Here is a 57,671-nt window from a genome sequence, read left to right on the forward strand (position 1 = left end):
TGCCGGTTTCGAAGCCGGGGTTGCCGAGCTTCTGGCCGGGGGCGGGGCAGCCGCCGCCGGGTCCGTTGACGGTCAGGGTGTAGGTGGAGGTGCGGGTCGCCGCCGTGCCGGTACCGACGATGGTGACCTGGTAGTGGCCGGCGGGGGTGCTGGCGCTGGTGCCGATGGTCAGGGTGGAGGTGCCGCCACTGGTCACCGACGCGGGCGCGAAGGTGGCGGTGGCTCCGGCGGGCAGGCCGGAGGCGGACAGGTTGACGGTCTGTGGTGAACCGCTGAGCGTGGCGGTGTTGACGGTGCTCGTGACACTGCCGCCGGGTTCGACGGTGCCGCTGGTCGGACTGACGGTCATGGCGAAGTCGTCGGCCGGCGTGCTGGTGCCAGCGAGATTCCAGACCGTGTGGGCGATGGCGTTGGTGCTGACCTCCATCACCCGCGATCCGACGTTGTTGATGTCGTCGCAGCGGGAGTGGTAGCACGGGTCGTCGTCGGAGCCGATGCCGCCGACCGGAATGCCGTACCTCGTGAACGACGAGTGGTCGGAACTGCCGTCCCACCGGACGTCGTAGGTGCCGATGTTCCGACTGGCGAAGTAGCTCTTGAAGATCGAACTGACCGAGGCGGTGTGGCTGTACACGCCCCAGGTCGTGATGTCCTTCGCGCCGACCATGTCGAAGTTGAGGTACGTCTTGATCTTCTGTCGTTCGGTCTGGCTCAGGTTCGTCGTGTAGTAGTTGGAGCCGATCAGGCCGAGTTCCTCGGCACCCCACCAGCCGAACCGGAGCCGCTTCTCGGGACGTAGGCCGGCGCGGGACACGGCCAGGGCGACCTCCAGCACCGCGGAACTGCCGGAACCGTTGTCGTTGATGCCGGGGCCACTCGTGACACCGTCCAGGTGGGCGCCAGCGAAGATCACGTTGTTGGCGTCACCGTACGGCCACTCGGCGATGACGTTCCACCCGGTGGCTCCGTTGTACGTGAACGGCTGGAGCGTCGTCTGGAAGCCCGCACTGTTCAGTTGCGCCTGTACGTAGTCCGCGGAGGCGCGGTAGCCGGGGCGGCCGTGAGCGCGGTTACCGCCGTTGTTGTTGGCGATCGTCTGCAACTGGTTGAGATGTGCCATCACGTTCTCGACCGGGATGGTCGGTGGGGCGGCCAGTTGCGTGACCGGGGCGACGCTGGTCGACCGGACCCCGGAACTCGGCGTGGCGTACGCGGTGCCGGTTACCAGGGTGGTGGGGATGCTCAGGGCCAGCGCTGCGACCGACGCGATCAAGCGTCTGTTCATGGTCTGCCTTTCGCGGGTAGGAAGGTTCGGCGGCCCATCCACGGGGTGACCGCGGTTCGACCACCGGATGTCCGGCAGACAGTATTAGAAGATGGCCATCGATGTCTCGGGTTTGCCGTTGCCAGTATTTGCGGGGCCGACCCGTCTGCTGTGCGGACCTTCTCCGTGGGACCGCCCTCGACCGATCGTCCTCCGGAGATCCGTCAGGTGGCGGGGATGCGAACCGTCGCGATCCAGGCCGGCGGTTCAGGGGTGTCCACCCCGATCAGACCGGCGATCAGCCGGGTGTCGTGCAGTGGTGTCCGTGGCCACGGCGTCTGCCCGTCGGTCAGCACGATCACGAAGCTGGGCGGCTCGGCTGCCCGTAGCGCCGCGTTGATACCGACACGCATGTCGGTTCCACCACCACCGGTCAACACGACGTCATGGACCGACGAGACCCGTCGTGTGACCTGCACAGCGGCATCGCAGGCCAGTACGGTCACCCGGTTGCCCCGGATGCCGACCGCCCGCAGCACCCCGGTGATCTCGCCCAGCGCGGTAGCCAACGCCTCGTCGCTCATCGAGCCCGACGTGTCGACCACGATCGCGACGCGGGGTAGCGGCTGACGAAGGCTCGGCAGCACCACCCGCCGCAGAGCCGAGCTGCGGCGGGAAGGCCGACGGTACGAGTAGTCCACCGCGCCACTGGCCCAGGCGGCTGCCTCGCGTACCAGCCCGGTCAGGACCTGACGCCAGTCGACAGTGGGCTCCAGCACCTGCGACGCCCACCGCTGCCAGCCGCCGGGGACCGAGCCTCGACCACGGGCATGGGTACGGATCGCCTGGGCCGTCTGCCGGCGGATCGCGTTGGCCTCCACCGGCCGTACCGCCGCTGTCCCGGCCGTGCCGCCGAGGTCCCACGGTTGGCCCTGACCATGTGCGCCGGAACCACAGTTCCAGGTGTGCCCGGTCGGCGGCAGCAGCGGCAGGTACTGCTCGAAGAGCAGGCCCGGCGGGAGACCCGTCGCCACCGGGTCGACCCGGCCGGCCGGCAGCGGTAGCCGATCGGCCAGCAGGTCGTCGTTGATCTCACAGTCCTGTGCCAGGTTCACCCGATGGTGGTCGTGTCGGTCGGTGGCGGTGAGCAGATCGGCCCGGCCGTGATGGTCCCGTAGCAGGTGCGCCACCTCGTGGATCCAGACTGCGGCCAGCTGTTCGACCGGAAGACGGGCCACGAAGTCGGAGGATACGTAGCAGCGCCAGTGCCGGTCCACCGCCATCGTCGGTACCTCGTCACTGGCGACGACGGTCAGGCTGAACAGGGCCGTGGCGAGATATGGCCGGTCGTTGGCCGCCCGGAACCGGGCAGCCAACAGTTTCGCCCGGTCCAGGGCAGCAACCGGAACCGGGCCCGCCGGGATGCTCATGCCGGCCCGGGCATCCGTCCGGACAGCCGCAGCACCTCGATGAAGGCGTCGACCGCGTCCGGCACCGGCCAGTCGACCTGTCGCATGGCGGCCAGGTCCATCGCCGCCCGGGCGGCGACGTCCGGCACTCCGGCATCGACCGCCTTGGCCAGTACGACCCAGCCGGCCTCCCACCGCTGCCGGGTCGTACGGGACTGCACGGCCGAGACCATGGCGGTGAGGAAGGCCAGCTGCCGGTCGCCCCGGGCCGGCAGGGCGAACGCCCCGGGATCGGCCAGTACCCGTTCCGGGTCGGGCAGGTCCAACTCGTCCAGATAGCTCAGGAACTCCAGCCCGGCCCCGTCGCCGACCGCGCCGACCACGGTGGCCCGGAACGCATCCGTCCCGGTGCCTGCGGCGTGGTGGAAGGCCAACAGCCGCAGCACCATCTCCCAGGTGCGGGGGGACGGCCAGGCGCTGCCCCGGGACTCGGCGTCGGTGGGCAGGTGGTGCGCCAGGCCCGGTCGGGCGGTGAGGAAACCCGCGACGGTGCCACGCGCCCGGGCTACCGCACCGGCTAACCGACGCGGGTCCACGGTCGGCACCTCGACGGCCGGCCAGGTGCCGGCCAGCCCCCGGGCGACGACCCGGGGATCGTGGACCCAGCTGAGGTGGACGAACCGGTTGGCCAGCGGTGGACTCAGGTGCCATCCGTCGGCGGCGCTGGTCGGTGGGTTCGCGGCGGCCACGATCCGGACCCGGTCCGGTAGCTGCAGGCTGCCCACCCGGCGTTCCAGCACGACCCGCAGCAGGGCGGCCTGCACGGCCGGTGGCGCGGAGGAGAGTTCGTCGAAGAAGACCAGACCCTCGCCCTGGCGGGTGACCCGTACCGCCCAGTCCGGCGGGGCCATCGGCACCCCGTCCACGGCCGGATCGTCGCCCACGATGGGCAGCCCGGCGAAGTCCGACGGCTCGTGCACACTGGCGATGACGGTCTCCATCGGGGTGCCGAGACCGTCCGCCAGTTGGTGCAGCGTCGCGGACTTGCCGATGCCGGGCTCGCCCCACAGCAGCACCGGAAGGTTGGCGGACACGGCCAGGGCGAGTGCTTCGACCTGCGGATCGTCGACCGCCTCGGTGCGCTGGACACGGGTCGCGGCGATCAGCTCGTCGGCGGCGAGAAGTCGGTGGCTGGCCAGCGTCACCGCTCGACCCATTCGTTGAGCAGGTCGTGGATGCGGGCGATGGCGCTCCGCTCCTGTTCCAGGTCCTCGTCGTCGGCGTACTCGGCACCGCTCTTGTAATAGGCGATCTCCAGTGCGCTGGTCCCGGTGTCGTCCTCGACGTTCGGGTCGGCACCGGCTTCGAGCAGCGCCCGGACGAGTTCCACACTGCCGACATCGCCGACCGCGACGTGTAGCGGGGTACGTCCGTGGACGTCCCGGGAATCGATGCGGAGTCCGGCCGCCAGCAGTCGGGGCAGCACCTCCGTGTGGTCCATCGCCCGCAGATGGTGCAGGAGACACCGGCCCCGACCGTCGCGCATGTGTGGATCCAGACCGGCGTCCAGCAACTCCAGCAACGTGCGGGACCCGCCGTGCAGCACCTTCTGCAGGATCTCCTGCCGCTCCTGTCGGAGTCGGCGGGGCAGCCGCTGCCGGCCCCCGGTCCAGGCCTGCTGTACGGCGAAACAGCCGGTCACCTGTCCGCCGAGGCTACGGATGGCCTGCTCACGTTGTGCCTCCTCGACGGTGTGCGAGGGGGTGTCGAGCTTTCCGTCGCGGTGCACCACCGTGTGCCAGTCGCCCCGGCAGCGCACTCGGATCGGACGTTCGTCCAGCCGGGTCGGACCCGGTGCCGCTGGCTCCGGCCGACCCGGGAACAGCGCCTGACGGACCAGCGGGTGCAGTTCCCCGGGGGTGATCAGACCCTGCCAGAGCAGGTCCAGGTCAGGCGGTCGACGGGACACCATTGAGCCGATCTTGAGCTCGTCGGTGGTCCAACCGGTCAACCTGGCCCGGGGTCGGGCCGGATCGGCCATCGTCAACTCGACCGCCAGGTGGAAGCCCAGCCGGATCACCGTTACCGACCTGCCGTATCGGGTGGCCAGGCGGTTGGCCTCCGGCACCAGTTGGGTCAGGTTGAAGGGGAACCGGAGCAGCGGTGCCAGTCCTTCCCGGTTGACGTACGTGCTCTCCGGTGGCGTGAGGTCGAGGTCGATGCCGGCCGTCCGCCAGGCTGCGCGGAACTCACCGTCGCTGAGCTGCCGCAGCGCCGCTTCGGCTCGGCTGGCCGGGTCGGTCGGGTCGAAGTCGTCGGCGAACCCCGCCACGGGTATCGGGGTGCCATCCGGTTGGAACCCCGGCAACCGCTCGGCGGAACCGCCGTAGGCGAAGCGCAGCATCCTGACGTGCTCGGTGCTCCACAGGTATGGCGGCAGGTCGAACACGCTGTAGCGGTTGATGTCCGCCGGGGTGAGCAACTCCAGTCGGAGCCGCTGGGAGCCGTCCACGGTGCTGGGCAACCGTACGGCAAGGAGCGGGGTGTCCTTCGGCAGCGGCTTCTCGACCGGGTCGTCGACACAGGAGAGGATCCAGTGCTCGTCGGTGACCAGGCTGGACCGGCCGTCCAGCGCCCGGGGCAGGTGCCAGCGCAGCAGGTCCGGGGCCAGCCGCGACAGGTCCAACTCGATCCGTTCGGCGGTGTCGGACCCGAACCGGTCGGCCACCTCCCCGAGGTCGAACCCGACATCGATCCGGCCGGCCGCGCACCGGCCACGCCAGTCGTCGCCTGCCCGCTGCGCGCACTCCTCGATCATCCAGTCCGGCACCGCGTACCGGCGGATCCGTTGCCAGGTCCGCAGTTCGGTGAGGTCTTCTGGGCTGCTCATCGGTACACGCTCGCGATGGCTCGGAGGTCGGGATGGGGCGGGGTGAGCGGTCGGTCGGCAGGCTGCAGGGTCGCCGTCGCCTGCCGGCGCATCCGTCGGGGAACTCCACCGCTCAGCCCCAGGTACTCCAGGGTCGGATGCCCGTCCAGGACCTGGAGCAGGAGTTTCGCGCCCCGGCCGGTGATCTCGGTACGCCGGAGGTCGAGCCGGCGCAGCTTGCTGCCGTGCAGCGCCCCGGCCAGGGCCGCCGCACCCTCGTCACCCACCACGTTGCCGTGCGCGCCCAGTGCCCGCGCCGACGGCGGCCGGGCGAGGTCGAGCGACTGCCAGCCGGTCAGCCGAGCGGCCAGCATCCTGACCCCGGCTGGGGTGATGCCGTTGCCACCCAGTCCCAGGGTCATCGGCAGCCCGGTCGCCTCCTCGGCCAGCGCGGCGGCACCGCTGTCGCCCAGGTGGTTGGCGGCCAGGTACAGCTCGTGGATGCCGGCCTCGCGGACCAGCGCGCCGAGGGCCGGTACGGCCTCCGGCCCCAGGCCGTTGCCGCCGAGGAAGAGCCGTTCCAGTGGGACGTCGCGCTGGGCGAGCGTGTCGGCCAGCCGGGTCAGGCCCCGTACGGTCACCCCGACGTTGACCAGATCCAGCGTACGCAGCGTACGGTTGCGGGCCAGGGCGGAACACAGCCGCAGCACGCCCTCGTCACCGATCGGATTGCGCTTGAGCCACAGGGCGCGGATCACCTGGTCCTCGGCCAGCCGCTCGGCCAGCGGATCGATCCCCGCAGCGTTGATCCGGTTGCAACCCAGGTAGAGGGTCTCGATCCGGTGGTCTGGCGGGAGAGCGGCGGCGACCGCCTGGAGGCCCTCGTCACCGAGGCCGTTGGTGCCCAACAGAAGGTGTCTGGTGTGCCCGGACCGGGCGGCGGCGTGGACCAGACGGGAGGACATCACCGGACCGACGCCCTGCTTGCACAGGTCGAGCCGGCCGTCCGGTTGCAGCGTGCCGCGCGGAAACTCCTCGGCCTGCTCGACGCCGGCCGGGTCGCCGAGCCGGGTCAGTAACGGTACGAAGTCCGAAGGGTCCGCCAGGCCGGTCTCGGGATGGCTGATGGCAGGGCATCGTACGGGGGTCGGGATCGCATCGGAACCGTCTACCACTGCACACTCCGGTAGTCCTTGAGGAACTGGCCGTGCACCGGCTGGCCGGAGACGCCGCGCACGATCGGGTCGTAGACCCGGGCCGCGCCGTCGACCACGTCCAGCGGTGGGCGGAACCCGGCCTCCCGCTGGGCCGTCTTCTGTGGATGCGGGCGCTCGTCGGTGACCCAGCCGGTGTCGACGCTGTTCATGTAGATGCCCGAGCGCAGGTAGTCCTCGGCGACGGTACGGGTGAACATGTTCAGCGCCGCCTTGGCCATGTTGGTGTGTGGATGGCGTGCGGTCTTGTTGACCCGTGAGTAGCTGCCCTCCATCGCCGACACCTGCACCACGTGTCGGTCCGGGTACGCCGATGCCTCGAGCAGCGGGCGTAGCCGCGAGGTGAGCAGGAACGGCACGAAGGAGTTGATCACCTGGACCTGGAGCCATTCCTGCGGACTGACCTCGCTGTCGCGTAGCGTCCAACTGTTGACCGGGCGCAGGTCGAGCGGTTGCCCGGTCTCGTCGACCTGCCCGGCCGGGAACAGCGCCGCCAGCGCTGCCGGCAGGTTCGCCGGAGCCGGGCTGGTGGGTGGGGTCACGACGGCGGTCAGAGCGAGGCGGGCGGCCCGGCCGGTCAGCGGCTCCCGTTCAGCCTCGCGAACGGTGCGGTGATATTCCGGCGGTCGGTACAGCGTCTGCGCCGCATTGTTGATCAGAATGTCCAGGCTGTCCCAGCGTTGCCGGGTCGTCGAGACCAGGTCGAGCACCGCACCGAGGTCGAGGAAGTCGACCCCGTGCAGGTGCAGCCGGTCGGACCAGTCGTCGAAATCGGGCACCTCGGCGTAGCGGCGCGCTGCATCGTGTGGAAACCGGGTGGTGACGAGCACGTCGGCCCCGTCGCGCAGCAGCTTCAACGCGGTGTGGAAACCGATCTTCACCCGGCCACCGGTGATCAGTGCCCGCCTGCCTCGCAGGTCGCACCGGGCGACCCGCCGGGTGGCGTTCTCCCGGGCGCAGTCCGGGCACATCAGGTGATAGTCCGCGTCCAGCGCGCGGTAGACCTCCTTGCACACGTAGCAACGGCGGGGTCGGTGCAGCATCGGCTGCTGGCCCGGTCCGACGTCGGTGGGTGGCGGGGCCGGGGGAGTCAGCGACGGGATCTCGTCCCGGTACCGGGACGACATCTCGATCAGTGCGTGGTCGTGCTGTGCGGCCAGTACGGCTCGACGGCGCTTCGAGCGCTTCTTGACCTGACGATGCGCATCGCGCATCGCGTGTTCGACCTGCCTGGCTGTCTCGGGATCCAGGGTCCCGGAACCGGCTGCCGCCAGCACGCGAAGACAGGTGTCCACCTCGTCGGGGCCGATCGGCGGCACCGTTTCCTCCCCAGGGAAAACCGGGCGGCGAGACCGGTCGGATTCGAACCGACGTCCTCCAGATTGCAGTCAAGGCGCGACGACCTCTGCGCTACAGCCTCGCCGGGCGCGAGCCTACCGGATCACCCTGACAACAAGACCATCACGGTACTGGTCGATGCCCGTCGAAGCTGCCCGGTTCGACGATGGTGACCCGGCCCCTGCCCGGTTCCACGATGGTGCCCCGGACCCCTGTGTGACCCGGACCCCGGTGTGCCGCGGACCGACCCGGAGGCGGTCCGGTCCTACAGGTTCCGGTGGGACCGACGAGACATGACGAACAGGAGCACCGGCTCCCAACCGTCCGGCGGTTCGCCCACGCGCCCGAACCGCCGGGCGGGTGGGCCGGTCAGGCTCTCAGGTAGTGCAGTTCGTTGAACGGGTTCATCGTCGGTAGGGGCGTCACCGAGGTGAAACCGGCGTCCAGGCCCAGCCGACGCAGTCGTTCACCGGGCAGACCGAGGGTGCCGGAACCACCGCCGTCGTTCCGGGAGGTCGGCAGGCAGTACAGCACGCTGGTGGCGTACAGGATCGTGGCGAACGGGTTGCCGCCACCTCCCGGTGCCGGATCTGCGGCACTTTCCAGGACCAGCAGGACACCATCGTCGGCCAGCGCCTGTCGCGCCCGGCGCAGCAGAGCGACCGGCTCGGCGACGTCGTGCAGCACACTGAACGCGGTGATCAGGTCGTACGGCCCGGACAGCTCCCGTACCGCGTCACCCTCGACCACCCGGACCCGCCCGGCCACGCCCGCCGAACGCGCCGCCGCCCGCGCTCGCCGTACGTTGGGGCCGTGGCGGTCGAAACCGACTATCTCGCACTTCGGAAACGCCCTGGCGAGCGCGACCATCGCCACCCCGCCGCCGCAACCGATGTCGGCCATCCGGCCGCCGGCGCTCAGCCGGTCCACCAGCCCGTCGATGCCGGGAAGCCACGCCTGCACCAGCAGGCCGTTCAGCCAACCCGCGCTCATCGCCTCCATCGCGACGTAGAACTCGTCCGGATAGGCGTCCGGTGCCACCCGACCCGTACCACGTAGCGCCGCCGCCACCGGTTCGACCATGCCGGCCATCGCGTGGAAGAGCCGGTACCCCGGGGTCAGGTCCATCGGGGACCGCTGGTCGGTCAGGAGCCCGGCCAGCGCCGGATCGAGTGAGAATCGGCTGCCCGAGGGGTCGGTTCGCAGGTAGCCGGCCTGTGTCATCGCCGCCAGCCACTCCCGAAGGTGCCGTTCGTCGAGGCCGCAGCGGTGCGCCAGATCGGTGCTGCTGGTCGGTCCCGATGCGGCGAGCGCCGCGAAGATTCCACAGCGTAGCCCGACGACGACCAGGAGGCTGGACATGGCGCCGGCCAGATGCCCGGTGACCAGTTGGCTGGCGGCCATCACCGCGGACATGTCGGGGGTCGCCGGGAAGTCCGGGCGGGTCGGCGGCTTTTCAAGCCCGTGCATGGTTGACCTCCGTGACTCGCGTGAGGGTGAGCAGGGGAACGCCGGAGACCACCGGTGGGTCGACCATGGTGGCGGGGGAGAGGTGCAGACGTACCGTTGCCGGAGTCGGTCCGGATCCCACCACCACCGGTCTGTCGGCCGCGCCGACGAGCAGACACGTCCGTGGCTCGCCGAGCAGCGCCGAGCGCAGCGTGGCGCCCCTCGGATATGCGTAGGCCAACAGCTGGAAACGTCCCCTGGGGACACCGACCAGTCGGAACGGCCCGGAACCGAGCCGGTTGGCGCAGGCGGCCGGTTGACCGAGTGGGATGCGACCGGGGAACAGACCGACGAACACCAGCATGTCCTCGCCGTCCCGGGCCCGTACGATGCCCGAGACCGATCCGCTCGGCACCGGAGCGTCCGGCGGCGGATCCGGTTCGGGGAACTCGGCCAGTGTCCGGTGGCCGTGTGCCGTGCTGAGCCGACGCAGCAGGCGTGGGCTGATGCCGACCTGCTGGCCGAACTGGGTGGTGAAGGTGCCGAGACTGCTGTAGCCGATGCCGGTGCAGATGTCGGTCACGCTCAGGTCGCTGTCCACGAGGAGCCGCTTGGCGGTGGCCATCCGGGTGGCGGAGAGGAAGCGCCCGGGTGGCGCGCCGGTCACCGATCGGAACACCCGGCTGAAGTGGAACGGGCTCAGGTAGGCCAGCCGGGCGAGGTCGGCCAAGCTCCGGGTTTCCCCCGGCCGGTCGCGCATGGCGCGGACCACGTGCTCGATCGCCTGACGTTGATGCTGCGCGGGTGGGCTCAGCGGCGCGGCCGCTCGGACACTCACCGACTGCCCCGGTTGACCGGCCGGTCGGCGTGGGCGGCGGCCATCCGTAGCGCCTCGGCCCAGGCGGCGGCGAACCGGTGCCGGAGCCCCCGGGCGCGCAGGTCAGCCAGGCCGAGGTCGGTCCAGCCGTCGTGGGAGATGTTGAGCAGCAGCCGGCCGGAGTCGTCGGTGGGGGTGGTGGTGACTGCGCAGCGGGTCGTGGCGCGCGCCTGCGGGATGGCCACCGCGAAGCTGAGTGAACGGTCCACCGTCAGGTCCCAGTCCCGGATGGCGAACCGCCGTGGTCCGTCGTCGTCGACGACGAAGAACCATCGGGGATCCGTGCCCTCGGTGGCGATCGGCATCCAGTCGGTGACCGTGTGGCCCCGTAGCGGTCGCCATCCTTCCCGGTTGGCCGGCAGTTGCACGCCGCCGTCGATCAGCGACCGCCAGCCGTACCGGGCGGGCTCGCCGGTCGTCAGGTAGCGATCGAGCCGTTCGAGGAAGTCCAGCCAGCCGGCCTTGAGCTGGGTCACCTCGCTGGCCGGGCGGCCCTCGGCGTGGTCGTCGAGCACGATCACGGTGCCGTCCATGCTGCTGGACAGCTGCCAGGTGATCCGTGCCTCGGGTCCGACGCCGAGGAAGCGCCACCGGTAGGCGAGGCGGCGCAGGGGGATCAGGCTGTCGCCGACGACGTCGAAGTAGTCGCCGTCGTCGAAGTCCAGCCGTACGGCGGCCCCGGGCGTCACCGGTTCCGTCAACGTGCCGAACCAGGCTGTGACCGCCGAGGGCTCGGTGATCGCCCGCCACACGGCGGATCGGTTCGCCGGTAATGTGATCATTACCCGTACCAGGCCGTCGGGAAGCCGGCGATGGTCGTCTGACACGTCGGGTCACCTCATCTCCTGCTGGCTGTGGTCTGCCTAACGAGCGGAAAAGCGGTAGTGGCGGATGGGAGGCGCGGTCGGGTCGGCTGCCGGTGCCACCGTGCACTCGACCCGGTCGCCGTGGACGCTGGCGCGTACCAGTAGGGCTTCCGAACCGAGTCCGACCCTGCCGGCCGGTCGTCCGGTGGGCGGCGACCGCAGCCAGGGTGCGGCCGCCTCGGACACGGCGGTGACCGCCGCGTCGAGGTCCGCCCCCGGGGGTACGACGAGCTCGGCGTCGATTCCGGGCAGTCCCTCCGGGCGCCGAGCCCAGCTCCCCTGGGCGCCGGCCCGCACGCCAGCGACCAGCAGTGCCCCCGGCAGCGACGTGGCCTCGGGGGACCGGAGGGCGCCGACCAGGTCCACGGTCGCGGCCACGCCCCGGCGTACCGGTACGGGGACCATGCCCAACCGTCGAGCCGCGGTCCGGGCCACCTGTCGGGCCATTCCCGCCCCCGACCACAGCGACCACTCCACCGTGCACCAGTGACGCGCCGGCCCGGCCGTGGCCAGCCGCGCCATGGCACGGCGCAGCAGTTCGTTGGCCAGGGCGTACCCGCCCAGCCCCGGGTGGGCACCGTACGCGGTGACGGACCCGAACGCGATGACGCCGGTGAGCCGGCGCGGGTCGATCGCGGCGACGGTGTTGTGGAGGGTGTCGACCTTGGCCGTGACCAGCCGGGTGACGGTGTCCGTGTCCAGGGTCCGGCCGGTACCACCGGCGACCTGCCCGGCGCAGTGCACCACGCTACTTGGTGCCAGACCGCCGAGTAGCCGCCGCGTCCGTTCTGGACAGCCGAGGTCCACGGCGATGATCCGGGTGTCCGGCGCGGCGTGGCGGAGCAGGCCCAACCGGCGGGTGAGGTGTGGCGGTAGGTCTTCGGGGCCACGTCGATCGACCAGCACCGGTACCGCGCCGGCCGAGGCGATTCCGGCGGCTACCGCGAGTCCGAGCCCGCCGAGTCCGCCGGTGACGAGGACGAGGTCGTCCCGGTGGAGTCGCGCCGGTGGGGGGAGGGGGACCGGGCGCCAGCCCGTCGTACCGACCGTCGCGGTGTCGTCGATCAGCAGGTCGTCGGTGGTTGGCGGGCTCGCCAGCAGGGTCGTGGCCGACCGGAGTGCGGCCGTACCGGTGCTGAGTAGTTGAAGGCAGCTGGCTTCCACCTGATGCTCGGCGGCCAGCCCGCGTAGCAGGCTGCCGCCGCCGGCTCCGGTGTGCACCAGGGTGACCCGACGGCCGTCGTGCCGGGCGGTGTCGACCGCTCCGGCGATGAGTCCGGCCAGTTCGGGCCGCCAGGTGTCGCCGAGGGCGACGAGGGTTGCCCGTGGCCCCTGTCGCGGGTAGGGGGCAGCCCGCAGGTGGCGGATCAGCGGGTGGTCGGCAGGTCCCTGCGTGTGCCAGCGGACCGCGTGTCGGGGCAGTTCGACCGGCAGGCGGTACGGGGCGAGCGCACGCAGCGTGGTGGTCGTCGGGCGAGAACTGATGAGCGACATGGATACCGCCTTCTCACTTGAGAAATGTGTATCACAGTCGACTATCGAGCGGGAATAGAGCGCAGCAACTTGAAAGAAGCCTAGAAGGAAGCCCGCCTTCTAGGTTTCGAAGTACAGGCGCTAACCCTCCGAAGGAGGCTCAGATGGCCATCGACCTGTGTAACAAGTCCCCCGCAACGGTTGCGGAGAACAACCCGGGAGCGTGGGAGGACACGGTGCCGGCGGAGACCGAGCCGATCCTGCTCGACGACCTGAACGTCGACCAGCGTGACGCGCTGAACTTCGCCTACCGTACGACGTTGTCGAGTGTGGACCCGCGGTTCGTCGCGGGTGACCCGGCAGCCTGGTCCAGCGACTTCGGCTACGCGCTCAACAACGTGGCGATCCGGCTCGACAACCGGACCAACGAGGAACTACGGGAGCAGGCCCTCGCCCACCCCGACCCGGCGATGCGGGAGCAGGCGCTGTTCGAGTACGCCGACCGTGACCTGCCGGACGCGATCGAACTGCTCGAGCAGGCGGTGCTCCACGACCGGGATCGCGAGGTGCGCTGGGACGCGCTCTGGGCGATCGAGAAGCTGGGTGGCCCGCATGCGGTGAGCACCCTGCACAAGTTCGTCCGGGACACCGACCCGGAGATCGCCGAGTGGTCGGGTCTGTTCAAGAGCGAGCTGCAGACCGGTGACCCCGCCTTCGACGGTCGTTCCGGGCTGTTCACGCCGGGCCGTACCTTCGACGAGACGATCTACCTGCTGATCCACTGTGATCTCTACGTGCGGTTGGACGACTCCAACCAGCACTGGGGCAAGCTCTCGCTGGCCCCGCAGGGGTTGGCGCGGCTCTTCGGCCAGGCACACGCCTGCCCGAACGTCGCCACCCGTGAGCGGCAGCTCGTCATCGCCAAGACGATCGACGGTCTGCATGCCGACGGCTCGCCGCACTGCGACAACTACCTGTTCCGCGGCTTCACCGACCGTACCCGCCGCGACCGGGGCAACTTCTTCTTCGAGTCGCTGGTGCCCCGGACGTTCTTCAAGTCCGGCCATGCCGACGACCCGAGCGAGGGCACCCGGCAGGCGCAGATCGGCTTCGCCCGCTATGGCACCTGGCACCTCGAGCCGAAGTTCCAGGTGCACGACGAGCCGGCCATCCGGTACGTCCGTGGCCGGTTCCAGGGCTGGGGCTACGTCAACCTGGCCCGCATCGCCGGACAGCCGATGCAGAACATCCTCACCCCGGGTAACGGCGTGCTCTCCACCCTGCACGACTCGGAGATCGGCCACATGACCAATGCGTTCATCCTGGGCACCTTCAAGGGCAAGCTGAACGACTGGGACAACGACGGGGTCATCGACCTCAACTCGCGCGACGTCTACTCCACTGTGGACGGCGAAATCGACATGAACCAGGACGGCGTCGCTGACCGCCCCGGCCTGACCTGCTGCGACCACACCACCCTGCTGCCGTAACCAACGGGAGCTGCCGTAACTAGCGGGAGGAAGTCATGACGACTCCAACGATCAAATACGGGCGGCCGGTCACCACCGACGGTGTGCCGAACGTCTACGCGGGTGCCCCGGTCGTGCCGTGGACGCCGCCGGAGCCGGGAATCGACAACCTGGGCATCAGCTCGGTCGACACCTTCGCGGTCCCCGGGGTCGGCGAGTACACGGTCGAGTTCAAGGGCTGGGTGCGGGTGGTCCGCTCGACCCCGACGTCCGACGAGTGGTCCAACGCCGAGGTCTACACCAACCTGATCGAGATGAAGATGGTCGGCGAGTGCGAGGAACTCGGCAGGATCACGGTCACCCTCAACCCGGAGTGCCTGTCGGCGGGACAGATCCGTACCCCGTTCGACCCGTACGCCGGTGAGGGCCCGTCGGCCAAGGCCTGCCGGATGGCGGTCGGCGCGATCTTCGACATGCCGAAGCTGGGCCTCAAGCTGATGAACCGCGAGCCCATCATCCTGACCATCGACGATGTCCGGTCGATCCCGCCGGCGGGCGCGCCGGGCAAGGGCCAGATCTACCGGATGATGCCGCTGTACGACATCAACGCGGCGGACGACGAGCCGATCGCGTACCTGACCAGCCTGCGTTTCGCCATGGGGGGCTACCTGGCACCCGAGCAGATGTGATGCGCCGGGAGGAAGCCGGGCGGCCCTGCCGTCCGGCTTCCTCCCGTGGCACCGACCGGTAGCGGACCGACCCGAGGAGGAAGCCATGACCGTCGACGACCCGACATCGGCCGCCGCGTGGCGGGACACGTCAATTCCAGTACTTGACATCGACAGCGCGGACTTTCCGCCATTGCACCGCAACGGGGCCTTTCCGATCGTCCAGGATCGATGGGAACGTCTGGTGAGTACGGTGCGGATCGCCGCACCGGTCGAGCGGGTCTGGGCGGCGTTGACCGATCCGGAACAGGTCGGCCAGTGGTTCGCCGTGTGCCGGGGGGCATGGGCGGTGGACGGCGCCGAGTCCATCCTGGACTTCGAGGACGGCGAGTTCTTCCTGTGCCGTACGGTCGAGGTGCGGACGCCGGAGAGCGGGGGCCGGGCCGAGTTGCGGCACCTGTGGCGTTGGGTGGGTGTCGGGCCGGCCACGTCGGTCACCTGGTCGATGACCGCCTGTGGGCCGGAGGTCACCGCTGTCACGGTGATCGAGGAGGCCGTCAACCCACCGTCGGACTGGCGATCGTGGAACGGCATGGGCTGGCCCGGGATCCTCGACCAGCTTGCCGACTTCATCCGTACCGGGGTGCCCTGGCGGTGGCCGTGGCGTCGGATGGGTCCGTACGTGCAGACGGAACTGCCGGGCAGTACGTTCGAGGTGTGGGCGATGCTCACCGCCGTACCGGCGATGCAGTTCTGGCTCAGCCGGGCCACGGGCTCCCTGGCCGAGGGGCAGACCGTCGACATCATCCTCGGTGACGCGAGTGGGGTCGCCACACTCCAGGTGCACCGTCACATCGAGGCGAACCAGCAGTTCCCGTCGTATCTGCCCCGGCTGGAGTTCGGCCTGCGACGGCCCGGGTGGCCGGCCGAACTGTCCGGTCACCTCTGGATCGAACCCGCCGGGCTCGGCCGCAGCCTGCTCCAGGTGTTCCATACCGGTTGGGAGGCGTTGAGCGTGGTGGCCGCACCGTTGGCTGAGCGCAGGCTGCTCACCGGGTTCTGGGTCGGGGCGTTCGGCCGCGCCGAGCAGATGGCCCAGAGCCAGCACCGGCCACCACCCGTCGTGCCCGGACCGGTGACAGCGGGCGCGGGTGACGACCGGATGCCCGGGGATGCGCCGTTCGGCGCCGGCCCGCACGGCTGGAGCAGATAGCGGCGACCATCGGTACGCCACCGTGGCGGACGGAGTGGAGGAACCCATGCGGGCGCTGATCATCGGTGGCGGACCGGCTGGACTCGCGACGGCTCTCGCGCTGCGTAACGGCGGGATGGCCGCCACGGTGTACGAGCGTCGGGCCGCTCCGGACCCGGTCGGCACCGCGCTGACCCTGTGGCCCAACGCGATGTCGGCGCTGCGTCTGCTCGGTGTGGCCGACGAGGTGGCCGCGGTGGCGCAACCCTGTGACGGTACGCAGATCCGTCGGTGGGACGGCGTGCTCCTCAGCCGTACGCCGGGTGCCGAACTGGTCGCGCGGTACGGGTGGCCCGGCGTGACGCTGTACCGTGCGGATCTGATCGGCGTGCTACGGGCTGCGCTGCCGGCCGACGCCGTACGTTGGGCCACGACACTCGTGGACCACCGGGTGGGCGTCACCGACGTGACCGCCGACTTCGCGGACGGATCCCGGGAGTCGGCCTCGCTCCTGGTCGGGGCGGACGGAATCCGCTCGCCGGTACGGGCCCGTCTGCTGGATCGGTCCGGAGACCTTCGCCCGTGCGGATACGTGGTGTTCCGCGGCATCGCCGATCTCTCCACCGAGGGTGCTCCGGGGCTGATGGTGATGGGCAGGGGAGCGCAGTTCGGGGCGTTCCCCCTGCCAGCCGGCCGCACCTACTGGTTCGCTTCGTTGCCGGATGCGTTGGCCGCCCAGGTTCCTGAGGCGTCGTTGGCCTGGCTGCGCCGGTACTACCGTGCCTGGTGCGATCCGGTTCCCCGGCTGATTGCCGCCACCCCACCCGACTGGGTCGTCCGGACACCGATCAGCGATCGGGCGCCACTTCGTCGGTGGCATGACGACCGGGTCGTGCTGGTCGGGGACGCGGCACACCCGAGTGCACCGACCCTGGGGCAGGGCACCTGCCAGGCGATCGAGGACGCGGTCGTCCTGGGCGAGTGCCTGCGAGGTGGTGGACCCCTGCCGCCGGCGCTCGCCCGTTTCACCTCGTTACGGCGGGGGCGGGTCGCCGGTGTCACCCGGCAGGCTCACTGGATGGGTGTGCTGGGCAGGTGGCGCAACCCTGTGGCGTGCGCGTTGCGTGACGGGATCACGACCCATCTGCCGAGGCGGTTGCAGGATTTGCAGCTCGACCAGATGTTCACCTTCCGTGCCGGCCGGATCAGTCGTCCGAGCCGGCGGTGACGGCGTAGCCTGAGCCTTGCTTTCCTGACTCGCGACACTGGTCAAAAATTGTCACATATCAATTAGATCGTGTTTGCCGCTCGTTAAAAAGCTACTTAGCGTTGCTACCCGTCTTCGAAAAGTGACACTAGCCTGGGCGCTGGAGGTAGCACATGGCGGAATCCAATGTCGCTCTGTGGGTCGATGTCCTCGGGCCGGTCGAGGTCCGCCGAGGGCCCCGACTGATCTCGTTGGGCCCGCGCAAACAACGGGCCGTGTTCGCCTGTCTCGCGCTGCGGGTGGACCGGGTGGTCTCGGTTGACTGGATGATTAGGGCGATCTGGGGAGAAACGCAGATTCCCAGTGCCCGACACCTGGTGTACACCTATGTTGCCCGGCTTCGTGGCCTGCTGGAGCCGCATATGCCCCGGCGTCAACGAACCAACGTCATCTCTCCCGCGCCCAACGGTTACCGGCTGACGATCGATGCCAGGCAGGTCGACATCATGCGCTTTCGTAGTCTCGTTGCGCATGCTCGTCAATTGACGACCGTCGGTGCGCGGGCCCGGGCATTCGAACTGTTAGGCGAGGCGATCCGGCTATGGCGCGATCCCGATCTGACAGAGTTGCGCTCCCTGCTGCGCGCCGAATCCGAGACCGACTCGCTTTATCAGGACTGGGTTGAGGCGGCCCTGGAGTACGTGACGATCGGGCTGGACCAGGGCCTGGCCGCAGTGGTTCTCTCCACCGCCGAGCGGCTGGCGAAGGCGGAGCCAATCAACGAAGCGGTACAGGCCCGCTATCTTTCGGCATTGGCCGGGACCGGTCAGCGGGCCAGTGCGGTTGCGCGTTTCGCCGAACTGCGCCAGCAACTGGAGACCGACCTCGGCGTCGAACCCGGACCCGAGTTGCTCTCCTGCTACCGGGAGATCGTCACACGTGCTCAGCACGTCTCCCCGGTTCACGGCCTCGCGCCACAGGTGGGCGCCGTACGACCGCTCTGGCGTGGGCCGGGCCCGGTACCCGGTGAACTGGTGGCCCGCGAGGAGGACCTGACCGCGACCCTGCAGTTCCTGTCCGAACGCCGGCTGGTGACCATGGTGGGGCCGGCCGGCAGCGGCAAGTCGGCGCTGGCGTTGCAGGCCGCCGACCGAATCCGTGACTCCTACACCGGTGGCGTGCTGGTGGCCGACATCTCCGAGTTCTGGGACCGGGAGCAGATCGACCGGCACCTCCTGGACCTGGTGGACGCCCCCGCCGGCACCGGTGACCTGGCCCGGGTGCTCGGAGACCAGCAGCTTCTGCTCGTACTGGACAACGTCGAACACCTGGTCGATGGTTGCGCGGTACTGATCGACCGGCTGGTCCGTGCATGCCGGCACGTTTCGGTGATCGTCACCTCGCGTGAACCGGTGGGTCTGCCGCACGAGACGGTCTGGCGGGTCCGCCCGCTACCGACCCCGCAGACCAACGAGTACGAGGACATCCGGCAGAGCTCGGCCGTGCGGCTGTTCGCCCAGCGGGCCGCGCAGGCGTCGCCCGGCTTCCGGGTCGAACCGTCGAACGCCTCGGCGGTCGCGGTCGTCTGCCGGCGGCTGGACGGACTGCCGTTGGCGCTGGAGTTGGCGGCGGCTGCCATGACCACCGATGGGATCAACGGCCTGCTACAGAAGTTGGACGACCCGCTGGCCCGGCTGACGCCGCTGCGCCGAGGGTTCCCGTTACATCAGCGCACGTTACGGGAGGCCCTCTACCGCAGCGTCGAATGCCTCACCCCGGCGGAACGGCTGTGTTTCGTACGGCTCGGCGTGCTGCCGCCACGGTTCCCACTGTCCGAGGCGATGCGGGTGTGCCAGTTGCCGCCACACCTGCGGGCCACGCTGCGGGCCACGTTGGACCGGCTCGTGTACAAGTCGCTGCTGACCGTCGAGCAGAGCGAGTCCGGGCCGATCTACCAGATGCTGACGACGGTGCACCTGCTGGCCAGCCAACTCTGTGCTCTCGGGCTCGGTGAACTGGCCACGGTGTCACCGGCGCGGCGTCTGCCGGCCGGTGGGTCGGACAGTGTCGCATGACCGGAGCATGACGCCGTGGATGGTGGGCGTCCGTTGTGGTGACCGGGTCGCGACTGCGTGACGCCGGGTGCCGCTCGATCGTGCTACTGCGGCGGCTGGACGCCCGACCACCGGGTTCTGCCCGGGCGTGTCCGCCCGCAGGTCGGAGATCTTGACCACGTCGAACCCCCGCCGGTGCTCGGTGATCCGGTCTCCCTCGAACCGGAAGGGGTTCGACCCGCTGGGGTTCGCCTTCCGGTTCGACTCCTCGTACGGGTGGTCGGCCCGGCATGGTCCGGGTCACGCCGTCGCGGACAGGAACGACTCCGGCAACACACCGAGTTGCTCCAGCAGGTGCAGACCGTCGGCGATGCCCCAGTGCTCGACCACGAGGCCGTCGACGATGCGTAACTGTCCCATCAGGCCGCAGCGCAACCGACGTCCGGTTGCCGGCACCCCGAGGTAGTCGCCGGTGTGCGAGAAGTGGACCGTCATCCGGGTGTTGACCAGGTCACCTTCGGCGACCATGCTGTGTACCTCCATGTGGACGCCGGTGAACGCCCGCATGAACCGGCCCATCTCCGCGGCGACCTCCGCGGCCGGGAGGGTCCCGTCGCGTCCGTGGTGCACCATCTCCGGTGCCCACAGCCTGGTGATGCCGGCGAGGTCGTCACGGTTCCAGGACTCGATCAGGGCATGTACGACCGCCTTGTTGTCGGCCTCGGTCATCTCGGGCTCCTCCGGGTGCGGCGATGGTCTGCTCAACGGGGCGTCACGGCCCCGTTCTTCTTTGATGCTGCGGTTCTTCATCCGTCATCGATGCGTTTCGTCGCGGGCCCCGGCTATGCCGCCGCGGTACGCGCGGCTGCTCGTAGCAGCATCGGCCGGGCCGCCGCCTGGAAGTCGACCTCCGGATCGAGCGCCCGTACGGTGCCCTCGATGACCAGCAGGGACATCAGCGGGAAGACGAACTCCGAGGCGGCGTACAGGCCGAAGTCACGTTGCAGGTCGAACAGTTCGGTCCCGAAGTCCATCAGTTGGAACTCCTTGGCCGGCACGCCCGAGTTGCGGCGTACGAGGTCGGCGACCCGATCGACGAATCCGTCCAGATCGGCGCCTTCCCGGATGCTGACCGCGCTCTCCACCACCACCTCGCCGCAGCGGCGTCCTCGGTCGAGGGCCATCCCCAGGAAGAACTCGGAGAACTGTCGCCGTACCTTCGCCGGTAGTTGGACACTGAAGCCGGCGTCGAGGATGACTATTCGCGATCCGACGTGGTACACGTTGCCCGGATGCAGATCACAGTGGACGAACCCGTCGATGAACAGCATCTGGTAGACGGCGCTGAGGGTACGGGCGGCCAGCTTGCCCCGGCGCTCCGGGGCGATCTCCGCAACCGGTCGGTGCACCAGGTCGGGCACGAACTCCATCACCAGTGCGTTCGGTCGGCACAGCTCGGGCAGGGTCCGGGGGATCCACACGTACTCCAGTCCCGCGAAGTTTTCGTGCAGTCGGGCGAGGTTGGCCCGTTCGGTCGAGAAGTCCAGCTGGCGCAGGATGGCGCCGAAGACGAAGCCGGACAGCTCGCCGATCGGCACCCCACGGAAGGCAGGTAGCCGTTCGGCGAGGGACATCATCGCCCGCAGGATGGACAGGTCGACCAACATCCGCCGCCGGATGCCGGGGCGCTGCAGTTTGATCGCGACGGGTTGACCATCCGGCAGGGTCGCCCGGTAGACACAGGCGATGCTGCCGCTGGCCTCCGGCACCGGGTCGACGGTGGCGAAGAGTGCCGACTGTTCGGTGCCGTACGCCGCCGTCAGCGCGGCTCGGGCGGCTCGCGGGCGCATCGGTCCCACCCGGTCGTAGAGGTTCCCCAACTCGTCGCAGAGCACACCGGGCAGGGCGTCGCGTCGGGTGGCCATGATCTGCCCGAACTTGATGAAGGTCGCGCCAAGTCGTTCCACCTGTCGGACGACCCTGCGGGCCAGGAACCGGTGTGCCGCCGAATGGCCGCGCACCAGACGTACGACCAGGGCCGCCACAGCGGCGGGGAGCAGCATGACGGCGGTGGTGGTGAGTACGACCACGCCGCGCAGGAACATCCGAACACCGGATGGCCGGTTCGCGGCCAGCGAGTACCGGTCTGCCTCCTCCCGGTCGGCTACCGCCTGGCCGGGCTCGGAGTGGGTCTTGGCAGTGTCCGAGGAGTGCCCCATCACAGTCCTCCATGGGCCGGGGAGACGCTACAAGTTTTGAAAGCAGGTGGGTCAGGAGTTCCACGGTGCGGTGGGGAACCAGCCGTAGCCGAAGCGGGCCGGCAGGCGCAGGTCCCAGTAGACGACGAGGAAGATGCCGAGCAGGACCAGTGCCGCGCCGGCCAGCGTCGCCGCCCGTCCCGGCCGGGACACCCACCGGGTGAACCGTCCGCCGGTGGCCAGCACGAGCACGACGGCGATGAGCAGCATGACGACGACGTTGCCCAGGGACTGCAGCACCATGGTCGCCGCGCCGTACAGCGGATCGTCCGCCTCCACCGCGTGTGCCAGCAACTTCCGGAACAGCGGGTAGGGCCGGCCGATGAGGAATCCACCGACCAGCGCCCCCAGCAGGAACAGCCGGGCGCGGGGGCGGTGCCGGAACGGGTCGGGCAGCAGGCCCAGAGCGGCCAGCCCCAGGTAGGTGAAGGCCAGCCCGATCACCCCGAACACCACCGACGCCTGGAGCAGCCGTACCGGCATTCCGGCGCCGACGGTCCCGGTCGACAACTGTGGCAGTCCCGGCCCGATGAGCACCGCGACGAAGCCGTACACCGCGGCGACGGCGACCAGACCGAACGCCATCCAGGCCATCGGGCGCAGTACGGCGAGGAACCGCTGCCGACGGCCGGCGGTCTGTTCACCGATCTCCGGCAGCGCGGCGAAGACGGCGATGTTGCAGGCGGTGAAGGTGCCGGCCAGTCCGGAGACGAAGGCGAACACCGCTCCCGTCAGGGAACCGACCAGTGCGGTCTGTGTCGCGTCCTCACCCAGTACGGAGTTGGCCACGTTGTTACCGATGACGTGGTCGACCAGCTCGAACGACCAGAGGAACGCCAGTAGTGCACCGGCGAGGGCGCTCGCGACAGCGACGATCGTCGCGCGCCGGCCGCCGAAAGGCGTCAATGTCTGCCGGTAGGTGCCAGTGGACGGGCTCGTAGCGGTCATCGACTTGTCCTCCGTGGACGTAGATTGCTACTGGATACTGAAGCTGACGTTGAAGGGAGTCGTGGCCCGACATGAAGGTCAGTCGAGAGCGGCGTTCGTACGACCAGCAGTGCGGCCTGGCGCATGCCCTGGACATCGTCGGCGAACGGTGGACCCTGCTGATCATTCGCGAACTGTTGGTGCGGCCGAGGCGCTACGGTGAACTGCTTGACGCGCTCCAGGGGATCGGCACGAACCTGCTGGCCGACCGACTGAGCTTTTTGGTCGAGGCGGGCGTGGTGATGGCACAGGACGCGGAGCGCCGCACCGGCGGGTACGCGTTGACCGAACTCGGCAAGCAGCTGCGTGAACCCGTGCTGGCCCTGGCCCGGTTCGGTCTGGCGTACGCGACCGAGCGTCCCGCACCGACCGGTGGACTGGTCCGGCCGGGGTGGGCGATGCTGGCTGTGGAGGCGCTCGTCTCCAACGAACGCACTCCACCGATCGACGAGAGTTACGACTTCGACGTCGACGGTGAGTTGTTCCACGTGGTGGTGGCCGGGGGGCGAGCGCGGATCGACGCTGGACCGGCAACGGAACCGGCCCTGCGGGTACGCACCGACGCATCGACCCTGTTCGGCCTCGGTCTGCGCCGCATCGACCCGCTCGAGGCGGTGTTGGAGCAGAAGGTCCAGGTGGCGGGAGCGCCCGCAGCGATGACCAGGTGCCTGCGCCTGCTGGGCCTCGGCGGAGCCTGACGGCGGGGGCGCGGCGGGCTGCGGGTGTCTCAGCGGGAGACCGGACACGGCACCTCCCCGACCGTCGCCACCCGGTCCGAACGTCCGATGTGGATGCCGATCTGGCCGCGCAACCGGTGCCGGCTACTGATCCGGGCGAACAGGACCGCCATCGCTTCCATCTCCCGGCTACTCGCTATGCCACCGGCGTCCACCGGATGCAGACCCAGCCGAAGGACCAGCTCGAAGACCTCGCGCCGCCCCGAGGGATGGTCGCTGGCCACCGGCACGCAGACCGGACCGCCGTCGGCCGGCCAGTGCGTGAGCGCGTCCGCGGACAGGGTGTTGAACGCCTTGGCAACCCGCCAGCCGCTGGCCGCGTGGGCGATCAGTTCGCCACCGGACATGGACGGGGGCAGGGTGTCGCCCGTACCGAGGACCGCATTCTGTGGTTGACCGGCCCCGAGTGCGGGATTGGTCATGTCGACCAGGGTCCGACCGGCCCCGATCCGGCCGGCGGGCCCCCGAAGCGCGTGCAGTGCCACCGGGAAGGGCAACGCCAGCAGGACCATCGTGGCCTGGCGCAGCATGCTGTCCGGATCGGTGGCCCGACAACCGGGGACGCCCGCCAGCGTGGTCGCCGCCCGGCCGGGGCGTCCGGTTGCCACCACGACCGGCTGCCCGGCAACCGCCAGCGCACGGGCCAGCGCGCTGCCCATCCGACCACAACCCCACACCCCGATCTCCGGCTGCCCGGCGGGGCCGCTCACCGGGTCACCGTCCCGGCGTAGGGGTTCAGTGCGGCCCGCAGCTCCTCCGGCACGGCGATCGGGCTCAACCCGGCCGCCTCGCGGGTCATACAGGCCACGGTCTGCCGTCCCCGGGCGAGTAGCACCGTCGGCTCCGGGCGGACCCGTACGTAGTCGAAACACATGGTGATCCGGTTCCCGGTCGTCTCGTCGAGCCGCATCCGGATCTCGATGTGGTCCAGCGCCCGGCCCTCGGCGTAGAACTCCACGGCGCAGTCCATCGTCACCAGCGCCAGCCGGTCGGCCAACGCGGCCACCACCCCGGGCGCGTGGTCGGCGAGGAAGTGCTCCCGGCAGTGCCCCTGCCAGTGCAGGTAGTGGGCGAAGTAGACGTTTCCCACCAGGTTGGTCTCGTCGAACGTGACCCGGTGTCGATGGACGTAGGTGTCAGCCATGCCGCTCACCGGTGCCCACGCAGATCGCCACCGGCCCACCCGTGGTCCGGACCACCGTGCTGAACAGTTGGTGTGGCCCGCACCGCAGCCGCAACCAACCGTCCGGGCCGGTGACGTCCAGCACCAGCGCGGCGTCTGCCGGAAGCCCGAGTTTGCTCGACGTCTCCAGAGCGGTCCACCCCCGGCAGCCCGCGGTCCGGGCGTCCTCTCCGGTGACGGTGGTCATCAGCCCGACGAGTTCCTGGGTCGGGGATGGTAGCGGTGGTGGGACGCCAACCGGCTCCCAGTCGACGGCGACGGCACCCCGGCCGGCGGCAACCAGGAGATGATCGTCGAGGTGACTGGCGCTCACCCCGGTCGGCCCCTTGGCAACCAGTCGACCGTTCGCGGCATGCCGGACCGGCGCGTCGACCAGCCAGGCCGCCAGTGCCCGGGTCAGTGCCCGATCACCCCGACGTGCCGGCACCGACACCAGGTCGATCCCGACGTCCGGCTGCCAGCGACGTAGCGACCGGGCCAGGTACGGCCCGACCAGTTCCGCCGGCCACGCGGGGTACGGCAGCGGAGCCACCGCGCGCAGCCGCAGGCCGTGCCACTGCTCGACCACCGATCCACCCGCGTCGGTGACCGTGAGGTCGAAGAGGTACTCGTCCTCCTCTTCCGCCCGCTGTACCGCGTCGAGCGCCACGATGCCCTCCGGTCGGCGGTGGATGTCCACCCGGTCGACCCCGACCGGTAGAACCCGGCGGTCCGGAACACAGCCCTGCAACGCATGCAGGAATGCGTCGCGGGCACCCGGATCACCGAGTTCCAGCCGTCGGTCCTGGAACGGCCCGAACCAGGCTGCGTCGGGGTCGGCGTCGATCAGGGCGGTACACCGGTAGGCGCTCAGCCCCCGATAGCCTCGGACCCGGTGGAACCCGGGGCCGTGGAAGAACAGCGGTCCGTATAACGGTCCGGCGTCGATGAGCGGGTACGGCGTACCCGACCTGGCCGGCGGTGGCGGATCAGCCGCCACGTCGTAGCAGGCGGTGAAGTGGTCAGCGGCGAAGCCGGTCTCGTCACTGCGGACCACCACGGAGGCGTTGCCGTCGTCCCCGGCCAGTGCGGCGACCCGGACGATCCGCCGACCCCGCTCCGGAACGGTGATCGGTCGGGTGAGTCGGATGTCGCGGAACGAGGCGGGTACGGACTTGGCCCCCAGCGCGGTCGCCGCCTGTGCCATCGCCTCCAGACCGAGGACGGCGGGCAGGACCGGCACGCCGTCGATCCGATGGTCGGCGAGGTACGGGTCGGTGCCCAGGCTCAGGTGGGCCTCGGCGACCAGTTCGACGCCGGGTGTGTGGACCGACCGGTGCTCCAGGAACCGGCTGCCGACGGATTCGCCGTCCTCCCACTCCAGCGTCGGGGTCACCGGCAGCCGGCCGGCCACGAGCACGCTGGAGGGCAGGGCCGGGGTCGCCATGACCCGTAGCAGCAGATCGGTGCCGGCCGCCACCGGGATCGGGGTGAGGCCCTGTCGGATCAGGTTGTCCAGGACACCGAGGCGTACGCCCATGCCGGTCTCCGCCCAGGCCGACCACTCGACGTTGATCCAGCGCACCTCCGGCACCTCGGAGACCAGCGCCGCGCAGCGTCGGGCGAGGTATTCGTTGGCGATGGCGTAGGCGGTCTGCCCCGGCAGGCCCGTCCGGCCGATGACCGACCCGAAGGTGACCACGATGCGCAGGTCGGCCCGGTCGAGGGCGGCCAGGACGTGCTCGAGGCCGGCGGCCTTGGGGGCGAGGGTCGCGTGGAGGTCGGTGGCGGCCAGGTCGACGATCCGGGACGGCTCGTTGCGGCCGGCGGCGTGCAGCAGGCCCCGGATCGGCCCGTACCGCTGTCGGACGGCGGCCAGCGTCGCGGCGACCCCGGCCGGATCGGTGAGGTCGACGCTGTGGTACGCGCCGCCGGTGGCCCGTACGGCATCGACGACCTCGTCGTCCCCGGCCGGGCTGCGACCGAGCAGCACCATCCGTGCCCCGGTCGTCCTGGCCAGCGCCACCGCGCAGGCTGCGCCGATGCCCCGGGCACCACCGGTGACCACACACACGTCGCCGGTGGACAGGGGAAGCTGGTCGTCTGGCCGGGCGGCGATGTCGATGCGGCGGGTCACCGGTACCGTCCGGACAGCGTCCGCGCCGTAACGCACCTCGCGGTAGCCGGTCCACGAGTGGTGTGCCTCCCGCCCGGCCAGGCGGACGCCCTCGTCGTCGGCGACGCACTCCACCACCAGCACCGGTATCTCGGGGAACTCCACGGCCAGGCTGCGGCCGACCGCTGCGCCGACCCCCTGGTGGTGCAGCACCACCAGCGGCCGACGATCCGATGCGGTACGCCGCAGTGCCGTGACGATGTCGTCGACCGGTACGTCGACCGGGTCGGGGGGCAGGACGAGCAGGCGGCGGTCGGCGTCACCGGTCGGGAAGGCGGCGGTGATCCGGTCCCGGAGCGGATGCCGATCCAGCGGCCCGACGATCTCCCACCGGTGCTGGGCGACCGGCCCGGGGCCGGCCGGGCGGGCCACCAGGTGGTGCCCGAACGTATGCACCCACGGGCCGACGCCGGCCGGCGGACCGCTCTCGTCGCTGGTCGGGGGGAGTGCGGCGATGGCCGAGGCGAACTCCGACACGGTGGCGCCCGCCAGGGTGAGTGGCGCTGCCGGCAGTGCCCGGCCGGTCTCCCGGGCGAGCGTGCCGGCCAGTTGGGCCACCCGGAGGGAGTTGAGATGCAGATCGGCCATCAACCGGGTGTCCGCCCCCACGGCCGCCACGTCCAACTCGGCGGCGGCGGCGATGCGTGCCCGGACCAGTTCCAGCGGATCCTCGAGGAGTTGACCGGTGCCGGCACCACCGCCGGTGGCGGTGGCGGCCGGCCGGGGCCGCTGGGGTGCAACGGGCGTGGCGACCGGTTCGAGCACGCCTTCGTCGATCCTGGCGGGGGCCGTGGGGCGTGGATCCGACCCCGTCGACCGAGCGATCAGTTCACACGGGTTCGTCAGGAACAGACGTTGGCGGGTCAGGTCGAAGTGTCGGCTGAACCGCCCGTCGAAGTACGGTGCCACCGAGGGACATGCGCCGACGCCCCAGAGCGCGGCGGTGACCAGCGCGACCGCCCGGTCGTCCACAGCACCGACGTCGAGGCTGACCGCGGTACGACCCGCGGCGGTGGCCAGGCCGGCGAGGATCCGTCCCGGCCCCACCTCGACCAGCAGGTCGGCATCGATGCGACTGAGCGCCTGCCGGAACCGTACCGGCTCGGTGAGCTGACGGACCAGCAACTCCACCGGGCCGTCACCGTCCCACCGATCGCCGGTCACCGTGGACACCACCGTCCGTCGCGGTGCCCGCCAGGACACCGCGTCGGCTGCGGTCCGCAGCGGCTCCCGGGCAGCTGCCATCAGCGGCGAGTGGAATCCGTGTGACACCGGCAGCCAGGTCACGCCGATGCCCCGAGCGGTGGCGTCGGCCATCACCCGGGCGACGTCGGAGCGGGAACCCGAGACCGCGACCTGCTCCGCGCCGTTGTCGGCGGCGACGACCGCCGAGGTCCCCGCCACCAGTTGCCCGGCGGTCGTGGCGTCGGTGTTCAGCGCCGCCATGCCGGACGGCACCGTGCTGGCCGCCGCCATCGCGGTTCCCCGTACCGCGGCCAGGCGACGGGCCTGTTCGCCGTCCAGCGCGCCCGCCCAGACCAGTGCGGTCAACTCGCCCAGGCTGTGTCCGGTCGCCTGGTCGGCCCGCACACCGAGCGCGTCGAGCCAACGCAACCCGTCGAGGCTGGCCCGGACGATCGCCGGTTGGGCCACCGAGGTGTCGGCCACCGCGTCGTCGCCACCCTCCACCGGACTGGTCGGACGACGACTCTCAGCTCCCGCCCCGGACCGCCGGTCCAGCAGACAGCCCAGAGCCCCTGCGGTCGGGCGTACCGGTGCCGCCTGTCCCGAGAAGAGCAGACCGACCGACAGCGGCCGGTCGACGTTGACGAACACGCCCCGGTCCGGGTCGAGTATCCGCCGGTCACCGGCGTGCAGCCGATCCCGGGTGGAGCGGGCAAGGGCCGCGAGCTCCGGACCGGACCGGACCGCTGCGGCGAACCGGGCCGGTCCGGCGTCGGCGTGTTCGGCGGCCAGCGTCGCGGCCAGATCGGTCAGTTCCCCCCGGGACAGCTGGCTCGCAGCGACACCGATGCGGTCGAGCAGGTCGGCTAGTCGTTCGGCGTCGTCCGCACCGCAGACCACGACCTCGTGCTCCGGGTACGGGGCGGCGATGCGCCGTTCGTGCGGGCTCAGCAGCCGACGGGACGTCGGAGCGTACCCGCCGAGCACCACGTGGCTGTTGATCCCGCCGAAGCCCATGGCGCTGACCGAGGCGTACCGCTGTGTGGTGGGCCAGGGCTGCGCCTCGGTGGTGATGCGCAGGGTGTCGGCCGCCCCGGCGAGCACGGGGTGCGGCGTTTCGCAGCCGGTGGTGGGCGGAACGACCTCACGGTGTACGGCCAGCACCGCCTTGATCAGGCCCGCCACGCCGGCGGCGGCCTTGGTGTGGCCGATGTTGGCCTTGACACTGCCGAGGGCGGCCGGGGTGACGGGTTCTCCGCTCCCACGTCGTACGGCCACCAGCGTGGACAGTTCGACCTCGTCGCCGACCGCCGTGCCGGTACCGTGCCCCTCGACCAGGCCGACCTGGCTGGCGGCGATGCCCGCCCGTTCGTACGCCCTGGTCAGGGCGATGCGCTGGCCGGTCAGTCGCGGTCGGGTCAGCCCACCACCGCCGTCCGTGGAGGTGGCCCAGCCGAGCAGTCGTGCATACGGGCGGAGGCCTCGCTCCCGGGCGTACGACTCCCGGCACAACACCACGATGCCGCAGCCCTCACCCGGCAGGAACCCGGTGGGGTGCCGGTCGTAGATGCGCATGTCCTCCCGGGCCAGCGCCCCGACCCGGGCGAAACCGACCAGCTCCAGGGGGTCGAGGCTGAGATCGACGCCCCCGGCCAACGCCACGTCGATCGTGTCGTTGCTGATCGCGTCCGCCGCGGTGGCCACCGACACCAGCGAGGAGGCACACGCCGCGTCCACGGTGTAGCCGGTGCCGTGGAAGTCGAAGTGGTTGCAGATCCGGCCGGCGATGGTGTTGGACAGCGCCCCGGCCAGGGTCTCGTCCGACGGGACGGGAAACGGCTCCTTGTACCGGCGCTCGACCGACGCCAGCACCGCCTGCTGTGCCGTCGTGTCCAGCCCGCTGTCGGCCAGTGCGTCCCGTACCGCGCGGCGGACGTAGGGCCAGCGGACCCGCAGGGTGGCGGCGCGGGAGAACTCGCCGGTGAGGGTGTTGCCGAGCACCACCCCGACCCGGGACCGGTCCACCCCTTCGCCGCCGGGCAGACCGGCGTCGGTCAGTGCCGCGTCGGCGACCTCCAGCGCCAGCCAGTGGGCCAGGTCCACGGAGCGGAAGACGTCCCCCGGGATACGGAAGCGGTGCCGGTCGAACTCCCACCCGTCGAGGACCGCCGCCCGGGTGAGGTACGTCGAGTCGGCGTCCTCGCCGCCGTACTCGTCCAGTGGTAGGCGCCGGGCCGGTACGGGCCGGAAGGTGCGGCGGCGGGCGAGGACGTTCTGCCAGAGCTGCTCGGGGGTCTGGGACTCGGCGTACCGGCAGGCCATACCCAGAACCACGATGTCGTTCGCCATCTGCGTCTCCGAACTCCTGGGTTAGCGGATCAGGCCAGCGGGTGCCTCGGCACGCTGCGCCGCTGATTCCGGTGCCGTGCTGGTCGCCGGGACCGGGTCGGCGGCGGCGGGCGTGGTGGCACTGCCCCGTCGGCTGGTCAGCCGGTTCCGGGTGACGATCAGCAGTCCCCGCACCGCGCAGACGATGACCAGGGCGAAGAAGAAGCCGAAGGTGATGTGGGCCAGGACCAGGGCACCGTAGGTGAGCGCGGTGGCGAGGCCGAAGAGAACCTGACGTCGTGGCGTGGTCGGTGTGGTGCCCGGGTCGGTGATCATGTAGTTGGTGAAGAGGATGAAGGCGACCCCGGCCATCGGCAGCAGTGCGGCCGGCAGGGACGCGTCGAAGAGGACCGCCCGCAACACCGCCTGCAGTACGAAGCCGCCGACCCAACCGAGGATCAGGGGCATACGTCGGGTCAGCTTGCCGTTGAGCATCGTGCCGGCCATGCCGATTCCCAGTGGGATGGCCCAGTCCCAGAACCCGTAGACGTTGGCCGTGAAGTGGTACGGCGGGGCGATGCTGACCCAGGTGAAGAGGATCAGGGTCACGCTGATGCCCAGGTTGCTGGGATTCAGGACGTGCCGTAGCACTCCGTCGATCCGGATTCGTACCACGTACTTGCTGGCCACGGCGACGCTGACGGCGAAGGCGGTGGGCCACAGGCTCTCGTTGCCGTACAGCAGCATCGCGCAGGCGAGCCCGGCGATGTGCGCCGGCAGTAGGAAGTCGACCAGCGCGGTGGGGCCGCCGAGATAGCGGGCCCGTCGCCCGGTGGCGCGTGCCGAGACGGTCTCCAGGAGCAGCTCCATCGCGTAGCCGGTCAGTACCCCGACGACGGGTGTCAGGTACGCCTGCTCGAAGCCGAGCAGGAGGTGACCGACGATGTTGAAGATGGTGATGGACAGCGCGAACCGGCGTAGTGCCTTGGTCCGGGTGTCGAAGCGGCGGGGCCGGTCGGCTCCGGCCGGTTGCTGAAGGTGGGAAGGGTCGGACGGGGATGCGGAGGAGGTGCGCATCGGTGATCCTCCTGACGGGTCAGCGGGTGGCCTGGGGGACCAGCGGCAGCGTGTGCCAGCCCGGCCTGAGAGTCGTGGTCATGACGTGCAGGCCCGCCGCGTCCCGCCAGCGGACCGTCACGGCCAGCGGGCCGGTCGGGGCGGTGTCGTCCAGGCCGAACAGCAGCTCCGGTGCGTTGCCGCCGGTGTGCCCGTTGCCGGGGTAGAGCTGCGCGGTCAGGACCCGTCCGGCCGGTGTGCGTACCTCCACGCTGGCCCCGACGGCAGGTCTCGGTTGGCCGCCGGTGACGGTGGCCGGCAGCACCGGACGGATCCCCAGGTAGGTCCGCTGCCGTCCGGTGTTGTGCAGGAAGTCGGAACGCGACCACTGGTTGGCGACCGCCAGGTCGGGTCGACCGTCGTGGTCAACGTCGGCGATGGCCAGCCCGCGGGTGACGCCGCCCTGGCGGTAACCCAGCTCGGCCGAGATGTCCACGTACCGTCCGGACTTCTCCCGTACGAAGAACGGGTTGCGCTGGTGTCCGGCGATGTCGGTGCCGTCGCTGAAGACCGGCCAGGCCAGCGGGTGGCGCAGCAACTCGTCGTTGCCCATCGCCAGTTCCTGCAACTCGGCCCAGCGGTTGGTCTCTCCCTTGATGAAGCCGAGCGCCTGGACGATCTCGTCCTCACCGTCGCCGTTGAAGTCGGCGGTCTTGATGTCCCAGCCCCATCCGGTACGGGCCAGTCCGAGTCGTTGACTCTCGTCCCGGTACGGGGCCACCGCGCCGCTGATCGGTGCGGTGCCGGTGCTCAGGAAGGCGAAGTTGCTCTCCTCGAGGGCGAACGGTGTGGTGATGTTGCTGACCAGGATGTCCGGACGCTGGTCCCGGTTGAGGTCGCTGAAGGTGACCCCCATGCCCTTGAACGAGTCGGCGCCGATCCTCTTGGACTTCGGCAGGCTGGCGTCGCGCGTCCCGCGCAGCTCCTCGAACCGGATGGTGCCGGGTTGGGAGCGGTTGTGCAGCAGATGGTCCGGACCGAAGTCGTTGGCCACGTAGAGTTCGGGCAGCCCGTCACCGTCGAGGTCCTGGGCGCCGGTGGCGAGTGTCCAACCATTCGCCAGGCGGTCGGGCAACGCGTCGCTGACGTCCTGGAACCGTGGCCGGGCGACCTCGGTGTCGCTGGTGACACCGGTCAGCCGCAGGATCCGGTTTCCCCCGGCATTGCGGGCCAGGGACATCGAGTCCTGCATCTGCATCCGTGAGTCGTCCCGGGCGGTGGCGTCCAGGACCCGTGCCCCGTCGGGGAAGTAGTTGCCGACGAGGATGTCGAGTCGACCGTCGCCGTCGAGGTCCGCGACGTTGAGCGTGGTGCTGTTCCAGATCTCGGCCGGATCTGCCACGTCGACCGACAGGAACGCCGACGTGGTCAGCGGTACGCCGGGGCGGCGTAGGTAGGCCAACGGTGGGCGACCCCAGAAGTAGGCCAGCACGTCGAGGTGGCCGTCCTCGTTCAGGTCGGCGATCGCGCAGCCCATCGGCGACGTGGTGGCCGGCTGATAGGGCACGCCGGACGGGGTGAGGGCGAAGGCGGTGAACCGGTCCGGCCGGTCGGTCGTCGGTCGGATGGTGACCGAGTCGTCGCGTGGGTCCACCAGGCACGCTTCGTTCGGCATTCCGTCGCCGTCGAGGTCGGCCAGGGCGACGCTGGCACCGACCGACGAGATCCAGGACCGGATGTGTTCCAGTGCCGGCTGGACCACGCGGGTGGTTCGGGAGCCGGTGAGTTCGCCGTTGAGGGCGGACACGTCGAAGGAGAAGTCGTCGGCCAGTGACTGCCGATGCTGGGCGTCGGCGGTGGGCAGTCGGGTGGCCAGGCCGATGGTGGTGCACAGGAGGACGGCCAGTGCCGCGGGAAGGATCCGGCGCAGGGCGGGTGGTACGGACATGCGTTGACTCCCGTCGACGTCAGCGGTAGGTCTTCTCTGCGGCGTACTGCTGGATCCGGGCCCGCCACCGGGCGTAGTCCCGGGGACCGGCGTCGGCCCGGTCGAGCCCGTCACGCGCCTGCCAGGTCCATTCGGCGGCCTCGCGGAGGTCGACGCCGGTCAACGCCAGCACCCCGGCGAAGGCGTGCTCGGGCGGGTGGCCACTGGCCTGCCACGCCTCCGCGCCGAACGCCGCCCCCTGGGCGAGTGCCGCGCCGTGCGTCCCGGCCAACCGCCGCAGCTGCGGGTACGTCTCGGTGGGCACGCCGCCGGCGTATACCGACGCCAGGGCGACCCCACTCCACAGGTCGCCCCGGTGCGCCGTTGGGAACGACGCGATGACGGCGGCGATGGCGGACGGATCGGCGCACTCCCGGAACCACATGCTGCGGCCCAGGCCCTGGTATCGGATGGCGCACACGGCGTCGCACCTGCCTGGATGCCGACGCCACCGGTTCAGGGCCCGGCGGCTGGCGAAGAATCCCCGGCAGAATCCGTAGCCGTCGTAGGCCAGCCAGCACAGCAGGGGATCACTGGCGTGCAGTGGCCCGATACCCGGATAGCGCAACTTCGCCATTGCCCAGCCGGCTCCCACGTAGAGCAGGTAGGAGTACCGCTGGCCGTGCTCCCGCAGCAGAGCGGGGAAGTGCCGGGCGGGTCGGGGCGACAGACGATCGAGCAGTACGGCTGCCATCGCGGCACCTTCGGCGGCCAGCCCCCGGGTGTGCGGGGTGAAGCCGGACACGTCCACCGGTCCGGCAGCGAGTTCGAGGTTGAAACCGTCGATGAAGGCGCCGGCGGCGCTCTCCAGCTGTGCTCGCGTGGCCGAGGGCACCGTCCGGAATCCCCGTGCGTCGAAGTCGACGAGTTCGGTGCTGAGAGCGAGGAGCCGGCGCCAGCCTGTCGGCCGCACATTCACTTCATGATTAGGTACCCCGCGCATAGATCAAATCCAATCTCGTGTGCGGCTTCGCAGGTGAGACTGGATGGGAGTCTGGCAGCGCGGTTTTGACAGCTTCTTGAAAACAAGTAAGCAAAAATCATGTTGGCTGCGCAGTGATAAGGCTCGATGTCACATGCTGTCGGTGGGTCGTGCGCCCTGGTCTGCGGATTCATGTCGGAAGGTCGGTCGGGCGGGGGTTGGAATCGGCTTCAAGGCGGAAGCGCCGACCGCTGTCGTCAGCTTCGGCTGGTGTCGATGGCCCGTCGATCGGCACCGCACCTGGCTGCCGCTTGAGGGCCAACGTTCGGGAAAGTCACGCTAAGGGTGATCTTGGTTGAGGGGCTTCCGCAGCGTGGTCGCGTCCTCTGGCAAACGTTCCATTGTGGGAGAAAGCCCGTCTGGATCTCGCGGGACGGCCCGTGGCCCCTGTTCGCGTCTCAGAACTCGTTCTCGCTCAAAAGTGTCGGACAACGGTTTTGGGAACTGTTTGTGTGAGCATCCGGGGCGTGGCCGACACCGAGAATCGCGATCTTGAAACTTGTGACGCCGACGAGGTCGAGCGTCATCCGTGTCCGCGGTGCCAGGCGGAGCCCGGCTCGCCGTGCCGGTCACGCTCTGGCGCGGTTGCGGGGAGCTATCACACCGGCCGGTTCACCAAGGTTGCTCGGCTGAGCAAGGCGCTGCGGGTGCTGACGCCGGCCGACCGCCGGCCGGGGCAGCCGTGGCGGCCCGGGACGCCGCCGCCGGCGCCGCTGCCGGTCGATCCCGGCGCGGCGGCGGACATCCGGATCGGCTATGCCCGGTGCAGTTCCGTGACCCCAGGAGTTGCAGTCGCAGCTGGACGCTCTGGAGAAGCACGGCATCCCGCGCGACAAGATCTTCTCGGAGAAGATCAGTACCCGGATCCGGGTACGGCCGAAGTTCGAGGCGGCGCTCACGCTGGCTCGGCAGATCAAGGCCCACGCCCCGCACTGCCGGGTCATCCTGACCGTGTACGAGATGAAGCGCCTCGGCCGCGACGCCGCGGAGTTGACCGCCCTCGCCGATCACCTGACCGCGTACGGCATCGTGCTGGAGATGCTCGCCGGCCCGCTGCCCGGGATCTACGACCCGAGCGGGCCGGGCCGGATGCTGTTCGCGTTCTTCGCCGCGATGGCCGAGACCGAACGTGAGAGCATCCGCGAGGCCACCCTGGAGGGCCTGGACGCGGCGGCCCGCAAGGGCAAGCACGGCGGCCGCCCCGCCGTCATCACCGACGACATGCTGTACACCGTGCTGCGCCGCCGGGCCGCCGGGGAGACCGTTGAGGCCATCCGCCCGGACTTGATCATCCCGACCGGCAAGCGCAAGGGGAAGAGCCCGAGCGTGGCCAGCATCTACCGGGCCCTGGCCACGCACGAGAAAATCGCGGCGTACCCAGAGGTGGTCGAGCAGGCACGCGCCGAGTACGCCGCGGTTGCCGGCGACGGCCTACCAGCGATCGTGTGACCCCGGCCGGCCCGCGTCGACGAGCCCGCCAACCCGCAGCGCCAGGCCCGACTGTGGCACTGAGTGCGGGCAGCCGGCGCGCTCACCCTGGGCCTCGCCGTAGTTCCCAGCGAAAAAACAACTCCAGCGCTGCTCTGCGCGAACGCCTGGGCCCGAAATCGTCATCCCGCTTGACCAGTGCTGGAGTTGTTTTGGGTCCGGAGGCTACCGGTCGGCCTCGTGGGAGTTGGTCGGTTGCACGGACCCGAACTGCCACGGCCTGCACTGACTTCGGGTGGTGCGGGTTCAGTGCAGGCCGGGAACGGCGGTCACGCCTCCCCGATCGATCAGGACCCTCCGTCAAGGGGTCGGGCTTGAGCTGCCACAGCGACATGGTGTTGTGGCGCTTAGTTCTGCCCGTTGCCGGTCAGGGGTACCGCCCCGCTGGCGTGTTCCACGCAGATTGGCCGTGCCGGGTACCGGGCGGTGATCGAGGTGGTGTCGCGGGCGGGGTTGTCGATGCCGATTAGGACACACTGGCCGGGCTTGGTGCCGATGAGGTGTAACTCGATTCCGCGCTGCCGCCAGTAGTCGGTGTCGGCGGTCACTGCGGCTGTCCAGTCGGCGAGTTGCTGCTCCGAGTATGTGGCGTCGATATACCGAACGGTGGCGGCCGGCGGTAGCAGCCTGCGTATGGCCTCGTCGAACGTGGCTGAGGGTATGCGGTGCACGATCACCGTGTCGGCGTCAAGGTTGATCTCCACACCGGCATACACCTCGGGATGGTTCTGTTGGCCCTCGCGCTCGACGGTTGTCGCCCATTCGGTGAGCCTGCCCTGGTTCGGCCAGTCGGAGACAGCCGGGTCGGGTTGCCGGGCGGCGGGTTGACCGGCGGCGGCTTGCCCACATGCCGCCAATGCCATGACGGCCGGCATCGCCAGGGCCAGCAGCAGTGTCCGTGCTTTCATGGTCTACCTCCTTCACTGGGCGCGTACCGCCTGCTCGGACAGTGTGCACCGAACTCTTGTCGTCGGGGATAAGATGCACATTTTTCCCGAACGGTTCCGACCACCCGGCTAGCTGACCCTGATCCCCATACCGCCGTAGTAGGCCATGGTCCGGTTGACGTCCGCCCAGTAGATCCGCCAGAAGCAGGAGCGATCCACCGTCTCGCCTGTGCAGGTGGCGGGGGCGTTCGTAGCACCGGTCGAGATGATGCCCTTCGCACGGACCTTCCCGGCGACCGTGCCCAATTCGAAGACAGGACCGCCGCTGTCACCTTGACCGGCGGCATTGGTGTGGTCGATCTGCTCGCCCATGACGAGCGGCGTCTTCCCGCTGATGCTCGTGTTGACGGCCTTGACGATCACACCGCACCTCACGCCCGAGCGGCTGCCGCTGGTGCACGTGTTGTTGCCGATGACCGAGTTGGTGGCGTCCTGCACCGGCTTGAACAGTGTGCTCTGCGGGCCCCCGTCCCACATCTCGCCGGCACTGAGTACCGAGATGTAGGCCACGTCACGGGTGTCGTTGTCTCCGGCCATCGGACCCATAACGTCATCGCCGCCGTCAACCACGGTGGTTCCGTTGCTGCCGCAGTGGCCGGCGAAGAGCAGCTTCGTACCGCTGGTGTGGTTGACTGCGAACCCTGCGGTGCAGGTGCGCGTACGCGCACCTCCCTTGTACGGGGTGCCGTCGTCCTGACGGGACAACGGCACCGAGCTGCTGGCGGCGGACTCCGCGCCGAAGGTCAACGCGATCGGGGAGGTGGTCAGCGCGTGGGCTTTCGCGCCCGGATCAACCCGACCGGCAGCCCACTCGATCGTAATGCCGCTGGCGTCCGGCTTGGGGGCGACGACGTGGAACGCGGCGATCTTGCCGAGGCGCTGAACCTCGGCCACCAACTCGTTCTCGGAGTATTGGGCCGCATACACGTTGATCGGAACAATGTCGCGCTGCGCCTCGATAGCCTGCCGCACAGCCGGGAAGATCTCCCCTGCCCAGTAGAGGGTCAGTGCATGCGCGGTGGGGTCGGCGATCGCGGAGCCGTAACCGCGGTCTCCGACCTGATCGGCGGTACGCCGGATGGCGGCCAGCGCGTCGTTGAGCCGGCCCTGCTCAGCGAACAACTCTTCCCAAGAGGTGAAGCCAGCCGGGACCGGGGTGACGATCTCGTCCGAAGCAGCGGCCGGAACTTCGGTTGAGAGTGCCAGCAGCAGTGTCAGGGTCGCCCCCAACGCGTGGAGTCGTCCCACAGAGGACACCATCCTATATCGATAGATATTTGTCGATCAATCTAGGGCGAAGGAGGCGCGTTTGCAGTCGCAAAAGTGACACAGGGTTGAATGTTGATCACTTCATGCAGTGCAACTGTCAACCGTCGCCCGGCTCCTGCCCTCAGCCAGCCAGCCGGTAGCTTCCGGACCAAGAACAACTCCAGCACTGGTCAAGCGGGATGACGATTCCGGGCCCAGACGTTCGTGCAGAGCAGCGCTGGAGTTGTTCTCTCGCTGGAAACTACGGCGAGGCCCCTGGACGCCCCGCCTACTCGTCGTCGGGGTCGGCGTGATCGGGGTCGCGCAGCGGACGCCAGGTGCCGCCGAGGTCGGGTAGCCGGAACGAGTAGTGGCCGTGGACGTTGATGTGCTTGCGCATGTACGCCGACAGGCGGGCGACGTCGGAGTCGAGCACCGGGTAGCCCTGCGCACGTAGCTCGGTCAGCGCCCGGTCCAGATACACGGTGTTCCAGAGCACCACCGCGTTGAGCACGAGCCCGAGCGCGCCGAGTTGGTCCTCCTGCCCGTCCCGGTATGCCCGGTGCAGTTCGCCTTTGCGGCCGTGGAAGATGTGCCGGGCCAGGTCGTGGCGGCCTTCGTTGAGGTTTCGCATCGCCTTCATCTCCCGCCGGTAGGCGGGGTCGTCGACGAAGGTAAGCACGTGCAGGGTCTTGAATATCCGTCCGTACATGGCGAACGCGTCGCCGAGTTGGGTGGGCCGCCCGTCGCGCTGCAACATGCGGATCACGTCGTTGGCGGACACGGTCCGGGTGTGGATCGAGCAGATGATCCGCAGGATGTCGGGCCAGTGCCGGGCGATCTTCTCCAGGTTGATCTTTCCTCGGGCGGCCCGGTCCAGCCCGGCGTAGTCGGCACCCTGGTTGATGCGCCACAGCTTCGTGTCTGGCAGGTCGGCCAGCACCGGACGGTAGTCGAACCCCAGCAGGGTCACGATGGCGAACACGATGTCGGAGTACGAACCCTGGTCGGTGATCAAAACCTCCGGGCGGCGGTCATTGTCGGGGTTGAACACCAGGTCCACGAAGTGAAGGGTGTCCTTCGCCGCACCAGACACGACCCGGCCGGCGAGCCCGATCCGCTGATCGGAGATCATGTTGAGCCAGGTCACGCCCTTCTTACGGGCGAAGTACTTCGGGTTCGGCCGGGCGTCGATGCTGCGTACCGGCACGACGAACCGGACCCCGTCCACCGCGGCGACCATCCCACCACCCCACGCCTGGGCCAGGCCGACGTCGGCCTGGGCGTCGATGAGCACGGCGTTGGCCGCGGCGTAGGTGTCCGGCCGCAGGTAGTGCTGGTCGACGTGGGCCAGCCGGCCACGGGTCAACGCCGGAATGTCCGGGTCGATCACCGGGGGCAGGCCGACGTTGAGCGAGTGCGCGGTCAGCAGTGCCGCCACCGAGATGTGCAGGTCCGCCAGCCTGGCCCTGCCGCCGGTCACCGAGGTGAACGCGGCCGGGAAGCCCGGGTGCCAGCTCATCACCTCTAGGACCTGTTCGGACAGGTCGACTCGGGGGATCATGCCCTCCAGGCGTTTACGGAGGTCGACCAGGATCGGTGGATCCTCCAGGGCGTCGGAAGAACCGCTCCAGTACCGCCTGCTCCGGCGGGCCGGTAAACCGACCGTAGACCGCCTCTTCGACGGGCATCAGAAAACTTCTCACGCCACATCAACGATCACCACAATCGAGGGTTATCGCTTGAACCGGCTTAGCGTGACTTTCCCGAACGTTAGTCCTCAAGCACCGGTCCCGGGCGGTGGTGTTCAGGACCCGCGCCCTACCGGGCACGCCGAAGGTGGCGTTGGCTGTCCCCGGTCAACGTCCCGGTCAACGTCCCGGTGTCGGCGTCCGCTGCCGACCGGGCCGGGCGATCAGCGCACCGGGCGACCCGCCTGGTCGGCATGTCGACCGGCGGGAGCCGTCAGCATGCCGACCGGCCGGGTGGTCGGCACCCGGCCGGTCGGGGTCGCGGCGGATTCAGTCGGACGCCACGCTGCGCGCTGCGTTTCTGCGCCGTACCGCCCTGCGGCGGATTGCCCTGCCGATGACCAGGGCCAGTAGGACCGCGTTGGCCATGAGGAAGGTGACCATGGTGGGGCTGACCCGGTCGGAGTTGTGTGCGTGGGCGGCACCGATGTCCGGGTCGGCCGTGTCCGCCGGCCCGGTCGGCCCGCTGTCCCGACTGGTATCCGGTCCGGGTGTGGTCGGGGTGCCGTCCGCCGCGAGGACGGTGAACCGCAACGTGCCGGTGAGCACACCGCCGCCACGGGCGGAGACGTGGAAGACCACGGTGTAGCGTCCCGGCCGGGTTATCGCCACCTGCTGGCGGACCGTGCGGCCGGCGGTACGGAGGGTGCCTTCGTCGCTGACGGCGGATCCGTTGGGCGCGACCACCGTCACGTGGGTCTGCTGGGGGTCGATGACATCCGTGAACGAGAGCTGGACGTGCGAGGGTGCCCGGTCAACGGTGGCCAGGTCGGAAGGATTCGCTGAGACAAGATCCACGATCGGCGCTGATTCGGGGGTTCGGAGGGCTACCGCGGCGGCGACCGACACGGCGATGGGTACGGCGGCCACCAGCCAACGCCGCCACCCGGTGCCCTGCGTCGTCTGGTCCAGCGCCGGGTCCCGGTTCTGGTCGGTAACCGGGCCGGTCGCCGGAGTCGAGGGTGCCGGAGCGGTCATGCGGTGGCGAGCCGGGGCCGCCGGGCGCAGCTGCATGTCATCGCGCTGCGTTCCTCAGTGGTCGGGCGACTGTGGTAGTACATCGCGATGACCATGGGGACGAATACCACGGCATTGTAGAACAGGTGTAGTTCAAGTCGGGGAAACGCTGCCTGGAGCAGGCTTGTCGGGGCAGCCGCATTGAAGAAGTAGGATCCGGTCAATGCCTGTACGAAGAGCAGGAAATGCTCGAGGTGGTGCCATACCTGGATGGCGAAGGCGATCATCCACCAGCGTCGTGATCGTCCGACAAAGCCGTCGCGTAGCAGCCACAGGCCGATGAGCATTACCAGGGCATAGCCGTAGTGCAGCCATTCCTGTTTCACCAGGACCGGGAACACCAGCCCGAGCAGGCCTCCCGCCTTGGACAACGGCCAGTTCCACAGGTAGACCTGGAGGGCCTGGGCGATGTGTTCACCCCAGTGCGCCGTAACGATGGCCATGAAGGTCAGCACAGCGGGTCGATGGCTCCGGCCAGCGAGGCCGGATAGTTGGTTCGTGGACCGGGTGTGTCCGGCTGGGGCAATGGCCATGAACATCGCGGCACGGCAACCCCGGACCCGGTGGGAAGGCCGGCCGCTCCCTCCCCTCAGAGTCCATTACATCGACGTCGGTAATTTACCTTAACTGTGGCGTGGATGGTTCCGTTATCTTGCTTGATCTATCGGGTGATTCAGTCGGCCAATGCTCGGTCGAGTCGTGGGCATTCCGTGTGGTCGGGCTGGGTGTCAGCGGCTTCGGCCCGGGCGATGGTGGGCGCGACGGTGTCCTGTTCGGACCTGATCGGCGTGACTCCGGCGGATATCGGGAGACCGAGAGCCGGATCGAGCGTGGACACCGCCGGTTCGATCTCCCGCCCGTACGTACGGACCGGGGAGCAGGTGCGGCACCGGGACGCGGCGGTGTGCCCACCCCGGTCGAGAATCCGCGTCTCCGCTGGACCGCCGTCATCGGTCCGGTCGGCGGTTTCTAGCATGGGCGCAGGCTTTCCGCCGAGCAGCGGTGGAGGGTGGCAGGCATACGACGTACTGGATCATGGATATGGTGGATACCGGCAACGACGTGAGCCCCTGGCTGCGTCCGACCCTCAGGCCCGGCGTGCGGGGAAACCGTGCCGAAGGCACCGAGACCTTCGAGCGCGCGGGCCAGGTGGTACGGACGGACCGGAGTCTCAACGAGATCGTCCAGCGTCGTCCCCCCGGCGTCACCGCCCACCAGTGGAACTGTGCCAGCCGTACCCGCTTCGACTTCGTCGTCTGCGACGCCCGTACCCACGCGCCGGTCTTCGCGGTCGAGTTCGACGATCCGTGCCGGCACACCGTCGAGACGCCACGTAACCGGCGGATGAAGACCGCGGTCTGGGAGGCGGTCGGCATCGAGGTGCTGTGCATCGAGTCCCCGACGCTCCGCCCGGCCACGCACGGCCGGTGGATCGTCGAGTACGTCATCGACGCACGTGCCTACGGGGCGGGTGCGTCCGACGGTGACGAGGCGGTGGATGCGTTCTCGCCCGCTCCGCTGAGCTATCGGGACATCATCGGTCGTCTGCCGGACGGCCGTACCGGCTTCGTCAACGACCTCGGTGCGGTCGCTCGTGCTGCCGCCATCGATGCCTATGTCAGCCGGCAACTCGCCGATCCGATCGTCCGTGGGCTGCACGTCACCTGGCAGAGCGGCCCGGCTGAGGGATGGGCCTGGTTGGCCGCGCGGGAGAAGAACTATCTCTTCGAACGTACGCGGATCTGGCAGCATCGTTTCAGCTGTGGCGTCGACCCGGCCCGGCTGGCCGAGGACCTCGCCACCGCCGCGATCGGCGAGCGGCTGAAGAGGCTCGCGACGGACGAGCCGACGCTGTACGACCGGCACCATCTGGGCCGCGAACTCGACGAGTTGCGGCGGCGCGGGGCGGAGATCGACGGCGGGTTCACCTTCGACCACGTCTCCTTCGACTAGCGGCTGCGGTCGCCGCCCCGACGCCCGGCTGCCCCCGTCGCGTCGGGGCCGATGGCCATGGCGGGTTGCCGCCGGTGAACCGGTGCCCACCGGAATGCCCTGCGTCGTGGCGGGTACGCCCGAACGGCCTGGCTGGGTGCTCGGCCGGGCGGGTATCCACGAGAAGGAGACGCGATGCTCACGTTGACGGAAAACGCCGTAATGGTGATTCGCGACCTGACCGCGCGGGAGGACGCGTTGCCCAACGGCGGATTGCGCATCACCAGTGACCCGGAGATCAACTCCCTCATGATCACCATAGCGATGGAACCGGCGCAGGGGGATCAGGTGGTGGACAGCCTCGGTGCCCGGCTCTTTCTCGATTCGGCCGCAGCGGAGCTGCTCGACGGCAAGGCGCTCGATGCCGCCGTGGACGAGGACGGCGATGTGCGGTTCGAGTTTGCCGATCGGCCCATCTAGCGCTTGATCTCCTGCGCTGTCGATTGTCGATTTGTTCATGACGGCCTCGGCCGCCCCTGAACGGGACCTGATGTTGTGTCGCGTCGCGTGCAAAATGCATGTCCTGGTACAGCTCGGCTGTGTGTCGCCAACGGTTCGGTGGAAACACGTATTGATGTTTCCACCCAGTAGGAACGCAACTGTTGGAAAGCCGACAGTGCTGCGGGGATTCCCTCCACGTCCCGTGGGCCCGACCGACAGCCATGGTCGGGCCGAGCCTCGGATCCGCAGCTTCAGCAGGCAGAACAGCGCATTGGCGGTGCTGCCCGGTGGTCTCCGGCGGTGAGCGGGCAGTGCGGTGGGACGTCCAACCTCAAGGGCAACCCAAGATCGGTGACTAGTGGCTCGCGCAGGATTGAGTGGATGGAGAATAATGCTGTCCGACCAGGTCTGCTGACTATCATTAGATAGTCGATCCTCGACTCGGTTCCATCGTTGGTGACCAACTGGGTGACGAGGGGATGGATGCATGCGTATCGGCTATCCATACCGCCAATCCTTGAGCCTCGTGCGGTCGCGACTCATGGCGGAGATCGGCGCGCGGCCCATGTCGCCCACCCTTGTGGTGGCGCCCGCCGGTTGGGGGAAGACCACTCTGCTGGCCCAGTACGCCAGCGCTTTCGCCGGACCCGTCAACTGGTTGCGCATCGAAGCGTCGGATGTGGGATCCGAGCGGCTGGCCGAGTCGATCCAGGCAACGCTGTCCGGACATGCGGGTACGGACCCCCATGATCCGGTCAGCCCTGCCGGACCGAGCCGGTCGTTGCTCGTCATCGACGATCTGCACCTGATCGACGGCTCCGCGGCCGAGCGAGCGCTGCTGCAGAGAGCACTCGACCTGGCCGGACCACACTGCCAGGTCGTCATCGGCAGCCGACGCATGCCCGACCTCAACCTGTCCCGTCACGAGCTGTCCGAGCTCGGGATCATCGATGCCGAGCAACTGCGTTTCCGGGCGTGGGAGGTGGAGCGCCTGCTACGCGAGATATATCAGGAGCCCCTGCCCGCCGACGATGTGGCGGCACTGTCCCGGCAGGTCGGTGGTTGGGCCGCCGGCCTGAAGCTCTACTACCTGTCCACCCATGGCCACCCGCTGGCCGACCGGCGCCGGGCGGTCGCGGCGCTCGGCGGACGCTCGGCGCTCTCCCGTGCCTACCTGACCCGCACCGTACTGGCCGAACTACCGGAGACCCTTCGTCGGTTCCTCACCCGTACCTGCGTGTTCGACGTGCTCACCGGGGACCGGTGCGATCAGTTGCTGGGCAGCACCGACAGTCAACTGTTGCTCGAACAGTTGGAGCGCAGGCAGGCGTTCACCGTTACCCACAACGGCGGACGTACCTTCCTCTACCACCAGGTGCTGCGGGCCCACCTGGTGGCCGGACTCGTCGAGGAACTCGGCCACACGGCAGCGCGTGCCTGGCACGCCCGGGCAGCCGAGATCGTCGCCGAGGAGGGGGCGGTACTGGAGGCCGCCCGGTGCTATGCCCGGGCCGAGGATTGGCCCGCGGTGCACCGGCTACTCGATGAGGCCGGCGCCAGCGTGGCGGACCACGGGTTGGACCCGTGGAGCGACCTGTTGCCGAGCTGGTTCATCGCCGAGGATCCCTGGCTGGTTCTCGCTGAGGGACGGCACCGGATCAACCACGGGCAGTTGGAGGCCGGTATCGCCGCGCTGCGGCGGGCCGAGGACATGTTCCCCGGGGAACCGGAACAGGCCCGGTGCCGAGGGCTCCGAGCGATGGCCACGGCCTGGCTGCCCGAAGGGCCACCCTGGCGTGGAAACTGGACCGGGTGGGTACGGGCGGCAACCCGGCGGCATCCGGCGGTGGTGGCCGGAGAGGCTGAGTCCCTACCGGCCCCGCTTGCGCCGCTCGTCCAGACCGTCGCACACCTCCTGGCCGGCAACGTCGAGGAGGCCCGACGGACTCTCGGCCAGTTGTCGACCGGCGGCGGGGGATTCGTCGATGTCGCCGGGCAACTACTGCAGAGCGCGTACGCGATCGGTGCGGGGGACCAACGGGCAGCCAACATCCTTGCCGACATCACGGTCGAAGCTGAACGCGCACACCAACCGTGGCTCGGTCGGATCGCTCGCGCACTGGTGGCACTCGACAGCACCGAGACCGGCATCAAGGAGTCCATCGCGGTCGCCGAGGAGTGCGACCGGCTGGGCGACCGCTGGGGTGCGCTCGTCTCGGCCACCCTCGCGGGGCTCATGGCCTCGGTGGCCGGCCCCGTCGAGCCGGATGAGGCGACCCGGTTGTTAAGCCGGGCCAGATCGCTGGACAGCGGGGTGGTCGCGGCCTGGGCACAGTCGCTACTGGCGTTGGCCGCCGCGCGGGCCCGACTACCCGACGCCGAGGTCGAGGTACGCCGTGCGGAAAGCACCGCCCGTTCCGCCGGGGTACCCGGGGCCCGGGTGCTGGCACTGGCCGCCGGGGTGTACGGCGCACCGGAGCAGCCCGGCCAACTCGCCGCCGTGTACGCGGCAGCCAAGCAGGCCGGCCTGCCCGCTGCCGTCGTGGCGGCTTGGACGGCCGGTCACGACGCGGTCGAGGAGCGGGCACCAACCGTTGGTCCCACCGGGTTGGCCGTCAGCGTCTGGTGCTTCGGTGGTTTCCGGCTCTGTGTCGACGGTAGATCGCTGGACTGGTCGGCGATCCGGCCCCGGGCCCGGGCGGTGGCCCGGATCCTCGCGATGAACGCCGGGCGTGCGGTACATCGGGACAAACTCGTCGAAGCCCTGTGGCCGGGCGTCCCACCAGCCGCCGCCACCCGCAGCCTGCACGTAGCACTCTCCAGCCTGCGTCGGTTCTTCGAGATGAACCTGCCGGACGGAAGCTCCGACCGCCTGCTGTGCCGGGACGGGGACGCCTATCTGCTGGCCGTGCCGACTGACGGATACAGCGACGTCGCGGTGTTCCGGGACGCGTTGCGAAAGGTCCGTCGTGCCCGACGTGGCCGGGACGTCGACTACCTGGATGCGTTGCGTATCGCAGTGAACACCTACGGCGGCGACCTGTTGCCCGAGGACGGTCCAGCCGAGTGGGTCGTCAACGAGCGGGAGACGCTGCGTCAGCAGGCCGCTGACGCCGCCGCGGCGCTGGCCCAGGCGGAACTCGACGGCGCGACCGGGGCCGAACAGCCGACCAGTCCGGCGGTGGCCATCGCGCGTCGCTGCGTGGAGATCGACCCATGCCACGACGAAGGGTGGCGGCTGCTCATCGAGGCCCACCGTCGGGCCGGTAACGCGGCGGCTGCCGAACGGGCCCGTCGCGAATACGCCCAGGTGCTGGTCTCGCTCGGGCTCGACTCGCTGGCTGCCGGGGAACTCGACCGGGACCCCGGCATCACATCCGGCCAAAGAATTCCACCTCCCCGATCGCCACGGTCGGCTCCGACTGCGGTCCGTGGATCGAACGTACGACGACCTTGAGCCGTACGACCCCGCTGGCCTCGAACTTGAACGGTTGGGGGCCGGGCTGGTCACGTAGCTTGATGGTGCGTTCGACCACCGTGCCGTCACTGGTCGTCGCTACCAGGTCGAGTTGGCCCGGTCGACCGACGGTGAGGAACTTGCCCTGTTCCAGGCTGATGCCCGGGGTCACGATGATGTCCAGGATCCGCACCGGGCTGGCAAAGGTGGCCTCCACCCATGCGCCCACCGCCGGCCCCGTGGGTGACCAGTAGCGGTTGGTCACCCCGTCCGCGATACGGGTGGCAGGTGTCGACTCACCGGCGGAGGAGGCCGTGACGGTCTGGGGTGTGAGCGGCACCGGGTCCTGGATCCGGTCGCGGACCTCGCTGACCGCGCGGGACACCAGCGGCGGGCCGGCGATGGCGAGGACCACCAGCAGGCAGATCAGCGCGACGATTTTCAGTAGGCGGCGGGCGTTGGCTGCTGCTCGGCCGTCCCGCCGTCTACGTGGATCCCGGTTGCGTCCACGGATCCTGTCGAGCAGCCGACGCCACCACGACCGACGAACCGGTGCCTCGGTCTCGACCAGCAGAGCGCCACAGGCGCGGCAGAATCGTCGAAGTTCGTCGTTGCCGGCCTGACAACGGGGACAGATCCGGTCTCCACCCGTCGTCTCCGGCTGGTCCTGTGTGACCGGTCGTACCGGCCGGCGGTGTTGCACCTGCCCCGGCTGGACCGCGACCGGATCCGTCGGGCGGTCCGGAAGCGGCTCCGACTTCGTCGAGCCCGTGGTCGGCGTGGTGCCTGTCGCCGTGGTGCCTGTCGTCGTGGCAGCGGTACCCGGGGCGGTCGGCGGGGGAACCGCGCCGGATGTTCCGGTTCCCGGGGCGGTCCGGCTGCCCTGTGCGTCCGCCGTGGTCGTGGTGACCTGGGCGTCCACCGTTTCTCTGGGTTGCTCCGCCGGCGTGGTCCGGGGACTGGCGGAGGGGGTGACCACCGCACCCTCCCACTCCAGGAAGGTGCCGCACTCACCGCAGAACCGCTCGTTCTCCCGGTTGCTGGTGCCACACTCCGCGCAGACGATCATGCCGCCTCCACCTCGACAATCGTTCGAACGTGCGCCGGCACCGCCGTGGACACCAGTTCCTGTAGTCGGGCCGGATCAACCCTGGCGGGATCGGCCACCCGCACCCGTACCCGCACCTCGGCTGCGGTTGCCGGCGGCGGGGTGGCATCCGGCGTAGCGGACCAGCTCACCCCGCCGCTGTCGCTGACCTCCACCTCGCCGCCGGTGATGATCTGAAGTTGCCGGGCGATTCCACGGGCCGTACCGCGCCAACGGTGCAACTCCACCGCATTGCGGGCCACCTCACGGCGCAGTGGGGTCGGCCAGGTTTCGTCCATCGGCACGGCGACCCATCCGGTCAGCCAGTCCAGGAAGTCGGGTGGCGCCAGCGACAGATCCAGATAGGCGTCCAGACAGTCGAGCGTCAGCAACACCGGTGCCAGCACCTCGTCCAGCCCGGCGGTGAACCGCTGGGTGAAGTCGTCGTCCAGATACAGCGCGGGCAGCGCCAACCCGATCGGAAACGGGCTGGGTAGCCCGGGTACCACACCGCGCATCGGTTGCTCCTCGGGAAGTGATCTGTTCAGCTCCGACGTCGCCGGTCAACCGCTGGCCCGGTTGGTGATCCGCACCTGATGCGCGTACGAGAAGACCAGCGCGTTGGTACCCAACTCGATCCGTTGTACGGCGTCACCCCGCTCGCCGGTGATCGGATCGGCGGCGAAGAGCCGTACGTCCTCGACCAGGTCCATTCCCTCGACCCGCTGGAGCACGGCGTACACCTCACCGGACTGGATCGGCCGCCCGAACGGCCAGCCCGACCCTTCGGGCCCACCGTCGATCGGGTTGAGGTAGCCGTAGAGCGCCTGCAACGCCCGTTCCCGCAGTGTGGCCGCTGTCGTGCGCGGTTGTGCCCGCAGCTGCGCCACCACGGTGACGCCCTGATAGAAGGGGGGTTCCACGAGCACCGTGGCACCGACACAGCGCCGTGCGTCGAGATACGTGGCGATTCGCTCCAGTGTTTCGTCCGGCGGGCGCAGGGAGGCGAACCGGGCCGAGTCGTCGTCGGAAGCGGTGTGCTCGGTGAGCGCCGGCACGACCAGCACCCGGATCGCGGCGGAGCCCTCACCGGCCGGCACGCAGCGTACCCGCAGCACCTCCGGTGCGGCCTCCCGGGCGAGCTGCTCGTAGTCGTCGGTGGTCACCGCCCGTTCCCGGGTGCGCAGCGTCAACGGTCCACGGGTGGCCGTCTCCGCCAGCGACTCACCGTCGACCCCGCCGGTGGCGGCCGTCCGGTTGGTGACCGTCGATACGAACGGCACCGGGTCGCGCAGCACGGTGAGGCTGTTGGCGGCCACGTTGCCGCGCCGGCCACCCCCGGTGCGGTAGCTGGGGATCCGGATCGGGGCCGCCTTCGGTGGCACCGCCCCGTACTGGCGGATCGTGCCGTCGCTCTGACGTACGGCCGGCCCGAAGGACACCTCCCCGCTGGCCCGGTCGACGGTCACATGTCGGTCGTCCGGTCCGGACTCCGCGAAGGATGCCACCTCCCGCCAGGTGGTCCACGAGTCCCCACCGGCCACCTCCACCTCGATCGGTTGGTCGCCGGTGACGACGGGGTGGTGCTGGGTGGTGAACCGTTGACCGGGTACCCCCTCGGACAGGCCGAGCGTCTCGTCCCTGATCAGCTCGGCATGATCGGCCCGGACCGAACCACCGATGGTGGCCGCGCTGGCGCTGCGCAACCGTGGCGAGGCGTGATAGAAGGTCTGACCCGGTGCCGGCTCGGTCAACCGGCACCGCAACCAGCCCGCCCGACGCCGGCCGAGGACGGATGCCACATGTCCGGTCGGTACGTGCAGCACCACCTCGCCGGCACGGTTCAGCGCGCCGGTGGTGTCCCGGTCGACCACGCAGGGCTGCCAGCCGCCGGCGGTCCACGCCTCCCACACCAGAGGGGGGTCGGACGGATCCACCCCCCGCCCGGCCACCGTCCAGTCCATTCGCAGCAGCACAGCACAGCCAGGCACCGGCTCGGTCAGCCCGAACAGGGTGGTGTCACCGGGAGCGGGCGGATCATCGAAGCAGGCCACCCAGTCGTCACCGTTGAGCTCGTTGGTCCGGTCGGTCGTCTCGCCGGTTGCCCGCGCGCTCATCACCCGGTCCAGCGCGCACGGTGAGATCAGCAGTTCCTCGACGGTCTCGAAGGTGATCGGCTCCTCGGTCTCCATCCGTACGGTCGCGACGTGGGTGCCGGCCGGCACCACCACCGTGGCGTCCCGGGCGGCGGACAACCAGAACGTGACGTCGCAGCTGGCCATGGTGGGGGCGAACGGCTTGACCCCGAGCAGGTCCAGGAACTTGAGGTAGTGCCGATCAGGCACCCGGTTGAGGCGGTACAGCAACTGGTCGACCATGAACGCGAATGTCTCGATCAGCGTGACGCCCGGGTCCGACACGTTGTGGTCGGTCCACTCGGGACACCTCCGCTGGACCAGGCGTTTGGCGTCGTCGACCAGATCCTGGAAACGCCGGTCGTCGAGATTCGGTGCGGGTAGCGGCATCAGTCGGCTCCGGGCGGGTGCGGGGGGATCACGTAGAACGGAAAGACCAGGTTCCGGGGATCGTTGTCACTGCGGATGCGGTAACGGATGTCGATGTAGAGGGTGCCCTCGCCGGCGTCGGTGAAGTCGATCAGCACGTCGTCGAGCACGATCCGGGGCTCCCACCGTTCCAGGGCCACCCGGACCTGGTACGCGATCTGACCGGCGGTGGCCGCGTCAGCCGGGGCGAAGACCAGTTCGTGGATGCCACAACCGAACTCGGGTCGGGCCGGTCGCTCCCCGGGGGAGGTACCGAGGATGAGACGCATGCTCTCCACCACCTCGCGTTCGCCCCGGACCAGCGCGATCGCGCCCGTTGCGTCGGTACGCAGCGGGAACGCCCAACCCGCGCCGACGAAGTCCGAACGCATCGTCACCCTCCGATGAGAACGGTCGGGCAGCCGGCGATGATCGGGGCACCACAGCCGGACAGGTCGCCCATCCGGGCGGCCGGTAGACCACCGATCAGGACCGTGGGACAGCCCGGCGGCACGATCGGGGTCGGCGGGTGCGGGGGAGTGCCCGGGAACGAGCAGGCATGCATGGCGCTGACGGTGGCGGCCGGAGCACCGCCGATGAGCACCGTCGGCACGCCAGGGCCACTGATTGCACCGGGATGGCCGGTCGGGTCGCCGACGCGGGCGGCAGGTGGCATGGCGTACTCCCTCAGTTGATCCGGACGATGCCGCCGCGGACGGTGACCGATCCGCTGGCGGTGACCTCGGCGCTGCCCTGACCGGTGACCTTCACCGTGGCACCCTCGACCGATGCCCCGGCGGTGCCCTTGACGCTGACCTGGCCGGTGCCCTCGATGCCGACGTCGCTCTTCGACTTCACCGTCACCTTCTGTCCGGACAGTTCCAGTGGGCCGGTACCGGCGTCCACGGTCATGCCGTTCTTGGCGGTGACCTTGACCTTGCCTTCGCTGACGATCTCGACTAGCTGCCCCTTCTTGTCCAGTCGGAGGCTGAACTTGTTGTCGCCGGTGGTCAGCAGGACGCCGTCCGGGCCGCTGGCCTTCTCCGCCAACTCCAGCCGGTGCCCGGTACGGGAGACCAGGGCGCGCACGACGACCTCACCGCTGCTGCCGTCGACCGGGTCGGTGCCGAGCTGGGGCAGCTTGTCCTTGCCGTTGTGTAGGCCCCCGATGACGTACGCGGCGTCCAGGTTGCCGTCGCTGAACCCGACGAGCACCTCGTCGCCGACCTCGGGCACGATCACCGTGCCCCGATCGGCCCCTGCGCCGGCCTGGACCACCCGTGCCCAGCCGGTGGTGTACTGCCCGTCCAGCCAGGGCAGGGTCAGCCGTACCCGGCCCAGCTTCTGGGGATCCTTGACGTCACTGATGATCGCCGGCAGTACCCCGTTGGCCAGCCGGTCCGTGCCCCCGGAACTGCTGCCGGTGAGCCCGTACAGCGAGCGGTCGGAGCGGCCGGAGACGGTGAACGAGGTGGTGTAGCCGGCCTGCTCACTGAAGAGGTGCCGGGTGCTACTGAGGGTGTACTTGCCCTGGAACGGCTCGCCGACATTGGCCAACGCGACCGCCGTACCGGCCCGTAGTTTGGCGTTGCCCTTGGCCACGCCTTCGATCTCGGCGAACCCGGTGCCAAGCCGACCGGCTGTCGCGTCCGCCACCGCCCGGACGGCCCCGTCGGTGGTCAGGGTCGGATCGGTGACCAGGTACGGCGGGCTGTTGAACGTCTTGCCCAGCGCCACCGGGTCCACTCCGGCCACCTCGGTACCGGCGGCCTTCGGTTTCGCCGCAGCCGTGAGTGCCTCCTTCCGGTTGGCGTCCCAGCCGCGTACCGTCACCTCCGGAACCTGCGCGGTGGCGGTGATGCCGGCCCGCAGCGCGATCAGGTTGCGGTTGACCTCCAGCACCAGGGGATCCTGACTGGCTTTGGCACTGGTGTCCGGCGCTCCGGAGGGTGGTTCCGGCAGCCGGAAGTGCAGCGCGCCGTCGAGCATCAGCACCTGGGCACCGACCAACTCGGCCAACCGGGTGAGGAACGTCCAGTCGCTGACGTTGTCCTGGCTGAGCTGGCTGTCCGGACTGCCGCCGAAGCCGCTGACCGGGTCGATCTGGCCGGCCTTCAGGCCGGCCCGCTGGACCACCTTGCGCACCACGTCCGGCACGGTCATGTTCGGGTACGCCGCCACCCGACGCCCCCGGAACAACCGGTGAGCCAGGTCCAGGCCACGGACCTCGGTGAACGTACCGGTCTTGTCGAGTTCACACTCCAGCCCGGTGACCTCGCCGGTCAGTAGTGGCTGCGGACCGCCGGGGTCCGAGGTCTGCACCCGCAGCTTCACCTCGGCCCCGATCTTGAACCCGGCCTTGCTCAGTACGGTACGTCCCGGGTCCCGGTAACGCAGCAGGAACCGGTCCGGCAGGTTACGACTGTCGTCGACGTACGCGTAGACCAGCAGGGACGCGATGTCGGCGGGGACCTGGTTGCCCCCCACCTCGACCAGCAGGGCGTTGGCGAACTGCTCATTGGCCACGCTGGCCACCGCCGGACTCGATCTCCTCCAGCGCGGGCACCAGCAGGGACGTGCCCGGCCGGAGCCGCATCGGATCGTCGATGTCGTTCGCGTCGGCGATCTCCCGCCACAGCCCGGCCCGGCCGTACGCGCGGTAGGCCACCGAGTGCAGGCTGTCCCCGGCGACGACGACATGGACGTCACGGGCGGCCAACGCCCCCGAGGTCGGGTTCTGGCCCGACTGCTCGCCGGAGATCTCCTCCAGGGTCACCGAGCAGAGCGCGCGGACCGGCGTGCCACCCGGTGTGAACAGCGTGTACTTGGCACTGACACTGGCCACGAACGCCGGGAAACCAACCATCCCGCCCCAGTGGAAGACGACCCACGGTGGTGAGCCCTTCTTCTGGTCACGGCTGGTATCGGTCGGCACACAGCAGGCGAACAACTCCTCCACCCGCTTCACCACACTGGCGTCCATCGTGTCCGTGGCATCGAAGAACATCTCGACGGTGAGCTTGCAGGGGTCGGCACCGGTGAACTCCGGTACACCGCTCTTCTTGGCGTTGCGCTGGGCGTCCCGCTTCCACTTCGCTGTCTTGGACAGGGACAGTTCCTTGGGGTTGAACTGGAACGGGATGCGGTTCAGCGGCGGGCCGGGGTTGGCCGTACCGCCGTTCTTGGGTGGCTCGTGCAGCTGCAGGTACGCGTGGGTGAGTTGCGGTGGAGCCCCGCCACCCTGGCCCGGTCCCGCACCGCCCGCCGCGCTGAAGGTGACCGGCGAGGCACTCATGTCGACCACTCCCTGCGTTCAGCCATTGCGTCCACCTCATCCACCCGTACCCGGCCCGAAGAATCCGTGGTGCGCGAGTTCCAGGGTTTCGGTGGCGACCTTCGGCGTGTCCGGACTGAGCTGCGGCCCGGTCCACCGGATCGGGATGACGTCCACCAGGCCCCAACGGGCGATGACGGTGCCCTCCAGGGTGCGGGCCTCGATGGTCGCGGTCTTGCGTTTGATTCCGCCGGCCATGCTGGAGAACCAGCGCATCAGCTTGGCGCTGTCGGCGGTGATCGGTCGGGAGAGCTTGATGTTGGAGAACTTCATCCGGGTCGGCAGTTGCCAGACGTGACCGTTGTTGCCGCCCTCCTCGCGCTGCTCGACGACCACCTCGCAGCCCAGACCGTCGCAGGTGTTGAACGCACCGAGGTCCTGATCGTCGATCTTGACCACGAAGGCCACCGCGACGGCGACGTCATCCTTGGCCATCCATAACCTCCTTCTTGCTGCGGATCCGTGACGGTCGGCGAGTGTCAGTCCGGACCGTCCAGCACTCCGTGCCGCTCCCGATCCAGGCGCAGTTCGGTCTTGAGTCGGCGCAGTAGCGGGTCGAACAGTTTCTTGAGCAACTCCTCAGGCTCCATCCCGGCCGCCCCGGCCGCCGAAGTGGCCTGTCCTCCCGGAGCCGGTGGCTGCGTCGGCCCGGACACGGTCGGTGCCGGCTCCGGCTCCGGTTCCGGCACGACCGGCGGATCCGGTGGCCCGGCGGGTGGCGGATCGGGCGCTGTGGTGGGTTCGTCCAGTCGCTGCACCACGGGGGCGAGGGTCGCGCCACCCGGGCCAGCGGACGACTCCCGCAGTACGACCAGCGGCGTGCTGGTCGGGAACGGTCCCGCCAGCGACGGTGTGGTGTTCGGGACCGAACGGTTGACCGGCAACGCGGCCGACGGTGGATCGACCGGGGGCCGGACGGATCCGGTGACCGACGATCGCTGTAGGAGGACACCGCCCGCAGGATCTGACTGACTGCCCCGAGGCGACGGGAAACCGGTACCGTGGCCGGGCAGCGGGTCGACCCTGGAGACCGGCTGTGCAGGCAGGTCGAAGCCGGAGCTGGTGTGGCCGGGACCGGCCTGGGGCGAACCGGCGTGGGATGGCGGGTCGAACCCCTCGGCAGGTGCGATGACACTGTCCGAGGTGTCGGTCCGATCCCACTGCACCCGCTGTACGGTCGGTGGCAGCGGGTCGGGCAGATGTCGACTCGGGCCGTTCCGCTCGTCGTGCGGCAGGAGCTCGATCGGGCGGTCCCCGATCAGCCGGGCCACCACCAGCGGCGGAGGTGTCCAGGTCACCGACCCTGCTGGTGCGCCGCCGGTCACCGCATCGACAGATCGGGCACCGCCAGCGGCAACCGTACCCGTGGACCGGCCGCGCTCGGCTGTCGTCGTCGGGCCCAGCGGGGTAGTCGCTCCACCCGATGCCGTCGTGTTCCCAGCGGCAGTCGCGCCGAGCGGGAGGTCGACGGCACCAGATTCGGCCGACCGCTGCACCGATGGGCCGTCCCGCGTCACCGTCTCGGTGGGAGAGGTCACCGAGAACACCCCGGGCAGGTCGGCATCGCCGAGCGTAGGCGCGCTCCGGAACCCGGATGAGTCCCCCCATGACACGTCGGGCTGGTCGTACGGTGAACCGTCCGGTTGGGCCGACCCCGGGAGCGCCGGACCACCGGTCAGGGGCAGTTCGTCCGAGGTACCGACCTGAACCGGCTCCGATGCTCGCTGGTCCGGGCTGGAGATCGTCGACTCCACCAGCCGGGACAGGCTGATCTCGCTGCCCAGCAGATCGGCGGTGTCACCATCGGCTTCCGGGACCGGTATCGACCCCGACGACGAACCGGCAGGTTCCGGATCGGCGGACGCCAGGGGCGAACTGTTGCCCGGATCCGCCGGCGTGGGTTCCGTCGGGGTGGGTGCGGGTGTCGGTGTGGCCGATTCGGGAAGCGAGGAGGGCACGCCGGATGGCGGGTCGACGGATCGAGGTGGCACGGTCGGGGACGGCTGTGCGGCCGGGGAGGTTTGAACGGTCAGCGGCAGTGCCGGGGGGATGATCGGCTCGCCCAGGCCGAGCCGACGTACCGGCCGTGGAGCGTCGGCGAACGTGGGTGCTGTGCTGCGCTGCGCGGTCGGTCCGCTGCTGCCACCTGTCACACCACGGGTGGCTTCCGGCGCCGCCCGCTGTACCGGCATTGCGATTTCGGCGGGAGCCTCCGGGGATACCGGGTGTCGTGTCTGTCCGGTCGCGTTGGTGGTGGGGACAGCCGAATCCGGGACCGCACGGGACACGGTGAGCGGTGACGGCGGTGTGTCGGAGGCCGGACCGACCGAACCGGGAGCGTCGGCCGAACCGCTCTCGGCCAGATACGGCCCGGTGCTGTCCGGAACGCCGAGCGTGGGAGCGGTGGCTTCCGCCGGAGGCTCCGGTGCCGCATCCGGTGCCGACTCGTGGAAGCTCTGACCCTCGGGCTCTGGTGACTCGGCCGAGCCCGACCAGGCGGGCGTCGGTACGGACGACAGCGAGTCCGGTTGTTGGCTGACCGGCGGGTCAGGTGCGGGCCGGGGCACCGGCTCGGGCATGGCCGGCAGTGTCAGCGTCACCGGTGGGGCAGGGGCGACGGTCAACCGGCTGACGGTCAGTGGCTCGGTGGGTACCGCAGACGCGACGGCGACCGGTGGCGGCAGCCCGGCAGCGTGTCGCTGGACGGCCGGCTGCGGCCTGACCGCACCGCTGCTTGACGGAGGGATGGCCAGTGGCGGTTCGACATGTTCGCCGGCGGTCCCACCGGCGTTGTCGGTCGGCGCCGGCGGCGCCGGTACGGCCACCTCGTGCAGCAGGCCGGCCGGTTCACCCGAACCGACGGCATGTCCCAGTGGCTTCAGGAAGGACGGGTCATGCCATGCTGCCAGCGAATCGGAAAACCCTCCGGGCTGGTTCAGCAGCGGGGCGTCAGCCAGCGTTCGCTGGATGGGCGGCAGCGAGCGCCAGGCCGGTGGGGGCGGTGGAACAGTCGACGCCGGCCGGGCGACCGGTGGAGACGGGGTCGCCGGAGCCGCTGCCGGTGCGCTGTCCGCAGTGGACCGCTGCACCGACGATCGACGGCGACGCCACGGCCACATGCTTTCACCGCCCTTGGCTGATCCGGTTGTTGATGCTGGCGATCTCGGCGACGTATCGCAGCCGTTCGCTGTGTTCGAGGTCGAGGATGTCGTCCAGTGCCCAGTGGAAGTGGTAGGCGACGTACGCGACCTCGGTGTAGATCCGCTCGGCCGCGTACGTCACGATTCCCCCAGGCGCCCACCCGCGAGGTCGACCGCGAACCGGTGTTGACATTCGGGGCAGACGACGCTGGCCCGGGTGTGGCCCTCGCTGTTGATCTGCCGGTACATGTCCTGCAGGAAGGCCAGGTCGGAGGCGAACAGATCCTCGACCACACCCGGGTGCACGTCGACGATGGAGCCGATCCGGGTGATCACCCGGCTGAGCAGTACGACCGTCAGATAGGGCGGGTTCTCCCGTACCCGGTCATCGCGCAACGGCACCAGCTCGTCCCGGGCGGTGGCCAGCCGCATCACCCCGTCGCGGTGCACCGTGCCGGTACCGTCGACGTAGCCACGGGGAAGTTCGAACGGAAACTCGGTCCGCAGCGTCTGCCGCTGCGGCACGACAGCGGCATCCGGTACGGCAACACCGGTTGCGTGATCGACCGGTGGAGCCAGGGCGGACGTACGGCGCATCGGACTACTCGACTTCCATCGACTCGTACGTGATGACCAGCTTCTCCGTCAGCACGCTGGTGTCCCCGGCCTTGAGGGAACTGATTTCCAGGCTCTTCGCCCAGGCGTTGGTCAGCTTGTAGCGCTTGATCGGGAAGCCCTCGTAGTCGAAGACGATGATCGCGCCACCCTTGCGCGCCTCGCCCATCTTGCCGAATCGGCAATCCTTGATCCACCGTTCGAAGCTGTTGTCGGCGGTCAGACCCCGGGTCAGCGTCACCTCACCGGCCTTCGGCGCTCCGGGTGCCTTGCGGACGAAGAACTTGCCATCGGCGGTGTTCGACTTGTACTCGATGACGTCCTGTTCCATCTTCAGGCCGCTGACCTCGGTGATCTGCCTGATCATCACGCTGTCCACCTCCAGCCCGAACGAGTGGCCGACG

Annotated in this window: 47 protein-coding genes, 1 tRNA gene and 1 pseudogene (1 of these 49 running past the window's edge); 11 read left to right on the forward strand and 38 right to left on the reverse strand. The window is 69.6% G+C overall.

All coding sequences use genetic code 11. The features are described from left to right. The 11 genes from ACFQ4H_RS23410 to ACFQ4H_RS23460 all read right to left on the reverse strand — a co-directional run. The coding region (locus ACFQ4H_RS23410) for a M28 family peptidase (RefSeq protein ID WP_377573993.1) at positions 1–1,285 on the reverse strand (1,285 nt) is incomplete at its 3' end. Positions 1,286–1,488: 203 nt separating this feature from the next. Then, a complete protein-coding gene (locus ACFQ4H_RS23415) occupies positions 1,489–2,694 on the reverse strand; it encodes a vWA domain-containing protein (protein ID WP_377573996.1) in 1,206 nt (401 codons plus the stop codon). Beyond that, complete coding sequence (locus tag ACFQ4H_RS23420) at positions 2,691–3,890, reverse strand: AAA family ATPase (RefSeq protein WP_377573999.1); 1,200 nt, start codon at positions 3,888–3,890, stop codon at positions 2,691–2,693. Before ACFQ4H_RS23420 ends, ACFQ4H_RS23415 begins: the two co-directional genes overlap by 4 nt. Then, positions 3,875–5,563 carry an ankyrin repeat domain-containing protein gene (locus ACFQ4H_RS23425; RefSeq protein ID WP_377574001.1) on the reverse strand — a complete coding sequence of 563 codons (1,689 nt, stop codon included), beginning with the start codon at positions 5,561–5,563 and terminating at the stop codon, positions 3,875–3,877. Before ACFQ4H_RS23425 ends, ACFQ4H_RS23420 begins: the two co-directional genes overlap by 16 nt. Further along, positions 5,560–6,717, reverse strand: coding sequence for a leucine-rich repeat domain-containing protein (locus ACFQ4H_RS23430; protein ID WP_377574004.1), 1,158 nt, complete (start codon positions 6,715–6,717; stop codon positions 5,560–5,562). The genes ACFQ4H_RS23425 and ACFQ4H_RS23430 overlap by 4 nt, the downstream gene beginning before the upstream one ends. After that, the gene (locus ACFQ4H_RS23435; RefSeq protein ID WP_377574007.1) at positions 6,711–8,075 is read right to left on the reverse strand and encodes an SDR family NAD(P)-dependent oxidoreductase; all 1,365 of its coding nucleotides are present in this window, start codon (positions 8,073–8,075) and stop codon (positions 6,711–6,713) included. The genes ACFQ4H_RS23430 and ACFQ4H_RS23435 overlap by 7 nt, the downstream gene beginning before the upstream one ends. Positions 8,076–8,103: 28 nt before the next feature. After that, a tRNA-Cys gene (locus ACFQ4H_RS23440) sits at positions 8,104–8,176 on the reverse strand. Positions 8,177–8,463: 287 nt separating this feature from the next. After that, the gene (locus ACFQ4H_RS23445) at positions 8,464–9,564 is read right to left on the reverse strand and encodes a class I SAM-dependent methyltransferase (RefSeq protein WP_377574009.1); all 1,101 of its coding nucleotides are present in this window, start codon (positions 9,562–9,564) and stop codon (positions 8,464–8,466) included. Beyond that, positions 9,551–10,381, reverse strand: a complete 831-nt coding sequence (locus ACFQ4H_RS23450) for a helix-turn-helix transcriptional regulator (RefSeq protein ID WP_377574012.1) — start codon at positions 10,379–10,381, stop codon at positions 9,551–9,553. The genes ACFQ4H_RS23445 and ACFQ4H_RS23450 overlap by 14 nt, the downstream gene beginning before the upstream one ends. Then, complete coding sequence (locus ACFQ4H_RS23455; RefSeq protein ID WP_377574015.1) at positions 10,378–11,247, reverse strand: SRPBCC family protein; 870 nt, start codon at positions 11,245–11,247, stop codon at positions 10,378–10,380. The genes ACFQ4H_RS23450 and ACFQ4H_RS23455 overlap by 4 nt, the downstream gene beginning before the upstream one ends. Before the next feature lie 36 nt (positions 11,248–11,283). Then, positions 11,284–12,780 carry a KR domain-containing protein gene (locus tag ACFQ4H_RS23460; RefSeq protein WP_377574018.1) on the reverse strand — a complete coding sequence of 499 codons (1,497 nt, stop codon included), beginning with the start codon at positions 12,778–12,780 and terminating at the stop codon, positions 11,284–11,286. Between the two features lie 143 nt (positions 12,781–12,923). On the opposite strand from ACFQ4H_RS23460, the gene ACFQ4H_RS23465 reads away from it, so the two are divergent. The 5 genes from ACFQ4H_RS23465 (at position 12,924) to ACFQ4H_RS23485 (ending at position 19,370) form a co-directional block, all read left to right on the forward strand. Beyond that, positions 12,924–14,249, forward strand: coding sequence for a HEAT repeat domain-containing protein (locus tag ACFQ4H_RS23465; RefSeq protein WP_377574021.1), 1,326 nt, complete (start codon positions 12,924–12,926; stop codon positions 14,247–14,249). Positions 14,250–14,284: 35 nt separating this feature from the next. Further along, complete coding sequence (locus tag ACFQ4H_RS23470) at positions 14,285–14,917, forward strand: DUF6073 family protein (RefSeq protein ID WP_377574024.1); 633 nt, start codon at positions 14,285–14,287, stop codon at positions 14,915–14,917. Positions 14,918–15,002: 85 nt separating this feature from the next. After that, positions 15,003–16,109 (forward strand): SRPBCC family protein, encoded by a 1,107-nt coding sequence (locus ACFQ4H_RS23475; protein WP_377574027.1) that lies wholly within the window; start codon positions 15,003–15,005, stop codon positions 16,107–16,109. 46 nt (positions 16,110–16,155) lie between these two features. Then, positions 16,156–17,316, forward strand: coding sequence for an FAD-dependent monooxygenase (locus tag ACFQ4H_RS23480; protein WP_377574030.1), 1,161 nt, complete (start codon positions 16,156–16,158; stop codon positions 17,314–17,316). A 152-nt stretch (positions 17,317–17,468) separates the two neighbouring features. After that, positions 17,469–19,370, forward strand: coding sequence for a BTAD domain-containing putative transcriptional regulator (locus tag ACFQ4H_RS23485; RefSeq protein WP_377574033.1), 1,902 nt, complete (start codon positions 17,469–17,471; stop codon positions 19,368–19,370). 279 nt (positions 19,371–19,649) lie between these two features. Here ACFQ4H_RS23485 and ACFQ4H_RS23490 read toward each other — a convergent pair whose 3' ends face one another. The 3 genes from ACFQ4H_RS23490 to ACFQ4H_RS23500 all read right to left on the reverse strand — a co-directional run bounded on the left by ACFQ4H_RS23490 (position 19,650) and on the right by ACFQ4H_RS23500 (position 22,555). Beyond that, positions 19,650–20,078 (reverse strand): ester cyclase, encoded by a 429-nt coding sequence (locus tag ACFQ4H_RS23490; protein WP_377574035.1) that lies wholly within the window; start codon positions 20,076–20,078, stop codon positions 19,650–19,652. Between the two features lie 113 nt (positions 20,079–20,191). Continuing rightward, a complete protein-coding gene (locus ACFQ4H_RS23495) occupies positions 20,192–21,568 on the reverse strand; it encodes an ABC1 kinase family protein (protein ID WP_377574038.1) in 1,377 nt (458 codons plus the stop codon). Positions 21,569–21,619: 51 nt separating this feature from the next. Continuing rightward, positions 21,620–22,555 (reverse strand): hypothetical protein, encoded by a 936-nt coding sequence (locus ACFQ4H_RS23500; RefSeq protein WP_377574040.1) that lies wholly within the window; start codon positions 22,553–22,555, stop codon positions 21,620–21,622. A gap of 71 nt (positions 22,556–22,626) precedes the next feature. Here ACFQ4H_RS23500 and ACFQ4H_RS23505 point away from each other — a divergent pair, with 71 nt between their 5' ends. Continuing rightward, entirely contained in the window at positions 22,627–23,292 is a 666-nt protein-coding gene (locus ACFQ4H_RS23505; RefSeq protein WP_377574043.1) for a winged helix-turn-helix transcriptional regulator, read from the forward strand. A gap of 29 nt (positions 23,293–23,321) precedes the next feature. Here ACFQ4H_RS23505 and ACFQ4H_RS23510 read toward each other — a convergent pair whose 3' ends face one another. The 6 genes from ACFQ4H_RS23510 to ACFQ4H_RS23535 are packed head-to-tail and all read right to left on the reverse strand — an operon-like array spanning position 23,322 to position 34,144. Next, positions 23,322–24,041, reverse strand: a complete 720-nt coding sequence (locus tag ACFQ4H_RS23510) for an NADPH-dependent F420 reductase (RefSeq protein ID WP_377574046.1) — start codon at positions 24,039–24,041, stop codon at positions 23,322–23,324. Further along, positions 24,038–24,475 (reverse strand): acyl-CoA thioesterase, encoded by a 438-nt coding sequence (locus ACFQ4H_RS23515; protein ID WP_377574048.1) that lies wholly within the window; start codon positions 24,473–24,475, stop codon positions 24,038–24,040. Before ACFQ4H_RS23515 ends, ACFQ4H_RS23510 begins: the two co-directional genes overlap by 4 nt. After that, a complete protein-coding gene (locus ACFQ4H_RS23520; protein ID WP_377574051.1) occupies positions 24,468–30,203 on the reverse strand; it encodes a polyketide synthase family protein in 5,736 nt (1,911 codons plus the stop codon). Before ACFQ4H_RS23520 ends, ACFQ4H_RS23515 begins: the two co-directional genes overlap by 8 nt. Positions 30,204–30,224: 21 nt before the next feature. After that, on the reverse strand, positions 30,225–31,259 hold the full coding sequence (locus ACFQ4H_RS23525) for an enediyne biosynthesis protein UnbU (RefSeq protein ID WP_377574053.1): 1,035 nt from the start codon (positions 31,257–31,259) through the stop codon (positions 30,225–30,227). A 19-nt stretch (positions 31,260–31,278) separates the two neighbouring features. Beyond that, positions 31,279–33,186, reverse strand: a complete 1,908-nt coding sequence (locus ACFQ4H_RS23530; protein WP_377574056.1) for an FG-GAP repeat domain-containing protein — start codon at positions 33,184–33,186, stop codon at positions 31,279–31,281. Positions 33,187–33,205: 19 nt separating this feature from the next. Continuing rightward, positions 33,206–34,144, reverse strand: coding sequence for a DUF1702 family protein (locus ACFQ4H_RS23535; RefSeq protein WP_377574059.1), 939 nt, complete (start codon positions 34,142–34,144; stop codon positions 33,206–33,208). A gap of 530 nt (positions 34,145–34,674) precedes the next feature. Between ACFQ4H_RS23535 and ACFQ4H_RS34935 the strand changes: the two are divergent. After that, positions 34,675–34,794: pseudogene (locus ACFQ4H_RS34935) on the forward strand (zinc finger domain-containing protein); the annotation flags it as partial. A gap of 199 nt (positions 34,795–34,993) precedes the next feature. Next, positions 34,994–35,656 (forward strand): recombinase family protein, encoded by a 663-nt coding sequence (locus tag ACFQ4H_RS23540; RefSeq protein WP_377574062.1) that lies wholly within the window; start codon positions 34,994–34,996, stop codon positions 35,654–35,656. A 386-nt stretch (positions 35,657–36,042) separates the two neighbouring features. Here the strand turns inward: ACFQ4H_RS23540 and ACFQ4H_RS23545 are convergent, their stop codons facing one another. The 6 genes from ACFQ4H_RS23545 to ACFQ4H_RS23570 form a co-directional block, all read right to left on the reverse strand. Beyond that, entirely contained in the window at positions 36,043–36,603 is a 561-nt protein-coding gene (locus ACFQ4H_RS23545; protein WP_377574065.1) for a hypothetical protein, read from the reverse strand. 108 nt (positions 36,604–36,711) lie between these two features. Further along, entirely contained in the window at positions 36,712–37,890 is a 1,179-nt protein-coding gene (locus tag ACFQ4H_RS23550) for a S1 family peptidase (protein ID WP_377574068.1), read from the reverse strand. Between the two features lie 289 nt (positions 37,891–38,179). Further along, positions 38,180–39,454, reverse strand: a complete 1,275-nt coding sequence (locus ACFQ4H_RS23555) for a transposase (protein WP_377574071.1) — start codon at positions 39,452–39,454, stop codon at positions 38,180–38,182. 457 nt (positions 39,455–39,911) lie between these two features. After that, positions 39,912–40,619: a copper resistance CopC family protein gene (locus ACFQ4H_RS23560; protein WP_377574074.1), complete on the reverse strand. Its 708-nt coding sequence runs from the start codon at positions 40,617–40,619 to the stop codon at positions 39,912–39,914. Beyond that, the gene (locus ACFQ4H_RS23565) at positions 40,616–41,101 is read right to left on the reverse strand and encodes a hypothetical protein (RefSeq protein WP_377574077.1); all 486 of its coding nucleotides are present in this window, start codon (positions 41,099–41,101) and stop codon (positions 40,616–40,618) included. Before ACFQ4H_RS23565 ends, ACFQ4H_RS23560 begins: the two co-directional genes overlap by 4 nt. Positions 41,102–41,331: 230 nt before the next feature. Next, positions 41,332–41,634, reverse strand: a complete 303-nt coding sequence (locus ACFQ4H_RS23570; RefSeq protein WP_377574080.1) for a hypothetical protein — start codon at positions 41,632–41,634, stop codon at positions 41,332–41,334. A gap of 59 nt (positions 41,635–41,693) precedes the next feature. Here ACFQ4H_RS23570 and ACFQ4H_RS23575 point away from each other — a divergent pair, with 59 nt between their 5' ends. The 3 genes from ACFQ4H_RS23575 to ACFQ4H_RS23585 all read left to right on the forward strand — a co-directional run bounded on the left by ACFQ4H_RS23575 (position 41,694) and on the right by ACFQ4H_RS23585 (position 46,548). Beyond that, positions 41,694–42,611, forward strand: a complete 918-nt coding sequence (locus tag ACFQ4H_RS23575) for a DUF2726 domain-containing protein (protein ID WP_377574083.1) — start codon at positions 41,694–41,696, stop codon at positions 42,609–42,611. 174 nt (positions 42,612–42,785) lie between these two features. Further along, a complete protein-coding gene (locus ACFQ4H_RS23580; protein WP_377574086.1) occupies positions 42,786–43,070 on the forward strand; it encodes an adhesin in 285 nt (94 codons plus the stop codon). A gap of 547 nt (positions 43,071–43,617) precedes the next feature. Further along, complete coding sequence (locus tag ACFQ4H_RS23585; protein ID WP_377574089.1) at positions 43,618–46,548, forward strand: BTAD domain-containing putative transcriptional regulator; 2,931 nt, start codon at positions 43,618–43,620, stop codon at positions 46,546–46,548. On the opposite strand, the gene ACFQ4H_RS23590 is transcribed toward ACFQ4H_RS23585, so the two are convergent. The 12 genes in view from ACFQ4H_RS23590 to ACFQ4H_RS23645 are tightly spaced (at most 45 nt apart) and all read right to left on the reverse strand, a layout consistent with a single transcriptional unit that may run on beyond the window. Then, positions 46,463–47,617 carry an NADase-type glycan-binding domain-containing protein gene (locus ACFQ4H_RS23590; protein WP_377574092.1) on the reverse strand — a complete coding sequence of 385 codons (1,155 nt, stop codon included), beginning with the start codon at positions 47,615–47,617 and terminating at the stop codon, positions 46,463–46,465. The two genes, ACFQ4H_RS23585 and ACFQ4H_RS23590, sit on opposite strands and share 86 nt — an antisense overlap. Then, positions 47,614–48,153 (reverse strand): phage tail protein, encoded by a 540-nt coding sequence (locus ACFQ4H_RS23595; protein ID WP_377574095.1) that lies wholly within the window; start codon positions 48,151–48,153, stop codon positions 47,614–47,616. The genes ACFQ4H_RS23590 and ACFQ4H_RS23595 overlap by 4 nt, the downstream gene beginning before the upstream one ends. 45 nt (positions 48,154–48,198) lie before the next feature. Continuing rightward, positions 48,199–50,160, reverse strand: coding sequence for a putative baseplate assembly protein (locus ACFQ4H_RS23600; protein WP_377574097.1), 1,962 nt, complete (start codon positions 50,158–50,160; stop codon positions 48,199–48,201). After that, positions 50,160–50,570 carry a GPW/gp25 family protein gene (locus ACFQ4H_RS23605; RefSeq protein WP_377574137.1) on the reverse strand — a complete coding sequence of 137 codons (411 nt, stop codon included), beginning with the start codon at positions 50,568–50,570 and terminating at the stop codon, positions 50,160–50,162. The genes ACFQ4H_RS23600 and ACFQ4H_RS23605 overlap by 1 nt, the downstream gene beginning before the upstream one ends. Before the next feature lie 2 nt (positions 50,571–50,572). Beyond that, positions 50,573–50,854: a PAAR domain-containing protein gene (locus tag ACFQ4H_RS23610; protein WP_377574100.1), complete on the reverse strand. Its 282-nt coding sequence runs from the start codon at positions 50,852–50,854 to the stop codon at positions 50,573–50,575. A gap of 11 nt (positions 50,855–50,865) precedes the next feature. Then, a complete protein-coding gene (locus ACFQ4H_RS23615; RefSeq protein WP_377574103.1) occupies positions 50,866–52,704 on the reverse strand; it encodes a VgrG-related protein in 1,839 nt (612 codons plus the stop codon). Further along, positions 52,694–53,473, reverse strand: coding sequence for a CIS tube protein (locus ACFQ4H_RS23620; RefSeq protein WP_377574106.1), 780 nt, complete (start codon positions 53,471–53,473; stop codon positions 52,694–52,696). The genes ACFQ4H_RS23615 and ACFQ4H_RS23620 overlap by 11 nt, the downstream gene beginning before the upstream one ends. 36 nt (positions 53,474–53,509) lie before the next feature. Continuing rightward, positions 53,510–53,947 carry a phage tail protein gene (locus ACFQ4H_RS23625; protein WP_377574109.1) on the reverse strand — a complete coding sequence of 146 codons (438 nt, stop codon included), beginning with the start codon at positions 53,945–53,947 and terminating at the stop codon, positions 53,510–53,512. A gap of 44 nt (positions 53,948–53,991) precedes the next feature. Then, positions 53,992–56,631: a hypothetical protein gene (locus ACFQ4H_RS23630; RefSeq protein WP_377574112.1), complete on the reverse strand. Its 2,640-nt coding sequence runs from the start codon at positions 56,629–56,631 to the stop codon at positions 53,992–53,994. 4 nt (positions 56,632–56,635) lie between these two features. After that, entirely contained in the window at positions 56,636–56,794 is a 159-nt protein-coding gene (locus tag ACFQ4H_RS23635; protein ID WP_377574115.1) for a DUF6760 family protein, read from the reverse strand. Next, on the reverse strand, positions 56,791–57,249 hold the full coding sequence (locus ACFQ4H_RS23640; RefSeq protein WP_377574118.1) for a hypothetical protein: 459 nt from the start codon (positions 57,247–57,249) through the stop codon (positions 56,791–56,793). Before ACFQ4H_RS23640 ends, ACFQ4H_RS23635 begins: the two co-directional genes overlap by 4 nt. A 4-nt stretch (positions 57,250–57,253) precedes the next feature. Then, positions 57,254–57,671 carry the 3' portion of a phage tail protein gene (locus tag ACFQ4H_RS23645; RefSeq protein ID WP_377574121.1) on the reverse strand. The gene runs 26 nt beyond the window's last position, so 418 of the gene's 444 nt are visible here — the last part of the coding sequence; its start codon lies off the right edge, out of view — the gene reads right to left on this strand; the stop codon is at positions 57,254–57,256.

Origin of the sequence: Micromonospora sonneratiae, assembly GCF_042679305.1 — a bacterium.
Classification (GTDB): Bacteria; Actinomycetota; Actinomycetes; order Mycobacteriales; family Micromonosporaceae; genus Micromonospora_H; species Micromonospora_H sonneratiae.

Bases quoted from the DNA above. Each gene is read 5' to 3' on its own strand.
- ACFQ4H_RS23415 (WP_377573996.1), bottom strand. From the start codon at position 2,694: ATGAGCATCCCGGCGGGCCCGGTTCCGGTTGCTGCCCTGGACCGGGCG.
- ACFQ4H_RS23420 (WP_377573999.1), bottom strand. From the start codon at position 3,890: ATGGGTCGAGCGGTGACGCTGGCCAGCCACCGACTTCTCGCCGCCGAC.
- ACFQ4H_RS23425 (WP_377574001.1), bottom strand. From the start codon at position 5,563: ATGAGCAGCCCAGAAGACCTCACCGAACTGCGGACCTGGCAACGGATC.
- ACFQ4H_RS23445 (WP_377574009.1), bottom strand. From the start codon at position 9,564: ATGCACGGGCTTGAAAAGCCGCCGACCCGCCCGGACTTCCCGGCGACC.
- ACFQ4H_RS23460 (WP_377574018.1), bottom strand. From the start codon at position 12,780: ATGTCGCTCATCAGTTCTCGCCCGACGACCACCACGCTGCGTGCGCTC.
- ACFQ4H_RS23465 (WP_377574021.1), top strand. From the start codon at position 12,924: ATGGCCATCGACCTGTGTAACAAGTCCCCCGCAACGGTTGCGGAGAAC.
- ACFQ4H_RS23470 (WP_377574024.1), top strand. From the start codon at position 14,285: ATGACGACTCCAACGATCAAATACGGGCGGCCGGTCACCACCGACGGT.
- ACFQ4H_RS23475 (WP_377574027.1), top strand. From the start codon at position 15,003: ATGACCGTCGACGACCCGACATCGGCCGCCGCGTGGCGGGACACGTCA.
- ACFQ4H_RS23480 (WP_377574030.1), top strand. From the start codon at position 16,156: ATGCGGGCGCTGATCATCGGTGGCGGACCGGCTGGACTCGCGACGGCT.
- ACFQ4H_RS23485 (WP_377574033.1), top strand. From the start codon at position 17,469: ATGGCGGAATCCAATGTCGCTCTGTGGGTCGATGTCCTCGGGCCGGTC.
- ACFQ4H_RS23490 (WP_377574035.1), bottom strand. From the start codon at position 20,078: ATGACCGAGGCCGACAACAAGGCGGTCGTACATGCCCTGATCGAGTCC.
- ACFQ4H_RS23495 (WP_377574038.1), bottom strand. From the start codon at position 21,568: ATGGGGCACTCCTCGGACACTGCCAAGACCCACTCCGAGCCCGGCCAG.
- ACFQ4H_RS23500 (WP_377574040.1), bottom strand. From the start codon at position 22,555: ATGACCGCTACGAGCCCGTCCACTGGCACCTACCGGCAGACATTGACG.
- ACFQ4H_RS23505 (WP_377574043.1), top strand. From the start codon at position 22,627: ATGAAGGTCAGTCGAGAGCGGCGTTCGTACGACCAGCAGTGCGGCCTG.
- ACFQ4H_RS23515 (WP_377574048.1), bottom strand. From the start codon at position 24,475: ATGGCTGACACCTACGTCCATCGACACCGGGTCACGTTCGACGAGACC.
- ACFQ4H_RS23520 (WP_377574051.1), bottom strand. From the start codon at position 30,203: ATGGCGAACGACATCGTGGTTCTGGGTATGGCCTGCCGGTACGCCGAG.
- ACFQ4H_RS23525 (WP_377574053.1), bottom strand. From the start codon at position 31,259: ATGCGCACCTCCTCCGCATCCCCGTCCGACCCTTCCCACCTTCAGCAA.
- ACFQ4H_RS23530 (WP_377574056.1), bottom strand. From the start codon at position 33,186: ATGTCCGTACCACCCGCCCTGCGCCGGATCCTTCCCGCGGCACTGGCC.
- ACFQ4H_RS23545 (WP_377574065.1), bottom strand. From the start codon at position 36,603: ATGAAAGCACGGACACTGCTGCTGGCCCTGGCGATGCCGGCCGTCATG.
- ACFQ4H_RS23555 (WP_377574071.1), bottom strand. From the start codon at position 39,454: ATGATCCCCCGAGTCGACCTGTCCGAACAGGTCCTAGAGGTGATGAGC.
- ACFQ4H_RS23560 (WP_377574074.1), bottom strand. From the start codon at position 40,619: ATGACCGCTCCGGCACCCTCGACTCCGGCGACCGGCCCGGTTACCGAC.
- ACFQ4H_RS23565 (WP_377574077.1), bottom strand. From the start codon at position 41,101: ATGGCCATCGTTACGGCGCACTGGGGTGAACACATCGCCCAGGCCCTC.
- ACFQ4H_RS23570 (WP_377574080.1), bottom strand. From the start codon at position 41,634: ATGCTAGAAACCGCCGACCGGACCGATGACGGCGGTCCAGCGGAGACG.
- ACFQ4H_RS23575 (WP_377574083.1), top strand. From the start codon at position 41,694: ATGGATATGGTGGATACCGGCAACGACGTGAGCCCCTGGCTGCGTCCG.
- ACFQ4H_RS23580 (WP_377574086.1), top strand. From the start codon at position 42,786: ATGCTCACGTTGACGGAAAACGCCGTAATGGTGATTCGCGACCTGACC.
- ACFQ4H_RS23590 (WP_377574092.1), bottom strand. From the start codon at position 47,617: ATGATCGTCTGCGCGGAGTGTGGCACCAGCAACCGGGAGAACGAGCGG.
- ACFQ4H_RS23595 (WP_377574095.1), bottom strand. From the start codon at position 48,153: ATGCGCGGTGTGGTACCCGGGCTACCCAGCCCGTTTCCGATCGGGTTG.
- ACFQ4H_RS23600 (WP_377574097.1), bottom strand. From the start codon at position 50,160: ATGCCGCTACCCGCACCGAATCTCGACGACCGGCGTTTCCAGGATCTG.
- ACFQ4H_RS23605 (WP_377574137.1), bottom strand. From the start codon at position 50,570: ATGCGTTCGGACTTCGTCGGCGCGGGTTGGGCGTTCCCGCTGCGTACC.
- ACFQ4H_RS23610 (WP_377574100.1), bottom strand. From the start codon at position 50,854: ATGCCACCTGCCGCCCGCGTCGGCGACCCGACCGGCCATCCCGGTGCA.
- ACFQ4H_RS23620 (WP_377574106.1), bottom strand. From the start codon at position 53,473: ATGAGTGCCTCGCCGGTCACCTTCAGCGCGGCGGGCGGTGCGGGACCG.
- ACFQ4H_RS23625 (WP_377574109.1), bottom strand. From the start codon at position 53,947: ATGGCCAAGGATGACGTCGCCGTCGCGGTGGCCTTCGTGGTCAAGATC.
- ACFQ4H_RS23630 (WP_377574112.1), bottom strand. From the start codon at position 56,631: ATGTGGCCGTGGCGTCGCCGTCGATCGTCGGTGCAGCGGTCCACTGCG.
- ACFQ4H_RS23640 (WP_377574118.1), bottom strand. From the start codon at position 57,249: ATGCGCCGTACGTCCGCCCTGGCTCCACCGGTCGATCACGCAACCGGT.